Source organism: Halolamina rubra, assembly GCF_000739555.1.
Classification (GTDB): domain Archaea; phylum Halobacteriota; class Halobacteria; order Halobacteriales; family Haloferacaceae; genus Halolamina; species Halolamina rubra.
Window position 1 is genome coordinate 1 of sequence record NZ_BBJN01000018.1, and the last position, 57,671, is coordinate 57,671.

The window sequence follows — 57,671 nt, forward strand, 5'->3', positions numbered from 1 at the left end:
TCAATTTTCCAATTCTAAAGGCGATTTTGATGGTGTTAGAGATAAAGTGGGAAAAATATACTTATATTTTTGAACAGTTTTAGTCTTCGTAATGCAGATTTTATCATTACTAAGTCAGAGTACCAACAAAAGACATATTGAAAAAAATGTATAGTGTAAATTCAGAAATGGAATCTATACCAACAGGGGTAGACTATTCTAAATTCGATCCAAATATCGAAGATGATAAAGACGGCACTCTGAATGGCATTTTTCAAAATATACCTGAAGATAGGGTAGTTGTTCTTCAGCTTGGGCAAATTGTGTATCGCAAAGGATCAGACCTGTTTGCCGAACGAGCAACATCATACTCTGGGTACCCATGTAGCCATTTCTTACTAGTTGGGGAGTCGCAAACTGAGGAATTCAGTAAAAAAGTCAAAGAAATCTGCCAAAAATCTGGAGATAGAATAACAGTATATGATGGATGGGTTGATTTTGATAAAATTCCACAGCTCATATCATCGGTAGATATTGTGTGCTTATTATCGCGGCCTGGACATGAAGGCGTACCTAGGGTACTCCAAGAAGCATGTGCTATGGAGACGCCAATAATTGCATCTAATGTCGAGGGAATAACCAATATGTTTAATGAAAAGGAGGGGTGTTTTATTATCGATCCGTTCGATCAAGAATCCTTTGATAAAGCTGTTAAGAAATCACTTGAAGAAACCCCCGACAGAGAGAACTTCGCCAAGAGCATAGATATGTCGAAAAATTATGATCGTTACCGAGATATATATGATCAAATAAAATAGAAACATCTACGGTAATTGGGTCTCAATTCTCAAATTCAGGATGACCGTCCAAGAGGAACGGATAGTCATCGCCGAACACCTCTCGAACGATATTACTTCGGACTGATAGGTCGGGCTTCTCCAACGTCGATGTCCTCTATATCGAGCAACATAGCGACCATGAACTCAATGGCTGAGAAAGGGATCGACCCTGGTCCTCCTTCACCGGTCGGTCGTTCTCGACGGCGTACGTCACATTCGACGCCATCCACATCGCGTTGTAGATGAACGCCATGTTAGCCATAAACTCCCGCTTGCTCCACAGCTCGCAGACTTCGCCGTGAAGTCGTGGATTATCAGCCGATAGACGGTCTCTATCGTCCACCGCTGCCGGTACCGCCGCCAGATCTCTAGGCCGCCGAGCTCCTCAGGATCAAGGTTCGTGTAGTTCAGCTTTCAATTTCCCTTGTCCTGTATCCCCGTCTCAAACCGCTCGATCCGCTTCTTCGGCGGCACCGTGATCAGCCACGACTCTGCCTCGCTCTCAGGGACAACTTCACCGAGGCGGACGCCGTACCCTGCCACATTGTAGTCCAGGTTGTAGTGAATGGCGGACTCCTTCAGGTCGTCAATGATGGGCGGCCGAGCACGCAGTCGGCTGATGAACCTTAGGCCGTGCTCTTCGAGGCAGTCCTGCATCCCGCGGCCGTAAAACCAACCGTCCATACAGACGACGTCAGACTCAACGTAGTGCTTCGCCTACGTCAGCATCTCGTCGATCTGGTGCTCGATGCTCCCGCACCGCTGGATGCTCTTCGCCGCCAGCGTCAAGGGCATCACGGCGTTGGCTAGACTGATGCTTGCGATCTGGAACGTGAAGGAACTCCCGGCCCTCTGATTGACGCCTCTCCACGCAGATGGGCTGGTCCTCGTGAGAGATGTCGTTGCGGTCAAGTCGCTTCCCATCTTCGTCTTTCTCCGTCGAGTGGCGGCCACATCAGGTTGTCAGGTCCATGGCGAGGCCGTACCGGTCCGGGAGATAGACGTACTCGTCAAGCACCATGATAATCCGCTCCAGGGCGGCGAGGTAAATCTTTCGTAGTTCGAAGATGTCGTACTTGCGGAGCTGGTTCCAGATTGCTTTGAACCCGGGCGCGTCCCCGTGTAAGAAGTACGACAGAAACCGAAACGAGGCCTCGGCGTCGTTCGGGGGGATGTTGCAGAGTCGGGCGATCTCCATCAGCTTGAACAACTGCCACTTCGAGTACGTACCCAAGACTCGTCACGATCCAACTGGATGAACTATTAGGCGTGCTTCCGCATTTCCCGGGAGATGATCACCAGTTCGGGTTCACCGCGCCCGTCCGCGGTCGCGGCGGGGAGCGTCACGATTTCATCGTTGTCCTCCAGCTGCTCCACTATCTTCCGGAGGCGGTGGCTGACGTCCAGACCGATTTGTGTTTTGACCTCTTCGCTGATTCGCTCGATGGTGTTCTCGGTGATGACATCATTCAGGCCGAGCCGGTCGGCAGCTCCGTCCTTGAGTTCCTGTTCGATGGCGTAGTCCTTGGAGGAACTGAGCGACCGGTAAAGATCAACCGTGCGACATCCTCTTCGTCGAGCTTGGACCAGTTCTTTTCCAGGCTCCAGAAGGAAACGTTTCCGGTGTAGAGGTCGAGTTTTCCGACCGGCTCCTCCGGCCAGAGGCCTTGATCGAGGTAGCGGAGGGGTTGCGTCTCCAAGTCGGGATTGCCCTCAATCTGCGTGATAAGAGACGGTCCGGAACTGGATTCGGAGATGTCGAAGTCGTCGATAGAGAGGTCGTCAAGGTCGCGTCGGAGTCCTCGGGGGGCTCCAGAAAGCGGCCAGGTGTTCGCCCGTCAATGTCCGGTTCCCGCGACATGTTTCCCGGACGATGCATCAGTTTGGTACTTAAAACAGTCCATTAGTGAACCGAGTTCTACACCCATGCGGACTAATTCGATGTAGACTGCGGTAAGTGACAGCACACAATACTTTTTGATTTGTTACGTTGGGTATTGGGGTGGGTCGTACAGCGTCGTTGGTTCGGCGGTGTATTCAGCTTCAAGTCCGACACCGTTCGTGAGGTACCCCTTGTGGATCGAGGTTATTGAGCAATGTCTCGTATCCAGCGGCTGGTGTCGCCACTGCAACGTTGATGGAGAACGTTGTCTTTGCCACCCCACCTTTCCGATTCGTAACTGCTATCTTAGCAGATTGTGCTGGTATAGCTTGCTATACGCTCTAAGAGAATAGAAAATTCAGCCAGTCAAAGCCATAGACCTACGTTTGTCTTGGACCACAGAGAACAGACCAACAACCCGCTACCAAAGAGCGTTATAAATAATCAGCGTCGTGTGATAAATTATTTACCATCGTGTCGATGATGTACAAACGGAACGCAAGTCGGGAACATGACATCGTAGGCGCTGGTCGATTGATTGGAGTATTTGATTCGACACGTCGAATGATTGACTTCGGTAGTCGATTACCTACTTGACGCTTGATTGTATCGAGTGTCAACTTAGATGTTACTTTTTCATATGCGTTTTCGTTTTTCAGATCGCCAAGTACGTACTCAATGAGGTCTTCCCCAAGGACTTTGCGTGCGTGATCTGTGTCCAGTTCACTCTTCAGGAATGCTTGAGCCTCATCGCTCTTGAGGAACTGTTCTTCATTAGGGTTCGCCGATTCCGTCGCCACCGGTACATCTGGACTCCGCCCACGGACATACTCGGCATAAAGTTGCTTTTCGGTTCGCAGTTCGTCAGGTAATCTTCGTACAGTTTCGAGAATTCGTTGGGTGAGAAATGGATTAACAACCTCAATGTACGGCGTCTTGAGTGCCGTTAGAGCTCCCAGAATGACGGGAAGACGATAAGTGTGATACAGGCGATCACGCCAGGTGGCTAAAGACTCACCCGATGTGCGCTCCAGCCGCTTAGGAAATTCCTGTCGGCGTACTCCAGGGACGGACAATGAAGAGAATGCATCGTAGTCTTCAACCATCTGTGCGCCGGTCACCTGTCGAACCCCCATAGGCGACCCAACCGTTTTCCAGCCAAAGCCTTCGTCGCCACGGATGAGCCCGCCGATACCGCGGTTTGCGAGGTCTGCAAATACGCTGAACCCGTCCAAGTATCCAGAGATGTGGTCAATCCGGCCCTCGCCGGCAGTGACAAACCGTTCAAACACAGTTTCGACATCGTCAGACGTCTCCGGAATTGTGTAATATCGGTGATCAACGTCACACGCTGCCGCCAACTCCCGGGCTCGAACTGCGTCACTCTCAGGGTGATCAAGAGCGGCATCGGTGCCCCAGGTAATGGTGCGTAGCCCCTCATAATCACAAAGTCTGAATAGAATCTCGCGGCTGTCGAGGCCCCCCGATAGCGGGAGTTCCCAGTGTTCCGTATCAAGTTCGAGAGCTTCGAACGTGTCGTCAAGCGCGGTTACCAGTCGTTCGTGGTGGACCGACTTCGGCTCGTCGGTCGGTTCGAACGTCGCCGGTTGGGTCGCCTCCGTCAATTCCCATGTCGACCGATTGAGTCGGACGGATCCATGGGGTAGAACTTGTTCCACGCGTTCGTCCCAGGTTTGTTCCGGCCCGAGCCCCCCGGTGGAAATCATCCACGCGATGGCGACATCGTCAAGGACAACCTCATCGGCGAAGTGTTGGATTGCCCGTTGTGAAGTAGACGCAACGAAGAGATCGTCGAATAGTCGGTAGAAAAGCGTCCGCGATGCAGTTACGTCGGCGACCAATTCGACACTGTCAGTGTCGATTCGAGCGATTCCGTAGCTCCCGTCCGGGCGGGGTGACCCCGGTTCGTGCCAATCCTCACGGGGGGGAATCATCTGCCCCAAACAGACACTTGCTCCGTGGATGGGTAAGGAATCCGGCGCGTTGATCGTACAGCTGATGACGCCGTCGTCACGGATGATCTCAACATCGCGTGGTGCATTGCTCGGGAGGATTCGATCCGCGATAGTCTCTAAATCGTCCGTGGTATAACTGTCAGTCGTTCCGTTTCGTCCACAAATGACGAAGAATTCGGCCATAGAGAACAAGTGCCGTAGGAGATATAAATAAGTCAAACATCGGCACTGTCTAGTTCTCAACCACCTCAGCTAGCGTTCGTCCGCTGAGCGCTTGATTCGGTCGTTCATGGTTGTAGTGATGTCTGAACCGCCCTAGCCACCGCTCAGCGCTGGCCCGACTGCCCCGGCAAAACGAGTGAAAGCGGTCGATTCGCATGATGACAGTGTGAAACCAATTTTCGATGTGGTTTCGTTCTCAGTAGTCGAGCTGACCGCTCAATTCATGACGTGCGAGGGCAGTCAGATAACCCAAAGAATCGACGAGAAACCCTGTATCGACGACATCGTGTTTCTTGGTGAGGCGGTGCGGAACGCCGCCGCGGGGTCGGTCCCGCGATGGCTGAAGAAGTCGATTTCGAGCAGTAGCCGTGGTTCTGTGTCGATTGCAGCGTAGATCCACTTTTCTCGCCGTCAACTTCGATTTGGTTTCGTGGACCGCGACCGCAATGGCAACGCCGTCGGCGGGTCGCTCATTGCTTCTGACAGCGGAAGCACCCAATTCCAGACCACGCCGGGAGAATGGTCGACACCCCAGAGTTCTAAGACTGCGACCGTCTCCCTGATCGACAGCCCCGCCGTATGGAGACGCACCCTCAAACCGCCGGACGGGTGTCGGGGGTGTGCTCGTTCTCCCAAATGTCTTGGCTGTCCGTTTCCAACGTTTCGCTGAGCAGGCTGCGAGTGGCATGAGCACCTCTCGCTACGGCCTGCTGACTTCTCAATCCCACAACTAGACAGTGCGCAAACATAACACCCAACGACGAACTGATACATCAAAATCAGAAAATTCCTAGGATCGATCGCCACAAGCGGGCAGCATGAAGGAATCTCAAACGAGGTGAATCTCTGAACAACACGGCTTGGGACACCTATAAACAGCACTGAGAGAGGAATTAACTCATACGAACTTCGTTTATTCAATTCCTGGAGATTATCCCCAAATAAAGTTGGGTTCGGCAATTTAGTGCTTAAAGGATATGGCACACACGCACACACAAATCTCCGCTTTTGCATATAAATACGAATGTTTCACCGACAAAGAGGTACTTTTGATTGTAAATCTTTCTTATCCACGCCATACACGGCATTTAGGTGTATTCCTAACCCATCCTAGAGCAGCATCGCATCCTCAACAAACATCACAACACCCTCGGAGACGAACCATACGCCATCGTTTGTGACGATAGTCAGAATTCATACAAATCGACCTACACGGCGACTGAATTACTCGTTGAAAGCTACCAAAATGAAAGGCCGACTCACAAATCTGAATTTAAGATTTCGTGATTTATTTCAGAGGGCTGGAAATAAATTGTGTGATATCGAATAAATAATGGTATCTATGAGAATAGACAGCCAGATCACGGTTATTTAGATAGAGTTTATTACTTCACTCATACGCCGACCGATATTTTGCCACTTATGTTGGTTTTGGATATAATGAATACCATTCTGTCCTTTTAATTGTCTTTTCTGTTCTTGTTGAAGAATTTCTTGTAACTTTTTGGTAATCTCATCGGGATTGTTCTTTACAACGGAACCCGTATTATATTCCTTAGTTAAGCGCTGTATTTCAAAGGTACCACTAGCGATGTACGGTGTCCCTACAGCCATAGTCTCCAATAACTTCGTCGGGCAAGCATAGTCAAGTTCATGCTCTGTCTTTAGTGTAACGAGGCTCACGTTTGCCCCAGCAAGGAGTGAAGGGATCTCATCACGATCAACATACCCTACAAATGTCACTCGTTCCTCAATTCCAAGTTCAACGATCTTCTGCTCAAGTTCTATTCGACGTTCACCTCCACCGACCAACATTAATTCAGGATTACCATCAACTCCGGCGAATCCGCGGAGGAATGGAACAAACGCCTGACCAGTGCCCAAGTTCCCCGTATAGATGATATCGGCTGAGTCTGCAGGTTCCACGTCAGGAGAGAAAAGCTCCGTGTCGACACCGAAGGGGATGACATGGACATCGAACGAGAGTTCCGGATACTTATCCTCATAGTACTCGCCCATCGTATCAGTGATGACAGTCACAGCGTCTGCACGAGCGTATGAGATACGCTCAAGCCAACTCACGGCCCGATAGAGGATCGAACCCTCGTCGACGTAACCGAGATCTGCTGCGTTGTCTATCCATAGGTCGAAGATATCGATAATCCAATCGCGCCCCGTCAGCTTCCCGACGAGACCAGGTAAAAAAGTCGTATGAGGTGCGGACATCGTGACAATACAGTCGTATCGCCAAAATGTACAGAGCACGTAAAGGGTACTCAACATCGAAAATATTCCGTAATTGAGGATGCGTCCGACGGTGGTGTCCTCTACCGGTTGATACGTGAACAATCGGGTGGTAGGAACGCCGTCAACTGTTTTCCGTTTAATCGGTTGCCAGCACCGATCAAACTCTCCAAAGGGGAATGTCGGGAATGTAGTCAGAACCTGTGGTTCGATAGAATCGTCAAGATGCTGCGAGAGTTTCGCCCACCGATGGGCACCACCCATCGACTCCGGTGGGAAAAACTGCGTCACGACGAGAACGTCAGTCGTGTCCCCGTCAGACATCGCTTTTCGGACGAAGGGGGTTTTCATCGCCGGGACGAAGAATCAACACGTCGGTGTACTCTGGTTCGGCTGATAATGCAGTGAGTTCTTCAGCAGTCTCGCTGTGATTGACGAGCTGAACAAGCGCATCGGGTTCGACTTCTCTAAGGAGCGTTCGTAAATCGTTGTACGCCATCCCGTCGACGTATCGGTCCTTATGAGTGATGTCGTAACCATTAAGGCGTAATTCGTCAACAATGTCCATTGCTGGGCTCTCACGCGTGTCCTGCGTGTCAGGCTTATAGGCTGCACCGAGTGCCAGCACTTTCGGCGAATCTAGATCCGCCAATGCGTGGCGGATCCGTCGAGCCGTTGCTTCGGGCATCATATCGTTAATCCGCCGGGCAGTTGTGATGAGGTTAGTGTGTTCAGGATCAACTTCGTTTAGGAACCAGGGATCTACAGGGAGACAGTGACCACCGACTCCGATGCCAGGATTTAGAATGTCGACCCGGGGGTGCCGGTTCGCAACCTCGATTACCTCCGTCATGTCGACATCTAGTTCTCTGCCGATTAACGCAAACTCGTTCGCAAGTGCGATGTTCACGTCCCTGAACGTGTTTTCAATCAATTTGCAGAGTTCGGCCGAAATGAGATCGGTATAGAACACCTCGCCCTCAAGGAACGGGGTGTAAATCTCTGATGCCGCTCGCGAACCGTTACGTGTGTACCCGCCGATTACTCTATCGTTGTGAACGATCTCTTCAAACACATTACCTGGAAGAATACGTTCTGGGGAATGGGCGAGGTACACATCGTCGCCTGGTTCAAACCCAGCCTCCTGAAGCATTGGGACTATTACTTCATCAGAAGTTAGTGGAGGAATAGTCGACTCAATATTGATTACGTCGTCTTTCTCTAAATAGGGGATTATAGACTCTAATGCTGCTTTGACGAAGCTCAGATCAGGACTCTTCTGGGGCTCTGTTAATGGCGTCGGGACAGAAATGACGTATGCATCCCCGTTCTCCGGAGATGTTCTTGCTACCAGGTTCTCGTCTACCTCCTCGCTTTCGAGTAGCGTTTGTAGCTCCTCTTCGTCGAGGTTGAGTGTCTGATCGTTTATTGCTTGGACCAGATTTTCATCGATATCCACCCCGACGACCTTCTTTCCAGCTTTCGCCAATTGGAGGGCTAATGGAAGCCCAACAAACCCGGTCCCGATAACGACGATTTTGTCAATCGCCGGGCGACTCCTTCCCGTCGAATCTGTTTCCCTACGCATCGACGTCATAGTAATCTCTCATCCATTCGATTGTCTTCGGAATCCCCTCTTCAAGCGAGACACGTGCTTCGTGATCGAGGTCCTGTTTAGCTTTCTCGACACTCGCCCGCTTGTTCAACGTGTTGTGTTCCTCACGGCCTCTGTATTCGACCTTGTCGTCGTCCTTGTCCAAGTAATCCAAAATCAAATCGGAGAGTTCCTTAATGTCGTAGTACTCCTCGCCAGCAATGTTGTAGACCTCCCCAGGCTTGAACAAGTCGACGATGTTCGCGAGTGTTCGAACCGTATCGCCGATATAGGTAAATGACCGATGATGATTTTCGTAGACGTGATAGGGGTTGTCGTGGAGAGCGTGGTAACAGAACTTACACACGACACTCCGGTACTCACTGAATTTCTCACCAGGGCCATACGTGTTGAAAAACCGGACCCGAACAGTTTCGTTCCCATGGCGGTCAGCAGCATTGAGAATTTGCTGTTCGTTGACCCATTTTGAGATCGCGTAATCGTTGAGTTGGCGCGGATTCTCCTCAAGTGGCACAGATTCCTCCATCAAATCGTCATAATCTCCGTATACCTCACTCGACGAGGAGAAGATCATCCGGAATTCATGCTCTTTCTGGAGGCGGAGCATGTTCTTCGTCCCAATAGCGTTCGACTCCCACATCGTTTCGTAGAAGTCTTCACCGTTCTTACGCCCGAACTCTGCCGCAAGATGGTAGACGTACTCGAAGTCGTGTTCCTCAAAAATATTTGCCAGCTGCCGATACTGGCTTACGTCGCATTTAAAATACTTCTCTCGTTCACTCCATGGAAGATCCGCAACCCAGACATCATGTCCTCTAGACTCGAGTTCTTCTGTGAGAGGAGCTCCGACAGCTCCAAGTCCGCCAGTAACTAAGATTTTCGCCATAGGAATGCTGTGTAAGTTTGATTACTTATCCTTTGTTGTTCAGTGAAGCAATCGATCTCGGGCATATCTTGTCAAGAATCCTTTCTGAAGTGTTCCCGTCTCCAAACGGGTTTTCCCAGTTTCCTTCCTTGCTATACATTTTGTTCGCACCTCGTTTGATCGATTCAGATGCGATATCAGACAGAACGTTCCCTCCTACTTCAACAGTCTCAGGTCGCTCTGTCGAATCCCGAAGCGTCACACATGGAACGCCGAGAATGCATGCCTCTTCCTGAACCCCACCTGAGTCTGTGAAGATCAACTCAGTCCCCGACTGGAGTGTGAGGAAATCCAAGTAATCCTGTGGTTCGATTAGCCGAATGTTGTCAGGTGCATCAATCCCAGCTCCGTCCAATGTGTTTCGAGCTCGTGGATGAATCGGATATATCACTTCTCGTTCGAACGATTCAGCAGCCTCACTCACCCCAGAAAGTAGGCTACTAAATCGAGAAGGGTCATCGACATTGTTTGCACGGTGGGCAGTTAGAAGGAAATATTTCCCGCGTTCAACCCCAAGTTCCTCGAGTACATCGGACTTCTCCCTTGCCAAATCAGAGTTCTGCTGCACCGCATCGACGACAGTGTTACCAACTACATGGATTCTCTCTTCAGGGATTCCCTCACTGAGAAGGTGATCCGCCGATTGCTCAGTAGGGGCAAACAAGTAATCCCCAACGTGATCAGTCAGGACACGGTTAGTCTCTTCGGGCATTTCTCGGTCGAAACTCCGAAGACCGGCTTCAACATGTGCGAGCTCCGTATCCAATTTGGAGGCTGCGATCGCCCCCGCAAGTACAGAGTTTGTATCGCCCTGGACGACGAGTACATCAGACTCCTCCTCAAGGAGTTTCTCCTCAATACCCGACATCATCTCACCCGTCTGCTTACCTTGGGACTTCGAACCGACCTCCAAGTTGTAGTCTGGAACTGGCAACTCCAGTTGTTCGAAGAACACCGTGTCAAGACTGTCCGAATAATGCTGGCCCGTATGGAGAAGAGTGTAATCGACTTCGCGTCGCTCACACTCCCGAATAACGGGTGAGAGTTTGATGATCTCTGGACGAGTTCCAAGTACGATTGTTACGTCAGTCATTCGTGAAGTTGCCTGAGTGTATTCGAAATACGATTCAAAATGAGCCCAGAGAAGATCCCGAGGACTCCGATAATGGTCACGAATCCACTAACTAAGGCCTTCGCTGGGTAGAAATTCCCAGTAGCCCTGTAAATCAGGATTCCGTCGATTCCGTATAATGCACCAGCCAAGGTCAGAACCAACCCTGGAACTCCAAAGAACACTAACGGATGTCGGTCCCGAACCAACTCTAGCACAAATTTCACGACAGTCAACCCGTGACGAAGCGGGTGGTATGTCTGCCCGTCAATCCCGTCGTACCGGACATGGATCGGCACTTCCTCAATACCCAGCCCTTGCTGAGCGGCAGAGTCGATCATCTCGGTCTCCACCCCGATCCCGTCCGTTTTGAGCTCTAACTCCCTGACAGCTTGGGGTGAGAACGCCCGGAACCCGCTTTGGGTATCAGTCATGTCAGCCCCACTGGAACCGAGCGTCAACTTGTCCAACACCTGTTGACCGAAACGCCGGTACATCGGCGTCTCGTCATATTCCTCCTGGTCGAGATATCGACTACCGACCACCATATCCGCGTTGCCGTCGACAACCTGCTCAGCGACTTGAGGTATTTCCTGTGGAAGATGTTGTCCGTCGCCGTCGATCAACACCAAAGTCTTGAACGACTCCCTCTCGACGCGATCAAAGAGCGTCTGCACAGCCCCACCCTTACCACGGTTCGTCTCGTGTTCAATGACTTCGGCGCCAGCTGATTCAGCAATTGAAACCGTGGTGTCACTGCTGCCATCGTCGACGACGATCACTTTATCAGCATACTTTTTCGACGCGTGTACGACACTTCCGATTCCGATCTCCTCGTTGTACGCCGGGATACCGACGATGATACCGTACTCTTCGTCCTCGTGAGAGCGAATCGCATACTGATCAGACGATTCAAGTCGTTTCACGCTGGCTTCCAGATCAAGCGGTGACCCAGTATCGTGGAAAACAGCACCCGGGTACCCCTGATCACGTAGGTGCGGGATCAGCTCCTCGAACAGTTCACGCTCGGAGTCGCGATCAGGTAGTGTGGTGACAGACACGCCTAAGCGTGAAACAACATCGACGATCGGTGAGTCGTCTCCCTCAGTCTTCACCACGAGGACCGGGTAGCCAGCGTCCTGAGCATCGACGACCGTTTCGACGAGCGATTCAGTTTCGGTCTGTGTAGTAACACAGATGACTGGGCGGTCGGTTCGATCCCCATCAACGGCTCGGTGGTTGGTTTGGGCCACGTTACATCTCCTCCTTGGTTCCGATCCCGCTCCACACGGTACCGCAGTCGAAGTCTCCGGAAAGCAGAGCGGAGACGGGCCAATACATTAGCTGTATGAAAAACAATCTCCACGAATTAAAAAGGTACTGTTAGCTGAGTAGGGTGATCCTGAATCAAATAGTCTTCTCCTTATCACACCACGCCTGTACATGAACAAGCGAACCGATTCAAACCCTTCACTTGCTACAGTGGAGTGGCTATCAAACGTTGTTCACCGAGGCAAAATCCCGAATCATCCTCCGAATGACACTGCGAACAAGCAGGAGTATTGAGCGTAGCAGTCCACAGTTTCAACTAAATCAGTGACACGTTCGCTCAAGGTATCCATGTCAACCGTACCTGGGATCGGTTCGGGTCCGGTCCATCAGCTCCGGCGTTGTTTCGCTACCCTAGCCTCATGCTGTCTCGAAGCTTCATTTGGAACAGTAAAGTGTCTCTCCATTGGTTCAACTGAGACATCCACCACACGTCTTCGAGCAGTGGAGCCGGCAACGACATCATCACCGTCAACGACTAGTAGCTCCGCACTCCCGACAACTCGACGACGACGTTGAATACGTCAACAAATTCGTGGTGGACGAAGACTCTCCCCACCGACGTCGATGTCGTGTTCCACCTCGCAGCACTCTCGTCCTACCACTTGTTGCCAGTGCGATTTTCTTTATCAACGTGATTAATCACCTGCTACCCCACTCTGGATAACCTCTTAGACGTTCACCGAGTGATCTACCACCTCCTCAGCGGCTCCCTCGTCAGAGTTACCCTTAACTGGCTTCACACGAAGTTCCCCGAAGCCGTACTTCGAGTGGGAACCCAACCGCGTAATAGCGTTCTTCGCCGTCGCAACCGGGCGGTCGCCCGTGTAACCGACAACCTGACCATGATCAACAGTCTCACATCGGTACACGTCCTCCCCCTCGACGATCTTCTCCTCGCGATGGCGGAGTTGGGACTCCTCAGCAACACTCCACCACCACGGTACGTCCACATCGTTCGTCGAGGGGTACTCGGATCGCAGAACGTACGGCGTGACGACCTCAAGAATGTACGCCTCGCTATCCCGAAGCCGGGAGTAGTCAAGCGCCTCCAAGTCGACTACCTGCGTGTCCTTCAGCCGGGTCATCCCGTAACCGTAGTTCCGTTGACCGCCAAACTGTAGCCCGTCGAGTGTCGCCTCGTCAAGCGGCAGTACGTCCGGATCGTCGGGGTGCAGGTAGGCGTGAACGTACCAGTTCGTGGTCTGGGCGTCCTTTCGATGATCTTCCGGCCGCCCCATGATGGTCTCATGGGCCAGCCCTGGCTGGCGATGCTGCGTACGGATCGGGTGGACGTTCAGGGCGTCCCGCGGCCGGGAGTCAAGCAGCCACGAGTGCGATGGATCGCGGAACAGGAACAGGTCGTCATAGGCGTCGACGTCCGCCAGCGAGGACCCGAGGTACGGCATGATGCCGCTCTGCGAGTGTTCTGCAGGGAACGTCCCGAACTGGCCGGGAACGAACATACCGTGGCTCGCGTGGATGGCCTGCGCCGTCTCAGAAGCGAGTTGCTGGCCAACCGCGTGATAGATCGCGTTCCCCGTAACGTAGTACAGGTGACCAATATAGTCCATCTCCAGTTCCCACATCACCTGTTGAATTCGGGTCATGGCCGCCCACCCCAGGTACGAAAGTCCTCGATGTACTGGAGTGCCGTCGACCAGCTCCGGAACCGTCGCAGATTTGCATCGAGCGCTCGGTCCCACTCGTCGTCATCGACGTCGACAGGGGACGCCGTGAGACGCTGCCACGTCGACGCCCACGATCGCCACGGCCTGGAGCCCAGTCGAGCGAACGGCTGACCGTCGCGGTCGTCGGTTGGGGCGATGCGCAGGGCGAACTCGTCGTCCGCGTAGATCGTGCGATGGGGCACGATCGCCTCAGCGGGATCGACGACGAGCGCGAGGTCGGCGAACTCATGCCCGGCGCGGTAGTTGTCGAGCAACGCCGCGACGAGCAGCGTGTGGTACTTCAGCGACGTGTATGGGTAGTAGAAGCTCTCATTGAACGCCGAGGCCACCTCGGTGTCGAGCCACGCCCGATGGATATCCTGGGGGTCGTCCTCAGTCAGGAGTCGCCTCACAGCGGTCTCCACAGTTGATCGTGTGAACGCTTCAGGGTCGTATCGACTGTCCCCGGACAGCAGCGAGAGGCGATAGTGGTTACCGTGAGTAGTGACCGTCTGCTCGGGCTTACCGCTGGGGCGGCTCAGCGCCGATGCATCGCCGTCTGCGCCATACGGAACAGTCTGATTCACCTCGACGCCGGCGAACGTCTCCGGGGCGTACTTGTGCGGTTCCCCATTGAGCTTGTGGGCGTCATGCCGGTACGCGGCGACCATCTCCATCTCGACCTCGTTGTCAGTCGACGTGCTGTCAGCGTGTTTCGCGTTCTCGCTCATTCGTTCTCACCGTCGATGCGGGCTGCGAGCGCGTCCTCGATCTCGTGCCGGTGGTTCGACTCCCACTGCTCGTCCTTCTCGTCCATCTTCGAGGTTGAACGCTTCCCACGGTCGAAGATGCGCTTCAACTCGCACTCCTCATAGAGTGGGTTGATGAGGTCACAGTAGACGATGCCCGCACCGAAGTTCCGCGACCCACCGAGTTGGTGCATGAAGTCGGTGTTGTGAGCGTTGAGGTAGTCGATAGCCGTGGCCAACAGTCCGAGGAATTCGGGCTTCGGTTCACGGAACGAAAGGTGCCAGCAGCCCTCGAGGTTCGATACCGCGTCGACCGCAGTATTCCGGAGCGGTTCGCGGTTGTCCGCTTCGTTCCGAGAGACGACGTTTCGGTTGAGGCGGCGATAGTGTCCCTCGGCTTGCCCACGCCCGTACTTCACCGAAGAGCGGACCGGTGAGAACTTGATGGGGCGGCGCATCAGCTTGCCGGGCACACCGTTGAAGCCACCGAACAGGTCGAAGATCACGCACCCGTCATCTTCCTTCGGTTCGTCGGTGCACGCGCCTTTCTCGTGGTAGCCATCCTCGAGGTCGCGTTCGTACACGTCGGCTTTGCGAAAGTCAGCATTGGACTCCCCAGGGTGACAGGCTGTCGCGCCGTGTTGCTGAACGACAGACTCCATACCGTGGCGAAGCCACCCCGACAGTGGATAGGCGGGGATGATGCCACCAATCTGATTCTGCGGGTCGTCATCTTCGTAGTTGTCGCCCGCTGCGTGGTGGCGATCAGTCATGATCGAGTCACCGACGACAAGTAGATCGCACTCAATCCGGACGTACACGTCCGTGATGTCGTGGATCTCAGTCATGACGTGTTGACCCCCAAATTAGGGTAGTAAGCGTGTGGAACGGAACGCGATGAATGCGAACGATGCCTTCAACTTGGTTTGGAGTTGAGTTCTTCATGGGTTTCCTCGCTTGCAGCGTGTGGAACCCGGCCCGCGTGTCTCCAGCACGCGGGCGTTCCTTCAACTGTCACGCCCCGAAGAGCCGAGCTTCCACAAAACAGGTTACTGCCCACAGTCACTTATAGTTACTGTATATAGTAATCATGACTCCATACAGTCAGTAGTGACTGGACGTAGTAACAGGTACTATGGTACAAGCCAGTCAACAACCAAGCATGGTTGACGACCAGTACCGGGGGATTCTGACTGAGCGAGAGCGCGAAATCATCAGGGGTGAGGCGGAGGTTTCCGAGAACTACCGCTATCGAGTGGTGAGCCGAGTCCGCACGAAAATGGAAAACGTCGGCGAAGATGTGGAGATTCTTTCCGAGAACCGCGACGATCTACTCGAAGAACTCCGTGAGGTGGTTTGTGAGGATAGTGCGTGAAAAAAGACGGTAGGACTGACCCACCTTCTCGCTCATGAAGTGGCGTTCGTTGTTGAGTGATTAGTTTAGCTGTCAGGAGGAAACGAATGACCCTCGTTTCTCGGGGTAGTCCGACCACGTAGAACCCCGCGAAAGGCGCTCGCGTCAACGTCGAGGGGTTCGTCAACACGATCGAACAGGCCCGCAAGGACGGCTGCGACACCGTCGTCTACGCGACCACGTCCTCCATCTACGGCGACCGGACCGAACCCTCTCCCGAAAGCATGGACGTCGAAGCCCGAACCGGGTACGAAGCCTCGAAACTAGCCCGGGAGCGCTACGCCGAGTACTTCCACAACTTCCACGACATGTCCCTCGCCGGCCTGCGCTTCTTCTCGGTCTATCAGGGCTTCGCCGGCGCCGAGGAACACAAAGGCGAGTTCGCCAACACCGTCGCCCAGTTCACCGACAAGACCGCGAACGGCGAACGCCCGGAACTGTTCGGCGACGGCACGCAAACCCGCGACTTCACGCACGTCGACGACGTCGTCCGCGCCTGCGAGCTCGCCGCCGACCATGAACTCCAAGGCATCTACAACGTCGGCACTGAGGAGAGCTACACGTTCAACGAGATGGCCGCCATGATCAACGACGAACTGCGCACCGACGTCGACCCGACGTACATCGAGAACCCGCTGGAGGTGTACGTCCACGACACGATGGCCGACTACTCCAAACTGCACGAGGCGACGGGCTGGGAGCCGACGATCGACTTCGAGGAAGGCCTGAAGCGCGTCTGTGAACCGTACAAGGACTCGGCGGTCACGAAAAACTAAGCCACCACCATGAGCCGCTACCCCCGAACCGTCCGGTCCGCACGCGTGAAGTGCGTCGCCTGCAACGCCCCCGCAGCAGAAACCATCGACGGCGCGTACGTCTGTGTCGAGTGCGGTGACACCGTCGTCGGCGCCCGCGACTAACGCCCATCTCTCCACGACCGCCCCGTATCCCTCCCATCTCGACATGTACGAGTATCTCTTGAGCGCTCACAGGGGGCTGATGGGATGATTAACCAACAGATGTCACCGCCATGGCGCGATGTGTTGGTTAAGGCTGTGCACTCTCGGAGTCTCCACTCAGTGAACCAGTACTGGCTAGCGTGGCCGACACGAAACGCCCGGTCGACAAACTCTCAGCCAATAGTGAACCCGCCAAAACAGCCACCCAGGAGTCCTGACCCGTCACGAGTGCGTGGAGTTAACAAGCAGGAAACAAATTATCCACTCGTGCGCCTCCTCAAACGCCTCCGTAGCGTCGTCGACGACGAGCCCACAGCGATGTGGGAGTGTCGACACTGCGGGGAAACGCTCGCAGCCGACATGGAGGTATGCCCGAACTGTGGGGCCAGCGATATCGTCTGCTACCGATTTGGCTAGCACTGGCCCAAGGCGTTGCGGCATCGCCGCCGAGAGGGCGAGACGATCACAGTGCAGATTAAACCGAAAAGAGGCCCACTGGCTTCGATTTCGCGTCGTTTGTTCAAAGATGCGCCGATGAGGCGTCAGTTCGCCCGCATCCTGCCGTCCAAGCGAACCACGCACCAAAACCACCGAAAAGCTATTCCATACGTTACCACGAGACAGAGTGTGACTGGCTATCAACAGACACTGAAGCCGTTCCTCTGGCGGGCCGAAAACATCACCCCGGAACGCGAGATCGTCGCACGGACACACGAGGGAACGAAGCGGTACACCTACGCCGAGTACGGTGACCGCGTTCGGCAGTTGGCGAACGCCCTCGACGACGCCGGCGTCGAGACTGGCGACCGCGTGGGGACGGTGTGCTGGAACACCGACCGCCACTTCGAGACGTACTTCTCGGTCCCGAACACGGGGGCACAGCTCCACACGATCAACCCGCTGTTGCCCGACGGCCACATCCAGCACATCGTCGACGACGCCGAAGACAAGGTGATCTTCGTCGACCCGTCGCTGGCCGAGAAGCTGGCCACGGCGTACGACCCCGACGCCTTCGAGAGCGTCGAGCAGTTCGTCGTCATGGGCTCGGAGGTGCCCGACCTGCCGCTCGAGCCGCTCACCGACTACGAGTCGTTCATCGGCGACCAGTCGACGAGCTACGAGTTCCCGGAGTTCGACGACGAACAGCCCGCGGGGATGTGCTACACCTCGGGGACGACGGGGATGCCGAAGGGCGTTGAGTACACCCACAAGATGCTCCACGCCCACACGATGGCGACGATGGTCCCCCAGGCGCTGAACATCGACGACTCCGACGTGGTGATGCCGGTGGTGCCGATGTTCCACGTCAACGCGTGGGGGATGCCGTTCTCGGCCGCTGCTGCCGGGGCGAAGCAGGTGTTCCCGGGGCCGTCGCCGGAGCCGGCGGACATCGCCCGACTCATCGAGGAGGAGGGAGTGACGCTGACGGCGGGCGTGCCGACAGTGTGGCTGGGGCTCCTCGAGTACATGGAGGACAACGACGTCGACGTCTCCTCGCTCGACCGGATCGTCGTCGGCGGGGCGGCCGCCCCGCAGGCGCTCATCGAGCAGTTCGACGAACTCGGCGTGGAAGTGCTCCACGCGTGGGGGATGACCGAGATGTCGCCGATCGGGACGGTCGCGAACCTGAAACACGACCTCCTAGACGCCCCGAAGGACCAGCAGTTCAACGTGAAGTCGAAGCAGGGGCTGATCGTGCCCGGCCTCGAGTTCAAGGTGGTCGGCGACGACGGCGACGAGATCGAGTGGGACGGCGAGGACTTCGGCGAGTTGCTCGTCCGCGGGCCCTGGGTGACGATGGAGTACTTCAACAGTCCGGCGGCCAACGAGGAGGACTTCGAGGGGTCCTGGCTCCGGACCGGCGACATCGTCACCGTCGACACGGACGGCTACATCGAGATCGTCGACCGCGCCGACGACGTGATCAAGTCCGGCGGGGAGTGGATCTCCTCACAGGAACTGGAGAACGCGATCATGGCCCACGACAACGTGAGCGAGGCGGCGGTCATCGGCGTGCCACACGAGCGGTGGCAGGAACGGCCCGTGGCGATGGTCGTCGCGCCCGAGGGGACCGACCGCGATCGGTTGAGCGAGGAGCTCCGGGAGATGCTCCGCGAGGAGTACCCGAAGTGGTGGGTGCCGGACGGGTTTGAGTTCATCGACGAGATCCCGAAGACGGCGACGGGGAAGTTCTCGAAGAAGGATCTGCGAGAGCTGTACGAGGGCGAGGAGAGCGAGCTGCTCGAGGAGGAGGCGCCTGAAGAAGCGGCCCCGGAAGGCGAGGACTGACCAGCCTCGCCGATTTTCCGGTCCGGACCGTCGAGCGGGTCGAGGAGGATTTCTCAAACGCGATCGAGATGGGCGTGTCCGCATCACTCATCGGGAGTCCTGTCCGCATCACCGGTCCGCGCTGCAAGCAACTCCCGAATCGCGCGGGTTTCAACAGCCTCCCCTGCATCCCCAGCGCCCGGAAGCGATGACCGAGTTTCTGTCGTTGGGTCGAAATCGATCACTTGCTTCTCCTTCGGCATCGCCTCAACCGTAATCCCGCGCCACTCCCCATCGACGCCGACCAGCGCCTCCGCGAAGCCAGCATCCTCGTTCCCCGGCACGGCATCCTGCACGAACCGCATCTGGGCGTAGTTGAGCCCGAACTCCTGGGCCCACTCCTCGTCCATTCCGTCCAACCGATGGAACTGCTTGACCGCACACTGATCGAGGATCGCCTCACTCTCGGCGTGCTCGAAGAATTCGTCGACGGTCTGGGTCACCAGCCGAATCGACAGATCGTGATGGCGGTGATGTCGGAACACCGTCTCCAAGAAGGCGAGACTCGCGGCGTCCTGCATGATGTAACGGGCTTCGTCGATGTAGAACACCACCTCCTTCTCCGAGACCTTTGCCCGTTCGTACACGAGCGAAATGAGCAGCTGCATCGTCAGCGCCGTACTGCTGTCGACGCTGCCCTCCTGTTGCGCCAGATCCAGATAGATCACCTTCTCGTCCCGGATGTCGAACGCCGACTCAGTTCCGAGATTCGCATGCCGACCGCCCTCGTCGAACGGCCGTAACTGATCGAGCAGCCACGTGGCGTCCTCCTCGAGCTTCGTCGCCTCCTCGTCGGCCCGAACGACGAACGCCTCGGGGTCGTCGACCATGTCCTCGAACACGTCCAGCATGTCCCGGATCGTCGGGCTCGGGTTGTCGTGCGTCGAGATGTCGTCCGTAATCCCCTGGCGCTTGTACGCCCGCTTCAACCCGAGCTCGAGCGTCGTCCGGCGATCGCCTAACGAGATTCCCCGCAGTGCGAAAAAGTTGGTGAGGAAGCTCATCGCGTCGTCGAGCTTCTCGTTGAACGGGCTGGCGTCTTCCCCCATGGCCCGCTGCACGCGTTCAGGCGTTTCCCGGATCTCCAGCGGGTTGAGCCCGAGCGTCCCACCGACCGTGATCCGCTTCGCATCCAGCGCTTCTGCGACGCCGGCCCAGTTGTTCAGCGGTTCGAGGATGACGCCGATCCGGTCGCGCTCCTGCTCCATCGACCGGATGAAGTTCTGCTTGGAACTGAACGACTTCCCGGAGCCCGTATCGCCGACCGTGAACATGGCGTAGCCGTTCTCCCTGTTGAACGGGTCGATCACCACCGGGCTCCGCGTGTCTTTGTGCATCCCGAACTCGACGCCACCCTCCTCGAGAATCGTCGCGTTGTGCGGTGACGCCAGTAGCGCCCCGACAGCCCCACCAAGCGCGATCGACTCCCGCCCAAATTCATTCGCCCCGATGGGGGCCGCCGACTGCAGCGCCACGTCCTGCCGACAGATCGCCGTCTTCGGCGTCAGGTTTGCGGGCTCGTCCCGCAGCGTACTCTTGACCTGCTGCACGTCGTCCTGTAGCGTGTCTCGATCATCGGCGCGCACCGTGACGAATACGCCCTGGTCGAACACACGGGCGCCGTTCTCGACGGCCGTGTACGTCGCCGCCGCCTCGTCCGCTCGCTCCTGCAGGTACGTACTCCGCACACTCTGTTCGAGGTCGGCATCCACCTGCAGGTCGTCGGCGATCTCCTGCAGTTCGTTCCGGGCTCGTTCCTGGTTCTTGGGCGTGATGTGGGCTGTCAGGTCGAACTGCACGTCGGTCAGTTCGAACAAGTCGCTGAGGTAGCCGTCACTCGGGTAATCGGGGTAGTCGGCGATGTACAGCGTCGACGTCCACTGCTCGCCGACGCGGGCAGCGCGGGTCTCCCACTCGATGGCGTCCGGCGCCGTGACCGTCTTGTGGGACTCCGCAATCTCGTCGAGGAGCTGCCCCTCCGCCTGGCCATCAGCGAGCGTCGCCTCGTCGAGCACGTCCGCGAAGTCCACTGTCTCCTCCTCGTCCGCGGCGTACCTGTCCCAGAGGCGTTTCCCACCACCGACGACGCCGACGACGATCACCGCGTAGAGTGTTGCGCCCTCAGGAGTGGTCGGTGCACTGAGCCACTCCACGAGCTGCCGCCCGACCCCACCACCCAACTGGAGGAGTGCACTACGCATCCTGTCTCTCCTCCCGGCGCGAGTGGCCGACAACGGGCTGCTCGCGAACGACGGCCTCGGCGTCGCCGTACTCGTACTCCTGCCCGTTCCAGAACGCCATGTTCAGCACGAACAGTTCGACCGTACTCAGTCGGCGCGCGGACCACCCCGCAGCCTGCTGGATGAACCCCGCCCGTACGTCGGTCACCCGGCTATCCAGTTCTTCAAACATTCGGGCCCGCCGCTCCACCGCGGTGAAGTCCTCACGTCGCGTTACGAACGGCGTGAACAAGATGCCGACCACGGGCAGCTGCGTCAGCTTCTCCACGGGTGTGGCCTCCTGACGGTAGCGATCGTACACGTCCAGCGGCGACACCTCGACGCCGATGTAGTACTGCAGCTGCTGGATTCCCTGTTCACGCATCTCCGTGGGCCGCGTCTCGCGGTACTCCTCGAGCAGTTCCCGGAAGATCGGGTTCGACTCGACGTCCTCGTCGTCGAGCCGCTCCTCGATGGTCTCGGTCAGCTGTTCCACTGGAAACGACCGGGTTGTGGCGTGGAACGTTAGCTTCGCGTCCAACTCCTTGTTCGCGAACTCCGCGCCGGCCGCTTGCAGCTGGGCCCAGTCGTCCGCCATCGCGAAATCCATGTTGGCGGGCTCGACCTCGATGTACGCCTCCATCGTCCCGTCGGCGCGCTGGACGGCGCCGGCACCGGGCCACGCCCGCTCGATGTTGGTGAGGTCTTGCGTCCGTTCGTCCGGCGTGAACGGCGTGTAGTTCGCCAACCCACCCTCGTTTCTGGTGGAGTCGGCGTCGTCCGGCGCACTGAACGTGATCCCCGGCCGCTTGACGTACCGGAACACGTCGGTGGTCCACGTCCAGGCGTTCAGGTGCGCCGGCGTGACGTAGATCAGCGCCGCCCCGAACCCGGCCCCGCCGGCGATCAAGGGTAGGGCGAGTGACTCGACGCCGGTGAGACTGGCGAGGAACAGTCCCACGATCGGGAAGGCGAGCAGGACGCCGACGTCGCCTTCCTCGATGTTGAGGTAGGGGATACGGCTCTCCTCGCCGAACTGGTCCATGATGCGCCGTGACGCTGCGTCATTGTCTGAAGCCATGGATTAGTGGATCCCGCTGTCAAAGTCCATCCCGTAGTCGTTGGAGTCGGCACCGCCTGGCTCGTTCTCGGTTCGTCGGTAGGACGGCTCACCACCATCCTCATCGTCGTCTGCACCGCGAGCAGCCGCTTTCTGGGCGACGGCTTGCCCGGCAGCGGCTTTCGGCCCCCACCGTGCGGCGGTGGTGGCGACGCTGACGTTGCCGGCGTACGCGCCGGCGGCGACGCCGCCGACGATGGCGACCCCTTGGGTGGCACGACGCAGGGCCTTCGCCGTCAGCGGTGTTGCGTAGATGAACGTCTTCCAGGTCGCGTAGAGAGCGACGACGGGCAGGGAGACGGCGACGAGGTACTGCAAGAACGCCGTGTCGGGTGCGAGCCCGCCCGTCGTGTAGACGATGTCGTACCCCTTGAACACGACCGCCGCCGGGAGCGGGAGGACGGCAAGCGGCACGAACCGCTTCGCGAACCCGGTGGCGATCCGCGAGACGATCGGGACGTTGCCGTACGCCAGGGCGATGGCGATCGGCATCCCGTAGAGGTAGACGTAAAGCAGGATCTCGCGGATGTAGAGGAGCGCCTGCAGGGCCCACATGGATATGCCGCCAGCGAGGGCGAAGAGGAGCGAGAGGGCGGGGTTGGAGATGGAGGCCTCCAAAAACCTGGTCATAGCGCTCTTAATGGCTGTGAATTCAGGCAGAAGTGCGATTGTGAACCCATCGACGAGATAGAGCGCCAGGGTTCCGACCCAGTACCACACAATAACCAGGAACGCACCTGTCCAAGCGGCTTTCTTCGTCTTCTGTGCTTCGTATGTGCTCCCCATATCGAATATCCGGATTGCATGCCGCCCTTGGACGCTTATCACAAGAAGAAGTAGAGCGATGACTACTATCTCGCCACCAACTAGTGTGTCTTGTAGTTGCATCCACGGTTGATTCGTCGGATCCCCGAACACAAATGGGCCGTTCGTCTTTGGTGTCGGGGTCCCGAACATCGCCTCCGACAAGGTCCGGTATCCAGAACGGAGACCATCCATGAATAAGCCGACAAACCATTCGACAGTGTCCTTGACTCCCTCAAGGACAACATCGATCAGGTCAACCATCTCTATGCCTCCGAGATTATGATTTCGCAATCATCTATCTCCGTAGAACCGGAGTACCGAACGTTGTACGTCTGAGTGACGGAGGAAGATTTGACACCTGTATCAAGCGTTACTGTAAACTCACCACTGTTCCCTTCTAGTGAGCAACCCATCCCTTCTGAGGACACGGAGCCAAACGGGAACGATCCGCTAAACACATCAACTGTCTTTCCCGGGACGACAACGACTTGCTCTTTTTCGTGAATCCCGCTTCCACGTGGGTTTTCGAGTGGGTTTGGGACGTCTCCAGTGAAAGTTAATTCATGGATTGTTTCAGGGCCGGTTCCAGTATTCTCGACAGTTACGAATGCCTCGCCGTTAATCAGGAAGTTTGAGTCAGAGCTCGACTCCCCGTACACCTCCTCCCACGCCCTGTCCGGGTGGTTCCGATACAACCCGACCTCGCGAATCTCCAAGTTGGGCCGAATCGCGAGCGACTCCTCGACGACCGTCTCCTCCCCATTCAGCCCGAGCACGTCGTACTCCCCCGGCGTGTACGCGGCCCGGAACTCGAAGGACACCTGCTCGGCACCGGCTGCAACCCCACGCGTCCCCCAGAGCTCGCCGTTGGGCTGAATGAGGTTCACCTGGTCGATCTCTGTATCAGGGGCGAGCTCGACGACGAGGGTCGTCCCCTCGACGCCCACGTTCCTGAACGGCCCCTCACTCGTGCCAGTGCCGTCCGTCCCGGGATCCGGCCCGGGGAGTGGCCCGCCCTCGGTGGCGCAGCCGCTGACGCCGACGACGGCGCCGACGGCAAGCGTTCGGAGGGCTGTACGTCGATCAATGGGGACGTTGTCCGAAGTCATGGTTTGTCCGCGAACCTCCGTGTGGGACTGAGCAACAGCAAGACCCGACGCCCGGCGTAGAGTGCGACGACGAACGGGAGCAGCTGCCAGCCGACTTCGACGGCCAGCGCGACCCAGCCATCCAGCGTGGTGAGTGGGTGCCACCTCACCGTCGCCGTGTCGCCGACGTACGCCGAGGCCTGCGACACCCACGAGCCGGGGTGGTACCGGGCCGTGTAGATGCCGGGGCGGTCAAGCGTCACAACGGCGACGCCCGATGCGTTGGTCTCGACGCGCTGGTCGGCGATCGTGAGGTAGCCGTTCCGGTCCGGCCCGTCCGCAGGCACGTCGCGTGCGCTGTCGTTGAGGACGATCGGCTCACCCGAAGCAGCACTCCGCAGCGTCAGGCGAACGCGGGCTCCGGACTGGTTCTGTTCGATGACGACGGCCGTCAGGTTGCTCCTACTGAGCGGGCGCTCGAACCCGTTGTCCGGCTCGGTAATTGAGGCGTTCACGCCGCGGACGATGCCCGCAACCTGGATCGCGGCAGGCGCCACCCGATCTGCCCGCACGGCGACGCCGTGACTCGCCGTGTACGAGCGATTCACGACGTCGACGTGGATGTGCTTCCCGAGTGACGCCGCCGGTGACGATGCGTTCGTCCCCCAGGTCTCCAGGATGTCGGGGCCATCTCGAACTGGCTCCGCTCGCGGGCCGATCCGCGAGGGGTAGGCGTGGACGAACACGGGAATCGCGTCCGACTCGATCCGTTCACTGCCCGTCGCGTTGCTTCGAACGAGCGTGTCCCACCTCATGTCCCGAGCCGTGTAGAACCGCCAGACGCCACGAACTCGCGCAGAGCGGTTCGCGGTGAGGGTGTACCCCTGCCACGGCTGGGACTGGAAGACGGCGACGCCCGCGTCGCCGTTGGGGTAGTTGGCGTAGTAGACAGACGCCGAAAGGTCGTACACCTCGACGGCCAGCGAGTCGCGGACGGTAAGTGTCTCGGCCCGCGTCGTGGTGTTCAGCACCGGGCCGGAACTGTTCGCCCGGGTGGTGCCACGTAGTCGGACGTGGATCTCGGCTTCGAGCGTGAGCGTCACCTGGCCGTCATCGCCGAGCGCGTACGGCAGCGCCGGCGTGTGCGTTCCCTCGCGTTCGACGACCGGCTCGCCGTCGACGAGCAGGCGCACGGTCTCGATCTCGTGGGCGACGAGCGACCAGTCGGTCGTCCGGTTGCCGTTCGGACTCGTGTTCGGCACTCGAACCCGGTAGTCGACGAACCCGCGGAGCGTGCCGTTCGGCGCCACGTAGTGGACGGTCCGGTTCGGCCCCAGGTGGCCACGCGTCGACGGCTGGGCGGCGAAGATCGTCGCGTGGGCGTCGGCGATCAGCGTCCCATCCTTGAGCGTCGCGTTGCGGGGGGAGATCGAGGTGTTCGGCCCGCCGGCGTCGAGGTCGGCGAAATCGTTCCGCGTCCACGTCGCGGCGGTCGACGGCGGCCGAGTGAACGTGATGTCGGTCCCGTTGGCGAGCTGCGCCATTGCCGACCGGGTCTCGCCGTAGCGCTGGCGGTACTCGCGCTCGGCCATGTAGTCGTCGGCGTCGCGGGACCACAGCGTCGCGGACTCGTTCTCTGTGAGGCCGTTGTCCTCGCTGCTCGGCGCTGGTGGCGCGGTCCCGACAGCCGCCACTCCTGCCGCGAGACAGAGCACGGCCGTCAGCACGAGTGGGGCGCGGGACGCCATGGTGCTCGGAGCGGTGGCTCGATTACCAGGGGACAAGATTCACACACTGTGCCAGCGGGAGGCCCATCATCGACCCGGCGACGGTGTACAACGGCCCGAGGACGACGAGGATCACCGCGGACTTCATCGCCGATCGCTTGTGGCGTTTGAGCCCCTTCTTCCGCTCGTGATCGAGGGTGAACATCTCGAGGAGGGACTCCGCCTGCCAGACGACGACCAGCCCGACGATCCCCAGCGCCGTCGTGAGTTGGAAGAACCCCTCGATCATGCTGGGGAGGTTGTCCGCACTGCAGACCGCGTTCTGCTGGGCGGCGACGGGGTCGACGGCGACGAGGCACAGGATGATGACGGAGAGGACCGCCTGACGGGGGAGTCGGTGGATCGTCGATGGCTGGTGGGCGGGGCAGTGGCCTGCGTCAGCGGGGGTGGTGGACTGGGCCATCGAGGTCACTCCGTGGCACTGTCGGCAGTTGGTGGCTGGCGCTGCTCATCGGCGACGAGAGCCTCGAGATCGGCCAAACGGTTGGTTTCAGCCGCGATCTCGTCCAGCGTGTACCCCTGCTCTCGGGCGCGTTCAAGGAGGTCGCGGAGCTCATCACTGTCGACCCCGCGAACGGCCATCTCCTCCCGAATCGCGCGCCGATAGAGGGCTGAAGCGTTGATGTGGTTGTTCCACCGCAGGTACAGTTCGTCGATCGCCTCGACGGTGACCGATCTCGTAATCATACGTGTGGAGGGGGGTGTCTATTGGTTGGGTCTCGGTGCGCGGTAACAATATCCACAGTCGAGGACTTATTCCTTTCGTCGGGATCGAAAATCAACCAGAATCGAAGAATCGTTAAGAGATATGTCTCCGATCGACGGCGCTGTGCCGCGTTTCGGGCAGCCGTGTCGGATAGGGGGCGGGGGTGTCTTAACCAACATAGCCGGCCTTGCCGGACCTATTGTTGGTTAATAGTTCCCGCCGAATCAGGCTACTCTTGTGTGGGTTCCCGGACCAGACGATCTGTTCATCCGCATCAAGCGTTACCAGTCCACCCTACCTATCTCGATTATCGATGATTCAGATACGCATAGCACCCTCGGCAATTCAGAAATATAGGGGTGTTGCAAAGAACTATATTACTCTATCCCGTCCGTTTCTACATGGATAATCGGAATTCGCCAGAGGATTTTGCAGACGTCAACGAAGCGGTCGGAGAGGAATGGGTAGCTGAAACAACGCCGTACGAGCGTATTCGACACGTCATTGCGCATACGTACAGTCCTGTCTCAGCTGATGCGGTAGCTGATGATGCACGGACCGCTCCAAAGACCGCTCGAAAGCACTTGAACACACTTGCTGAGGAAGGATTCGTTGAGACGACTCCTGGCGAGCACGGCGGCACGCTCTATCACCGCTCGCCCGAATCGCTCGTCGTGGAACAGGCTGCCGACATCCTTGAGCACGTCTCGACCGACGAACTCGTCACGCGTATTCGGGAGATGCGTGAACAGCTCACCGAGTATCAGACCGAATTCGGTGTCGAGTCTCCAGAAGAGTTGGCGGTCAACCAGACGAATCAGGCTCTTGCCGAGTCCGGGCCTCCACAGGAAGAAATCGATCCAGAGACGATTCGTGAGTGGAAGACGCTCCGTCGGAACCTCGCGTTTGCGAACGCTGCTCTCTCGATTGGCAACGCCGAGCAGTTTGTCGATAGCGACCGTCGACCGACTGATGACAGCGTTCCCGCTTGATCAATGCAGGATTCTCCTAATCAAGCGGAAACCCATACTCTTCGTGGAGCAACGGATCGGCCGGCGCTACTGACGATTCGTGATGTCGTCGAGGAGATGGAACCGCTTGCGACAGCAGAACTTGATGATTACCTCCATCCATCCACCCTGGAAGTCAAACTTGACGACGGACTGTGTTCAGCTGAAGAAGCCCGGATTGACATCCAGTGGACGACACGAGATGATTACAAGTTCCACTACACGGACACAGAGGCGGTGAATTTCCGGTGGGGAAAGCATCCACATGCGGGTGATTATATCCATGTCTCCGAATTGGAGCACTACCATCCACCGCCCAATGCGAGTTCAGATCCAAACCAGGTCGAAGAGTCCTGTATCACACAATCCCCAGAAGAATTGGTTACTCGCGCCGTCCTCAAACTATGGCGGGTTGCCTATCATTTGGACTCCTATGAACCACTCAACGCCGGCCACAACCCACCGTGAACCGCCTCGGGGTCAAGCCTCGAGGCACTCGCCTTGTTTATCTGTAGAGGAAGAGGCCGGCCAAGATCGAATCTTCTGCGGCGGCGTCCCTCCCTACCGGTGCTTGAGATGATATACATGTGGTACCCGGACACCTGCTGATGCCTTTGGCGAATCCGACGTGGGTCAAACCCGTTCGAAAGGCCGTCTCCTGGTGGACGCGACAACGTACACCCACCACCGACCGTCGGTTTAGCCTGGCCCGGGGATCTCCAATACCGTCTGGTCGCAGTCCGAGCAGCCGGGCGTCGAGGAAGGCCAGCGCGTGGTGCTTCGGAACATGGCTAAGAACTGGTACGAGGGGCGCGTCTCCGTGGCCCAGACAGTGCAGCCGTCGGTCTCGTTCCCCGAGTGGGAGGCATCGTGGGCGGGTTAGGACCGTTGTGACTCTCTTTTGGAGTGACCAGCCACCTCCCCAGCCGTCGTCCTCGTAGGGCTCGGACGCCCCTCGCGGACGCTCGCGGCAGTCGCCGCGCCTCGCACGCGCCACCGTCACCGTGGATGGTCGGTATCAGCTATCGATTCAGTCTATCTGTCGAGCGAGCTGCGGATCGCTCGGATCTCCTCGCGAATCTCCTGCCACTGCGACAGATCACCGGGGATCGCGGATTGTCCCCAATCGCCCCCACTGATCCCATCATCGTTCGATGTCGCTCGATCGACGAGTGCCCGGATCGCCCGCGGATCTTCGATCGCTCGGAACGAGAGGTCGTCCCCACCAGCGAGTTCGAACGTGACTGTCCCGTACCCGAAGATCGATCCCGTGATGTCCTGCTCGAAGGCGCTGTTCTGTACGGTTTCGAGGTTTGCCTGCGTGACAGACCGCGTCAACACGCCGCGTTTCACGTACAGTGCTTCGTCCGTCACGACGTACTGCACGCCTTGTAGCGCGATATACTGCCACACCGGGATCGCCAGCGCAAATGGAACGACGGCGAGGAACAGCAGGGTTTCCCCAGAAACACTCACGGCAATCCCGAAGCCTGCGAGGAGAACCCCGGCCACGACTGCTGGGAGGATGGTCGTGATCCGTGGGCGGCCGGTCCACTCGACGGACTCAGTCGCGTCAAGCGGGATCGCCGAGTCGATTGCCTCCGTCATGCGTGGCTACCGTTCCTCACTCGACTCGTCGTCGACAGTCGCGTTCGAGGCGTGCTGATCGCTCCTGCCACCCACGTTCTGGGTCGTGTCGTCCTCACTAATCGAGGGTTCGTCCGTCCCACTGCCGGTGGTTGTCGTCGTCGCCGACGTGGTCCCCGTGGACTCCTGTTGTGCATCGAGCGTCGACCGAATTTCTCTGAGTTCGACGAGAATATCGTCGAGTACGTCGCCCTTCGTCTCACCCGACTCCGTCGTCCGGTCACCGCGGCTGGCCTTCACCCGCTTGTTGATGAGCTCCTGCACTTCGCGCGGATCGGGGACTGAGCGGAACTGCAGTTCGACACCGGACCCACCAGCCGTCGATACGTCGACGTTGCCGTACCCGAACTGAGAGCCGAAGAACCCCTGGCTGTACGACGTGTTCTGCACTTTCCCGAAATCGATGCGCTGTACGTCCCGCGACAGGACGCCCGTCTTCTTGTACAGTCCATCGGTCGTCACCACGTACTGTGTATTCTCCCGCTGGAGATACGCCCCAGCGATGATGAACAGGCCGACGAGGAGAAGCGAGAGCGGCACTCCGACGACGAGTGCCGGAATCAGACTACTCTCGTGTGGGTTCCCGGACCAGACGATCTCCTCGTCCGCATCAAGCGTCAACCAGTCCACCGTTCCTGCATCGATCGTCGACGATTCTGACATACGGGTACTTCACCAGAGAAGTGTATTAACTTCCCGACACAGACAGTTCACAACTAGTCCGAACACATGCTTGACCTCCTTCCGCACCTAAAGACGCGGGAATCCCACCACGGGATTTCGGGCCGGTCGAACCGCCCCTCTGGTTTCAAGACGCATTCGTTCCAAACGTCTCTTGTTGGGCAGCATCGGCTTGGCTGTCTTGTGGGGGGACACATCCGCCTGGTACTCGCCCATCCAGCAAGCGTCGTTCGGACACGTGAACGTCGCCTGTCGCGGCCGGTATCCTCTCTCTCCGCAGGCGTGATACTCCTGTCGGCCTTCCTACCACGTAGCACGTGTGTTCATGTGGGGCTGCGTAGGCTCCGTGCCGGTCGACCCCGTCTTTTCGGCCCCTCCGTCCGTATCGTCGATCCACACCCTGGCGGTCTCTTCCTTGCGGGCCAACAGTTGTCTGGACTCCGTTCGAGTGTGGCGATAGATTGCACAAACGAGTACATCAACCCGGAGGCGTTAGCTATCTTAGCCAAACAGGAGCGTGGAGCCTCACGTTCCAGTTCTCCGACCACCAAGTCACGGTCGGGCACAATTCACGGATTCTGGTCGATTGGGTTGCGTACTCCCCTGATATGTCGAACAGTTTTGACGCATGAGCTACTCGAGAAGCAGCAGACACATCGGCTGTATCGAACCCTGCTTCAGCCGCCGAACTCCCCCTCGAGGAGCACCCGAATGCGGCGCAGTTCGCTCAACTCTTCGCCGCCCAGCGTCGACGACCGATCGACCGCGGCCCGTTCGTCGTCGAGCGTTTCGTCGTCACCCTCGGTAGCAGCCGGGCGACGTCGTCGCACTTTCGTCAACACCTGATCTTTGATCTCTTCGTAGTCGCTGACACCGGTTATTGTCAGTTCGGCTCCCGTCTGCCCAGCGTAGCCTGCCGTGTGAATACCGACGGAGCCAGCGTCGACGAGTCGCTGAATCGGGCCCTGCGCAGCGTTGACGTTGGTGATTCGGTTGTACGGCACGGTCGTCTTCTGCTGGAAGAACACGCCGCGTCGGTACTCGATCTCGTCGTCAGTGAGTCGGTAGGCGGCCGTCCGGTAGAATGCCGGAATCCACCACGTCAGAAACACGAACACGGCCAGCGGAACGGCAATCACGAGCCCGGAGACCCAGAGGGGAGCGTCGGAAAACGCGCCGACCGACGCGAGGAACCCACCGACGGCGACGAGGATACCGACGCCGATGGCTTCGTACAGAAAGTAGTACACCCGCAGTTTCTCTGGCTTGAACCACTCGTTTTCTGGTCGCATACACGCCCGTACGCGTCGAGGGGTAGTAGATTCGTAAGGTCGTTCTCAGGTCGTGGAATAGCGATATCTGCCGCGGTGACTGTTCGCCCCCAAGTGTTATCGGACAATTGAACGAACATCAATACATGTCAGAACGAGTGCAACTACAACCCTCAATAGACCTTCGAATGGTCTCGGGATTTCTTCTCCTCACGTTCGCCATCTCTTGGGGTGGTCTTGCCGGGCTCGGCTTCGCCGATATCGATCTCGGCAGTAGTAGCGGGCAGGGCCTCGGCACAATCATCTTCATGGGCGGTCCGGCGATCGCGGCGATCACCCTCCTCCGGATCCGCCGATCGTCCATTCGGCAAGGAACTGGACTGTCCCGCGGGCGTCTCCGGTGGATTGTCCTCGCCTGGGTCGCCCCAGCTGGGCTAACCGCGGTGATGATTGGCGTCGGGGCCATGCTCCCGGAGACGGTAGTTACAGCCGACTATTCGGCGTTCTTACTCGAACTCGGGCTCTCAGAGGGGGAGGCCGCTGCCACGATCGCTGATTTGGAGGCGACTGGCGTGCCAGTGGCCGTTCTCCTGCTCGGGCTTGGGCTCGCCCTCGGGGGGACGCTGTTTGCGCTTGCTGCCTTCGGCGAAGAACTCGGCTGGCGGGGGCTGTTACTCACGGAGTTGGCCCCACTCGGCTTTTGGAAGCTATCGATATTGACGGGTTTGGTCTGGGGAATCTGGCACACTCCGCTCGTCCTTCTTGGGCTCCAGTTCCCCGGGGAGCCAGCAGCCGGAATCGTCTCTATGACCGCTGCAACGGTTGCGTGGTCGCCGATTTACACCTACCTGACCGTGCGGGCGCGGTCGGTACTCGCTGCGACGTTTTTCCACGGGTCGTTCATTCTGGGTGTCTTCACGTCGGTGTTCCTCGCCGACGGGAGCGAACTCGTGATATCTCCCTTCGGAATCGTTGGAATCGTGGCCGCGCTGGTCGGCATCACCGCGTGTGTGGCACACGACCGACTTCATGCTGCTGAGCAAATCACGACAGGCGACCCACTGAACCCTTGGTCCCGTAATGAGCTGTGAGGTGGCTGCGGCGACTATCTCCAGGAACCAATCCCCCCACAGCCGCGGGCGCAGCACACCTAGGGAAGAACTTGCTTACCCAACGATGGCCGAAACACGCGCATCTGTGCTGGGTGAGGGTATGTCGGTAGAACCGCCTACTTACTGATTCAGATTCTTGTGGAATATCCTGCCTTACCATCAACGGTGGCGTTTGGAGGAGTTGTCGGATTCACTCCTACCGTAAACGGCGGGATTCTCTCCTCGAAGAAAGATACGCGTCAGAACCGCCCAACTGGTCTCCTCCGTCAGAATGATTAAGCGGGTCACGACGCGTTCCCGTAGTAATGGCTCCCCGAATCGGCTCTCTTGCCCGAGAACTCTCACGCCCGTACTACGAGGATGCCTTCCCCGCACACGACATTTTCCACGCGAAACGAGTGCGTGATGTCTCGCTCCAGCTTGCAGACCAGCATCCCGACACTGTCGACCGAGAAGTTTTGGCTGCGGCTGCGTGGTTTCACGACATCGGCCGACCCCTCGAACGGGTCGGGGAGATCGATGACCACGACGAATGGGCGGCCAACGAAGTTACGACGCTCCTCGAGAGTGAAGAGTTCTCGACGACCCGAATCACCGCCATCGAGCACTGCCTCCGAGCACACAGTATCCGGGCAAGCTCGCCAGAGCCGGAGACACTCGAGGCAAAGCTACTCTTCGACGCCGACAAGCTCGATGCGACTGGCGCTGTCGGACTCGTTCGACTCGCCTGTATCGTCGGTGAGCGTTCCGGACGGACGGGCGAGCAGTACGCGATCATCGACGACGCATCCACACTCGATGTCGACCACGCAGAACTGCCGGACATCGACGTCGTGCGCGAGTGGGCGCGAACACGTCTCGATGCGTTACACACTGACCCGGGCCGACGCCTCGGGGAGTCCCGCTGGGAGTTCATGGAGGAGTTCCTCACGCAGTTCGCTCTCGAGACGAACTGGACCCAAGAAACCGGCTGAACTGGATGGTCTAACTCCCGTGGCCTGAGTGATTGAGACGGTTTGTGACGGACGCGGAGTACGGTGGCTGAGGCGTCGTGTGAAACCGATACGTGTGGCGAGTCACCAGTACGCAAGCCTTTATGTGAATGACCACGCCTTCTCTCGGCTATGGACGCACGGATTCCTGGCTTCTACAAACTGAGCGTTGCCGAACGACGCGAGGCGGTCGCCGACCACTGCGACCTCAGCGAGGAGGCGGTCTCGGCGATCAGTGGCGGCCTCGACGACACGCGGGCGGACGCGATCAGCGAGAACGTCATCGGCACTATCGAGTACCCGCTCGGGATCGCGACGAACTTCCAGATCGACGGCGACGACCGCCTGATTCCGATGGCTGTCGAGGAGACGAGCGTCGTCGCAGCGGCCTCCTACGGGGCGCGGATGGCTCGGCCAACGGGTGGGTTCACCACCAACGTGAGCGGCCCGGTGATGATCGCGCAGATCCAGGCCGTCGACGTCGACGACCCACACGCCGCGAAAGTCCGGATTCTCGAGCACGCCGACGAACTCATCGAGGCCGCGAACGCGGAGGACCCGACGCTCGTCGAACACGGCGGCGGCTGTCGGAACGTCGAAGTCCGGGTCGTCGACACGGCACGCGGCGCGATGGTCGTCACCCACCTGATCGTCGACGTCAGGGACGCGATGGGGGGGAACGCGGTCAACTCGATGGCGGAAGCACTGGCCCCCCGCATCGAGGACCTGACCGGCGGCGATGTGCTTCTGCGGATTCTCTCGAACCTAGCCGACCGACGATTGGCCCGGGCGACGGCGACGATCGAACCGGAATCCCTCACCGACGACGACAGCGAGCTTTCCGGCGAAGAAGTCCGAGACCGTATCGTCGACGCCTGGGCGTTCGCCGCAGCCGATCCGTACCGCGCCGCGACGCACAACAAGGGGATCATGAACGGGATCGACGCCGTCGCCACCGCGACGTTCAACGACTGGCGGGCGATCGAGGCGGGCGCCCACGCCTACGCCTCGATGGGTGGCTACGGCCCGCTCACGAGCTACGAGGTCGACGCCGACGGGAACCTGGCGTGCAGTATCGAGGTCCCGATCCAGGTCGGCACCGTCGGCGGCGCGACCCAACTCCAACCCACGGCGCAGGCTGCGATGGAGATCCTCGACGTCGAGTCGGCTGACGAACTCGCGGGCGTGTTCGCGGCGGTCGGCCTCGCGCAGAACTACGCTGGCCTCCGCGCGCTGGTCAGCGAGGGCATCCAGACCGGTCACATGAACCTTCACGCGAAGAACATCGCCATCCAGGCGGGCGCTTCGGGCGATCTCGTCGACGAGGTCGCCGAGCGCATGGTCGCAGAGGACGCGATCCGGCAGGACCGGGCGGAGGAGCTCATCGACGAACTCTCATGACCGTGCGCATCGCTTCCGGGGCAGGGTTCTGGGGAGATTATCCCGATGCGACAGGCCGCCTGTTGGACCACGGCGAGTTTGACTACCTGCAGCTCGAATACCTCGCGGAGGTGACGATGGGGATCCTCGCGCGACTGCAGGAGTCCGGCCGCCCGGGGTACGCGACGGATTTCGTCGACATCGTCGTCGAGGAGTACGTCGACGCCCTCCTCGACCGAGAGATCACCGTCGTGACGAACGCGGGCGGCGTCGCGCCGACGGCCTGTGCCGACCGCGTCCAGGAACTGGCAGCCGAGCGAGGGCACGACCCGACCATCGCGACCGTCACCGGTGAGGAAGTCACGGCGCAACTCGACGAACTCAGGGCGGATCCAGGCCTGCCCAACATCGAGACGGGAGCGGCCTTCCCCGAGAACGTCGAGCCGCAAGTCGCCGTTGCGTACGCCGGCGCGTTCCCCATCGCCGAGGCGTTGGACCGCGGCGCCGACATCGTCATTACGGGCCGCGTGGCGGACCCGGCACTGACGCTCGGGCCACTCCTCCACGAGTTCGAGTGGGAGGCGGACGATTACGACCGACTGGCGGCGGGCACTGTCGCAGGCCACCTCATCGAGTGCGGGACGCAGGTGACGGGCGGGAACTTCCTCGGTGACTGGCGAGAGCTCTCGTTTGGGAACCTCGGCTATCCGATCGCGGAAGTCGAGCCTCCGGGACGTTCACCGTGACGAAACCGCCGGATACCGGGGGCGCGGTAACAACCGAAACGGTCAGCGAACAGCTCGTCTACGAGATCGGCGACCCGTCGGCGTACCTGACGCCGGACGTCACGGCCGATTTTACCTCCGTGCGACTCGAGGATCTCGGCGACGACGCCGTCCGCGTCCACGGTGTCACGGGAACCGCGCCGCCGGAAGACTACAAAGCGACGGTGCACTACCCGAACGGCTTCAAGCTCGCCGGAGAGCTGCTGTACTCGCGACCGGACGCCCTCGAGAAGGCCCGCCGAGCGGCGTCGATCCTCGAAGACCGGATCGAGACGCTCGGCCTCGACGTCGAGGAGACGCACGCGGACTACATCGGCCACGACGGCGCACACGGGCCAGCGGCACCGGACCGCGAACCGTACAACGAGATCATGCTACGGTTCGCGGCCCGTGGCCCCTCGCGGGACGACCTGCGGCGGCTCGGCATGGAGTTCGCCCCGCTCTCGATGGCCGGCCCGCCGTCGGTTACTGGGCTGACTGACGGGGGGCGGCCGTCGCCGACGCCGATCATCGACACGTGGCCGACACTCGTCTCGCGGGACGCGATCCAGCCCGAGGTGACGGTTCATGAGTGACGACACGGACGACGAGGGAGTGCTGCTCGCCGACATCGCACACGGCCGCTCCGGCGACAAGGGGAACCGGCTGAACATCGGCGTCGTCGCCGACGATCCGGACGCCTACGAGCGGCTCCGCGAGCAACTGACCGCGGCGTTCGTCGCCGAGCAGTTCGACGGCCTCGTCAACGGGTCGGTCACGCGCTACGAACTGCCGAACATCAACGCGCTGAACTTCCTCTGTGAGGACGCGCTCGACGGCGGCGGGCAGCACAGCCTTCGGTACGACACGCAGGGGAAGACGTACGCCGCAGCGCTACTCGAATGCCGACTCCCCCCGCGAGAGGTCGCATGACTGACGCCGATAACGAACCCGAGCCGGCAGCCGACGTGGACCCGGACGAGGACGTGGCCAGGCGGACTGTCGTGGTCACCGATCGAAACGGACAGCAGCGAATCTGGGCGACGGGCTGGTACCGTGTCCGACCCGAGACATTCGTCCACCACGAGCTGTTCTTCGATCCCGACCAGATCAACTGCACGTACGCCGAGCAGTCGTTCAAGTCCTTTCTGCTGCGCCGCGACGGGCGTAACCGGGAGGCTGCTCGCATCGGGCGTGCGCTTCTCGACGAGCCGACCGACGAACTACTCGCTCACGAGCGAAGCTTCGCGATCTCGATCGAAGACGTCGAGGAGATCCGGCTCCGGGCCGGCTCGCTCCTGTTCAAGCCGAAACTCGTCATCGCCACTGCCGACCGCGACGTCGAGTTCTACCACAAGGACCGCTCACAGGATATGGGCTCGCTCGCGGACGCACTCCGGACGCAGTACGACGTCGACGTCGTCGAGTCGTCGCCGTCCATTCTCCCCTGACGAGCGCCCGAGCTGGTGTCGAACCCGCTTTCGACGGTCGAAAAAGATCGACTGCGACCTGAGGTCGCGGAGTCGAGCGTGCCTAGACGGACACCACCTTGCGGATGTCCTCAGTGATCGCGTCGCGCGCGTGTGAGTCAGTTACGAAGCTCACCGCGATGAGGGTGATGCTCGCCAGCACGAGCGTGAACGCGCCGATGACGATGCTGTTGGGCAGCGAGAAGCCGTAGAACTCGCCGGCGATAGCGAGCCCCAGGTTGGAGCCGAGCGCCACCACGGCGGAGGCGATGGCGCCCTCGCGGGACGCACCGTCCCAGTTCAGGCCGATGCCCAGCAGCGGGACGAGCGCGCTCGCGAACAGCGCCCAGCCGACGACGCCGAGCAGGCCGACGAGGATCTCCGCGTAGTACGCGAGTCCGAGCGATCCGACGATGATGACGGCGCTCCCGATGCGGTGGGCCCACAGCTCCTGGCTGTCCGAGGTGTACTCGATGCCGAGGCCGACCGGGATGTCACGCGCGAGGTTCGCCGCACCGATGTTGATGAACGCGTCGCTGGTGCTCATGATGGCGCCGAGCGCCGCGGCGAACACGATCCCTGCCAGCAGCGGTGAGACGAACTCGGTCAGGAAGAACGGCGCCGCGTTGTCGGGGTTTGACAGCGCGTCCAGCGCGCCCGTCTCGACGCTGGCGCGGACGCCGATGCCGATACCGAGCATCATCAGCGACGCCGCGAAGTACGACAGCGCCGCGATGGGCGCGCCCCACTTGAGGAGTTTCACGTCACGCACCATGTACAGCTTGTGCGCCATGTGAGGCTGGCCGGAGTTGCCGATCGTGAACAGGAAGTACCAGCACAGCGCCAGCATCACGGGGAAACTCCCGAACGCCCCCGCGAACGTCGGGTCGTTGACGGCGATGTCACGGCTCATCTGGCCGAGGCCGCCACCCCAGTCGAGGGCGATGAAGAACACGAGGATGCTCCCGGCGACCATCACGCCGCCCTGGATGAGGTCAGTCATCACGCCGGCGATCATCCCGCCACCGACGGTGTAGATCGCGATGATCGCGGTCGCGATGAGCACCGCCGTGAGCTGGGTCGTCCCGAGAATTTCGCCAAGCACGAACCCCATCGCCTTCAGCTGGACGGCGAGATACGAGATGACGCCCAGTAGCACCGAGACTGCGGTGAGGACGCGCACCGTATCGCTGTTGTAGCGGGCGTAGACGGCGTCGGGAATCGTGAGGATGTCACGCACTTCGGCCAACAGCCGCATCTTCTTCCCGAGCACGAACCACGAGATCGGGAACGCGAGCGGGGCGACGATCGCGATCCAGAGGAAGGCGTACCCCCCTGAGTAGAACAGCCCCGGGCCGCCGATGAACCCGAACCCGCTCATGATCGACGCGAACGCCGAGAACGCGACCGCCCACGTGCCGAACCGCTTGCCGCTGATGAGGAAGTCCGAGGTGCTCTTCGTCTCCGCCGTCCCCCAGACGCCGATAGCGAGGACGGCCAAGAGATACAGGACGGTGATGCCGACGATGAGTGGGTCAAGCGCCATCAGTCGTCACCTCCAGTTGCCCCGGGGGCTTCCCGTCGTTCCATTTCGCGGAACTCGGCAGCCTCGTTCGAGTCCCAGATGTACTCTTCGAACAGGTACGGGTACGCGAACATCATGTACAGCGCTGGCGGCATCCAGAGGCCGTACACGAGCACCGCCGTCGCACGGGGCAGGCCGAGCCAGTACACCGGGTCCGTGTACGTCGGGTTCTGGAAGTGGAAGTACCAGAGTGCGGCGAACAGGACGCCGAGAAGAGCGACGAGCCCGCCTGTCAACTTCAGGAACGGCTGCGCGTCGACGTCGCTAGCCTGGCCGCGTGTCCCGATCAGAACGTACAGGCCGAAGAAGGCGATAATCGTGTAGGAGAACAGGATCTGCCCGATCTGCCCTCCTGTGAGCATCGCCCCCAACATCACGATCAATACCCCGAGCGCGAGCGCAATCAACCGATCTTTCGTGTTGGTGATTGCCATGATACGAGCTAGCAACATTATCAGAGGTACATAAATATAACCATAATACAAGAGGGATTCCGTCATAGAAGGTTCAAAGGCTATACGCCGCGGTTTCAGCTGGCTACAATCAGGAAACCAAATAAGTAGTAACCCGTCTCTCGTCGAACGCCACGACGAACATTTCGTCGACAATACCCCCAACGACTTCGATCGGCACCTCAAAACGCCCGAGGGGCGAGCGGTCTCGCCATGGTCGGACACACAGCTCAGGTTGCTCCAACCGGTCTACGACGCCCAGCAACTGCGGGATGACCCGCTGGGGTGCTGACGCTGTCGATGGCACCGCTTCTGTTACCCTATCCGCCGTCTGATTCACGGTGCCTCCGTCGACGTGGCTAGCTCCCGGACGGGTCAGTCTGCAGATTCGGCCGTCGTCGATAATGCGGTTCCCGACATCTCGAGGATTGACAGATCGACGCGCCGAAGCAGTTGCGCATTGATCGCCACGATCACCGTACTCAGCGACATCAGCAGCGCACCAACAGCGGGCGAGAGCAGGATTCCGATCGGCGCCAACACACCGGCTGCGAGCGGGAGCGCGAACACGTTGTAGCCGGCCGCCCAGACGATGTTCTCCTGCATCTTCCGGTAGCTGGCCTTGCTCAGCTTCACCAGCCGAACCACGTCCAATGGGTTGTTCTGAACGAGGATCACGTCGGCCGACTGGACGGCCACGTCGGTCCCACTCCCGATGGCGATACCCACGTCGGCCCGCGTCAGCGCCGGCGCGTCGTTGACGCCGTCGCCGACCATCCCCACGAGCTTCCCCTGGTCCTGGAGCTCCTGCACTTTCTTGTCCTTGTCCTCGGGGAGGACCTCCGCGAACACCGTGTCGATGCCCAGTTCGTCGGCGACGGCGTCGGCGACGTCCCGTGAGTCGCCGGTCAGCATCGCCACCTCGATACCCAGATCGTGCAGGGCGTCGACGACGCGGAAACTCTCCTCGCGGATCACGTCGGCCATCGCGAACGCGGCAACGAGTTCTCCCTCTTGGCTCGCGGCTTCGCCGCTCGTACTGTTCGAGGCCCCGTTTCGCTCGCCCTCGCGAACCAGATACACGACCGTCTGGGCGTTCTCGCCGGCGTCGTCGGCGAATCGCTGGAGGTGATCGGGAACCGCGCTATCGAGTTGGGTCAACAGGTTCGGCCCGCCGACGTACACCTCGTCCCCCTCGACGGTCGCTCGGACGCCCCGCCCCTTGATCGCCTCGAACCCGGACGCCTCAGGCGGGGTGAGCCCCCGCTCGTCGGCGGCTTCGCGGATCGCTCGCGCGATCATGTGTTCGGAGTCGCTCTCGACGGCCGCTGCGAGCGCGAGTGCCTCGTCGGCGTCGACGCCGTCGACGGTCGCCATGTCGACGATGCCGTGCTCGCCCTCCGTGAGCGTCCCCGTCTTGTCGAAGATGATCGCGTCGAGGTTCCGGGCCTCCTCCATCGCGATCCGGTCGCGGACGAGCATCCCGTTCTGCGCGGCGAGTGACGTGTTGATCGCGACGACCAGCGGGATAGCGAGGCCGAGCGCGTGCGGGCAGGCGATGACGAGCACGGTGACGACGCGCTCGATCACCGTCGCGTTGAACGAGACGGCGATCGTCCACGCGATGGCTGTCACGACGGCCGCCCCGACGGCGACGTAGAACAGCCAGCCGGCCGCCCGGTCGGCCAGCACCTGCGTCTTCGACTTGCTCTGCTGGGCTTCCTCGACCAGCCGCATGATGCCCGCGAGCGTCGTCTCCTCGCCTGTCGCCCCGACGCGGACACGGAGGCTCCCGTCACCGTTGATCGTGCCGCCGATGACGTCGTCGCCGGGCTCTTTCGAGACGGGTTTCGACTCGCCAGTGATCATCGACTCCTCGACGGCCGAATCCCCCTCTTCGACGGTCCCGTCGGCGGGGACACTCGCGCCCGGTCGCACGAGCACGAGATCCCCCTCGGCGAGGTCACTGACCGGGACTTCCTCCGTCTCGCCGTCGTCCCGAATACGCTCGGCGGTGTCGGGCATCAGCTTCGCCAACTCGTCAACGGCGCTGGAGGCACGGCGCACCGACCGCATCTCGATCCAGTGGCCGAGCAGCATGATGTCGATCAGCGTGACGAGCTCCCAGAAGAACGCCGACTGCTCGGGGAAGACGACGGTGGCGAGGCTGTAGACGAACGCGACGGTGATCGCCATCGAGATGAGCGTCATCATCCCCGGTGACCGGTCTTTCAACTCCGGAACGGCCATCTGGAGGAACGGCACCCCACCGTAGGCGAAGACGACGACGGCGAACACGGGGTTGATCCACTCACTCCCCGGGAACATGGGGACGGAGAAGCCGAACCAGTCCTGCAGCGCTTCGCTGTAGAGGAGGACGGGGATCGAGAGGACTGTCGAGACGAAGAATCGCCGACGGAACATCTGCTCGTGGCCTTCGTGCATGTTGCCGTTGTCCTCGTGGCCGTCGTGGCTGCCGTGTCCCTCGTGTTCTCCGTGGCCACTATCCGCAGCCTCATCGTGATCCGTATGGTCAGCCCCGTTGGCCTGCCTGTCCGACTCGTCATCCATTAGCAAGCAATTGACACCGGGAGCGCTTCAAGATGGAGGCAACTGCGGTTCGGGACTTGGCCGTGAGTAGTTCGTCATCACCGTCGAACTCGAACCCTGTTCGGTCTATCAACCGAACTCCCCACCGGCCACAATCTTGATACTGGTTCGCCGAAAAAACCGAACTCAACCCCAGTTCGGCACCGGGGGCGAACACATGACCGAGAACCCCGACGACACCGAGTACGTGGCCGTCATCGGCGACATCCGCGGCTCTCGGGAGTTGACCGACCGGAGCGAGGCACAGCAGGAGTTCAAACAGGTCGTGAACTCCCTCAACGACGACCTCCCGGAGGAGGCCATCGCCTCACAGTTCACCGTCACGACGGGCGACGAGTTCCAGGTCCTCCTGACCGACGCGGCCGTCGCCGTCGACGCCGTGGTCTCGGTCAGCGACCGGTTCCACCCGGCCAAGCTCCGGTTCGGGATCGGGCTGGGCGAACTGGACACGGAGCTCAACCCGGAGCAGGCGATCGGGATGGACGGCCCGTGCTTCCACAGAGCCCGCGCGGCGATCAACGACGCCGAGTCCGAGGAGGCGTGGGTCCGCGTCGGCGGCTGGTCGGGCGCCCGCGATAGCCACGTCAACGCGATGTTCGACGTGGTCCAGTGCCTCCGTGAGGACTGGACGGATCGACAGGCCCAGTTCGCTCGGGCCCTCGCGGAGGAGGGAACCCAGAAGGGCGTCGCCGAGCGGTACGACGTCGCGAAGTCGACCGTCAGCGAGTCTCTCAGCGCCGGGCACGTCCACGAGGTCCGCACCGCCGAGGCATCGCTGGGCGAGCTGTTACAGACAACCCGGTCCGGAGGTGAGTCAGCATGAGCGGGTGGTTGACCGGGCTCGGCCCCGCGGGAACCGCCCTCGCGCTACTCCTTCTGGGGCACGTCCTCGGCGACTTCGCCTTCCAGACGGACGAACTCGCGGCGGCCAAGCACCGAGTCCGGCCGCTGCTCACCCACGTCGGCATCGTCTTCGTCGTCCACGTGGTCGCCTTCCTCCCCCTCTTGACGACTCGCTCGGCGCTCACCGTCGTCGCGATCGGCGTCCTGCACCTCCCCATCGACGCCGTCTCGGCACGGCTCCGACAGCAAACGGGGAGTTCGGCGCGGCTGTTCCTCGCCGACCAGGTGGCCCACCTGCTCGTCATCCTCGGTGCGTGGACCTTGGTCGATCCCGGGGCGTGGACGCTCACGCCGGTGCTGGCTGGCGTCGGTGGGCTGGCCACACTCCCCTGGGCGCAGGTGACCACCGGGGCGGTGTACCTCGCGGCGTTCGTGTTCGCCCACGACGGCGGGAACGCCATCGTCCGGGGCGTGCTCCCGGATCCGGACCCGGCGCCCAACTCGGAGGACGAACTGGAGGCGGGGTCGCTCATCGGGAGCCTCGAGCGGTGGGTCATCCTCTTCCTCGGCGTGGCTGGCCTCTGGGGGTCGGTCGGACTCGTCGTGGCGGCGAAGTCGATCGCGCGGTTCGAGGAACTCAAGCAGCAGGCGTTCGCGGAGTACTTCCTCGTCGGCACGCTCTCGAGCGTGCTCGTGGCCATCGCGTTGGCCGGCGCCGTGTCGGTGCTGGTCTGAGGCGGCAGCCTGCGCCGCCTCCCACCCAGTGAGACCCCGGGGCCGGTTTTAAGCGCCGACGGTGCGACGCTATCGACGTGAACGAGGAGGCAGACACAGGTGGCCTGTTCGCGCCCGAGCGCGTCGCCGTGATCGGGGCGACGGAGCGCGAGGGCTCGATCGGCGCCGCCATCATCCAGAACCTCGGCGACTTCACGGGCGACGTGGTCCCGGTGAACCCGAGTCGCGACAGCGTGTTCGGGCGGGAGTGCTACCCGGACGTGGCCTCGGTCCCGGACCCCGTCGATCTCGCGGTGGTCGTCGTGCCGCCGCCGATCGCCGTCGACGCCGTCCGGGAGGCCGGCGAGGCGGGCGTCCGGAACGTCGTCGTGATCACGGCCGGGTTCAGCGAGACCGGCTCGGAGGGCGCACAGCGCGAACAGGAGCTCCGGGCGGTCGCCGCGGAGTACGACCTCAACCTGGTCGGCCCGAACTCGCTGGGGGTGCTCTCGACGCCGGCGGGGCTCAACGCCACGTTCGGCCCGTCGAACGCGCTCCCGGGGTCGCTGTCGTTCATGAGTCAGTCCGGCGCGTTCATCACGGCCGTGCTGGACTGGGCGAACGACCAGGGGATCGGCTTCAAAGACGTCGTCTCGCTCGGCAACAAGGCCGTCCTCGACGAGTCGGACTTCCTCACCCACTGGCGGGACGACCCCGAGACGAACGTGATCCTCGGCTACCTCGAGGGCGTCGCCGACGGCCGGACGTTCATCGACACGGCGCGGGAAGTCACGCAGGACACGCCGGTCGTCGTCGTCAAGTCCGGGCGGACCGAGGCCGGCGCCGACGCCGCCTCCTCGCACACTGGCACCATCGCCGGCAGCGAGGAGGCCTACGAGGCGGCGTTCGAGCAGGCGGGCGTCGTCCGCGCGGAGAACGTCCAGGAGCTGTTCGACTACGCCCGCTCGCTCGACGGGCTCCCGATGCCCGACAGCGACGAGGTGGGGATCGTAACCAACGCGGGCGGCCCGGGCGTGATGGCGACCGACGCCGTCGGCGACTCCGGGCTCTCGATGGCGTCGTTCACCGACGAGACGCTGTCGACGCTCGAGGCGTCGATGCCCGAGGAGGCGAACATCTACAACCCGGTCGACGTGATCGGCGACGCCGACATCGAGCGCTTCGAGACGGCGCTCGACGCCGTGCTCGCCGACGACGAGGTCGGCTGCGCGATCGTCATCTCGGCGCCCACGGCGATCGTCGACTACGAGGAGCTCGCCGCCGTCATCGCCGAGCGGCGAATCGAACACGACAAGCCCGTCGTCGCGTGCCTGATGGGCGGCGAGCGGGCCGAACCCGCGGCCGACGTGCTCGGCGAGGCGGGTATCCCCAACTACTTCGACCCGGCCCGCGCGGTGAGCAGCCTCGACGCGCTGTCGGTCCAGCGTGACGTGGAGGCCCGGAGCTACGAGGAACCCACCTCGTTCGACGTGGACCGGGAGCGCGCCCACGAGATCCTCACTGACGCCGCCGACCGCGGCGCGAGACGGCTCGGCGTCGAGGCGATGGGGCTGCTGGACGCCTACGGCCTGCCGACCCCCGACTCAGAACTCGTGGACGACCCGTCGGAGGCCGTCTGGGCCGCCTCCAACATCGAGGGCGACGTGGTGATGAAGATCGTCAGCCCGGACATCCTCCACAAGTCCGACATCGGCGGCGTCGCCGTCGGCGTCGCCCAGGACGACGTGGCCGAGACTTACGAGACGCTGATGACGCGCGCCCGGAACTACCAGCCGGACGCGAGCATCCTCGGCGTCCAGGTGCAGGAGATGGTCGACGTCGACGCCGGCACGGAGACCATCCTCGGGATGAACCGCGACCCGCAGTTCGGCCCCCTGCTGTTGTTCGGCCTCGGCGGCATCTTCGTCGAGGTGCTCGAGGACACGAGTGTCCGCATCGCCCCGGTCTCCGGGCGCGAGGCGGGCGAGATGGTGGACGAACTCGACTCGGCGCCGCTGCTCCGCGGCGCCCGCGGCCGGCCCTCGGCGGACGAGGCGGCCGTCGAGGAGGCCATCCAGCGGCTGAGCCAACTCGTGACAGACTTCGACGCCATCCTCGAACTCGACGTGAACCCGCTGCTCGCCACCGAAGACGGCGTGCAGGCGCTCGACGTACGACTGACCATCGACCCAGACCAGCTATGAACTCGCTACTCGTAACCTCGACAGACGAAGGCACCGGCAAGACCGCCGTCACGCTCGCGCTCGCGCGCCTCGCCGCGGACCGCGGCGCGACGGTCGGCTACATGAAACCCAAGGGCACCCGCCTGCAGAGCAACGTCGGCAAGACGCTCGACGCCGACCCGATGCTCGCGCGGGAGCTGCTCGGCCTCGACGCCGAGATGCACGAGATGGAGCCCGTCGTCTACTCGCCGACGTTCATCTCGGGCGCCATCCGCGGCGAGGAGGACACCACGGCGCTCCGTGAGCGCGTTCGCGACGCGTACGACGGCCTCGCCGAGGGGAAGGAGACGATGATCCTCGAGGGCGCCGGCGACCCCGCGACCGGCGCCGTCGTCGACCTCACGGACGGCGACATCGCCGACCTGCTGGAGACCGACGCGGTGCTCGTCGCCCGCTACCAGGAGCCCGGCGACGTGGACGGCATCCTCGCGGCCGCCGAAGCGCTGGGCGACCGCTGTCGCGGCGTCGTGTTCAACGCCGTCACCAGCGCCGCCTACGACGAGGTCGAGACCGAGGTGGTCCCGTTCCTCGAGTCCCGCGACGTGCCCGTGCTGGGCGTCCTCCCCTGGGAGCGCTCGATGGCCGGCGTCACGGTCGCGGACCTGACGAAGGAGCTCGGCGCGCAGTCGCACACTGGTGCGCCGACGGACGCCCTGATCGAGCGGGTGCTCGTCGGCGCGATGACTGGCGAGAGCGCGCTGAGCCACTTCCGCCGGACGAAGGACGCCGCGGTCATCACGGGCGGCGACCGCGCGGACGTGCAGGCGGCGGCGCTCGACGCGCCGGGGGTCAACTGTCTCGTGCTCACGGGCGGGCACCGACCGTCCGGGGCGATCCTCGGCGAGGCCGAGGAGCAGGGGATGCCCGTGGTGACGGTCCAGACGGACACGATCACGACGATCGAGCGCATCGAGTCGCTGATCCACGGCGGCCGCGTGCGCGACGAGGCGACCGTCGAGACGATGCAGGAGCTGCTCCACCAGCACGCCGACGTGGACGCGCTGCTGGACTGAGGCGTCGGGTTTTCTCCGTTCGAGGACTGGGTCGGGAACTCACCCCCGGAGCGCACTGCCGACACGCTCGACGACCGCGGGCGCGGCGGTCGCAAAGCGGTTCGCCACGGCATACTGCGCGTAGAGGTCGCGCCCGTCAGCGGCAATCCCGCCCTCCGTGGCCGACCGGTCGGCGTTCCGAATCGGGTAGTACGCGTACTGCGCGAGACGGCGGGCGAGCAACGCGGGATCGGTGTCGACCAGCGAACGGAGCTCCTTGACGGCGGCCGCACGTTCGGCCTCGATCGGATCGACCGACTCGGGCACGCTGTACGCGCCGTCCGAGACGGCCTCCCGGGCGTCGGCGAACGCGCTATCGGCCGCGAGGGCACGCATCGCTGGGAGTATGGCGCCGACGTCGTGCCCGTCCTCATGGTGTTCGACGGCGCCCTGGGCGCCGATCCACCGGCTGCGGGCGAGCTCCTCGAGCAGTCGCTCGGCGGGGGTGTCGGACACGTTACGCTCGAAATCGCTGGTCAACTCCTCCCAGTCGGGCGGAGATGCGTGTGCTTCGACATCGTCGACGAGCGTCGCTGCGACGCTGGCGAACCGCTCCTCGTAGTCCCGTCGGTCGTCCAGCGTCGACACGTAGTGATCGTGCAGATGCCGGGCGTCGGCGGCGTACGCGCGCCCCCACTCGAGGCGCTGGGCGAGTTCGGCGACGTGCAGGACGGTGTTCTCGTACTCGTGATGCGACGCCGGTTCGGTGAGTCGGGCGCCGGCCCGGGCCCAGTCGGTGATCCGGGCGTGTTCGGCGAACGCGGCCACGGGATCGCCAGCGGGACCGACGTGTGAGTAGTCGTCGAGGAACGACGCGGCGTCGCGGTGGTGGCGCTCGCGGCGCGACTCGACCGCAGCTTCCGTGAGTTCGTCGTCGAACGCGGCGAGGCCGGCGTCGACGAACATCGCCTCTCCGCGCGGGTGGGTGAGGCTCGGGAGTACGCGGATCGGAGGCTCGCCGTCGTCATCCGCCGAAAGGGCGCCCCGGGCGGCCTCGCGCTCCCGAGCAAGCACGTCGCGGACGACGGCGTTCGGGATCCGGGAGAGGTCCGTGCCGTCGAGCAGCGTCTGGATCCGCTCACGAGCCGTCTCGACGTGTTCGTCGGTCGGCTGGACCGGGACCGGGGGCGGGATCTCGGGGATGTCGCCGGCGAGGGCGGCGATGGCGTCGTCGTCGTACTCGACGGGCGTCTCCTCCGAGAACGGATCGAGGTCGCCACAGCCCGCGAGCGCGCCGGTGAGCGCGGTGCCGACGGCGGCGAGCAGCGAGCGGCGGGTCTGCCGACTCATGCGGACTCACTCCCGTTGCGGGACTCCTCGGGGATCGGGTCACAACTCCCACCGCTGCCGATACTGAACCCGCTGTACTCGTCGGCGGGGAACGGGAGCCGCACGGCGACGGCGACGTGATCCCGAGCGTTGCGCTCGCAGTCGACCTCGGCGTCACGGATCACCCGACATAGCTGGACGCTCGGATCGCCGTCGGCGTCTCTGGTGACGTAGTTCACCTCCAGTTCGTAACACTCGCCGATCGGTCGCTGGTAGACGAACACGGATTCGCTGTCGTACGCCGTCTCCGCGACGAGTCGCCGAGCGGCGTCGACGTTCGTCGCGTGCTCGGCGAACACGAGTTCCGACGCGTCGTCCTCGCTCTCGAGGACGCTGTTGGAAACCGGGTTTGGCGTCGATGAGGCGTCGTCGTTGTCGCCGTCCCCATCGGCTTCGGTCGGCCTGTGCGTGATCGGCGGCCGGTCGGTGCTCGACCGCGCGATCGCGGCGGTGTAGTCGGTGACGAGCGAGTCCTCGTCGGGCGGGTACTCGCTGGTACTAGTCTCGCTGCCGCTACAGCCGGCGAGTCCGGTCGCGATTCCGGCGCCGACGCCGGCCAGCAGCGCTCGGCGGGAGGGGGTGGAGGGCGGGGCCATCGTGACTCAGCAATCTCCGCAGACGAACAAGAAACCGGTGGTCGGTTGAGCAGGTCTCGGTGCCACGACCTTACTGACGAACGTCGATACTCCCCTCGAAGTGGCCGGCCACGACACGGCAACCGACGACGCCACCCCCACGAGTTGCCAGGTGGGGAACCGGCTATCGACTCCAAAAAAGGGGAATTCCGTGTTTTTCAGGCCAGATGGGCGACTGCCTCGGGCTCGTCGACGTCGTCGAACGCACCACGTTCGACTGGTTCCCACGCCTCCCCCGGTTCGGGGCTCCACCAGTCGACGGTGTAGGCGCCGGGGGCGCCGAGGATCTTCACTCGCGCCGATCCGTCAGGCAGGTCACGACGCAGTTTCTCGTCGACGTGAAGGTTCCACGTCGTCTGCGTGTCGAAGCAGGCCAGGACAGCATCCTCGTAGCCCCGGTCCTCCCGCGACGCTTTGAGTTCGACCTGTGTGTTGCAGTTCCGGCAGAACACCCCTTCGAAGGGGATGTGGCTGAACACCTCGTGTCCACAGACGGGACACCAGAGGAACTCGAACAGTGCCTCACTGTGTCGGTCGATGACTTCCAGGCTCATCGGTAAATCAGCCCGTTTCGAGCCGGGCCACCCACTCAGGCCGGTGAGAAACACTCATGACGCTGAACCTGGCTCGGGAAATCGAAGGGAAAAGCTCCCGAGGCACTGAAGCAGTTAACCAACAATCGAGGGTGAAACCGCACTAGTGTTGGTTAATTGTCGGCTGGTTGGTCCGCCAACGCGTCGATGAGCTCCTGTGCCGTCCGGCTGATTCGCCCCAACCGATCACGCACCACCTCGGGATCGTCCGACTCCCAGGCGGCCAGGTAGAACGCCGAGCCACTGGTGTCGAGCCCGCAGTACCGCCCGACGACGTACGCGACGGCCTCTGCTTCGACCTCGCGCTTCGACCGTTCGGTGTCGTCGTCGACGTCGAAGTGGAGCAGGGCGTGTGCGTACTCATGGATGAGCGTCCGGGCGAGATCGGCGTCGTTCGCCCGATCACGCACTTCGACGAGCGGCTGGCACTCGAACAGACTCAACCGTTCACAGACTCCCTTCGCCTCGCCGTGCTGCCACTCCGCTTCGGAAACCACCGTCGCCGTGACGCCGATGGCGTCCGCGATCGCCAGGAGCCGCGGGACGAGCTCCTCGGCATCGCCAGTCGCCGCCCGATCCAGCTCTGGGAGCGGCTCCCCCTCCGTCTTGGAGACGTCGAACACCGGCGCGGGCCTGAACCCGACCAGCCCCTCGGACCACTCCTCGGGCGGCGTCTCGTCGTACGTACAGTCGCTGTCGTCGTGGTAGCTCGGCGAGTTCTCACACTCGGGACACTGGCTGGTGATGATCGGCGCCCAGATCCAGATGGCCGACTCGCCCTCCATGACGTGGCGGTCGAACTCCTCCTGCCACGTCCGGTAGCCCGCCACCTTCGTCGCCTCGGGACACTGGCGCTTGATGAGGAGCGTGTTCCGGTAGGAGTAGTCGTGGAACCGGCTCTGGACGTCGAGCCACTCCTGAAACTCGTCGCTCGCCTGCGCGTCGTCGACGTCGAGGACGAGATCGTCAACCCACTGTTCGATCGTCCTGTGCATCTCGTCAGATCGTGTGTCGGTCTCGTCGAAGGAGACCGACGTGTCGCTGGGTGTCGCCATCGGAATCACCGAATCAAGTTTGCGGCGGCTCTGTCCGTCTAGAACGCGCCGCACCCCTCTGGGGCGTTCAAAAAACCAGCTCTGTCGGTAAGCGGAGCTCGTGGCGTTCGTCCGCGAAGCCGACCGAGACGAGGTACTCGAGGGAATCCGAGGGGTGGGCAGCACGGATGCTCCGGTCATCACCAGAGGCCACTGAACCAACAAATCGTCGTACTCGGGGGTGCTCTCGGTAGATGGTCGTCACTCAGGATGAATATCGAGAGCACCCGGAGAAAAAATCTGGAGGCTGGAAGGGACGACGGCGCCGATTTAGTCGCCCGTGAGCGGGTCGTTGCTGCGGCGTTCCTCAGCGTCCTCCTCAAGCCAGTGGCAGGCGACCGTATGCTCGGCCTTGGAAGTGTCCCCGGTCACGTCGATGGGGGTTCCATCGGGCGGCCCAATCTCACCGGGTGCATCGACGACCGACTTGAGGGTCGGTGTCTCGGCCTCGCACTCTTCACCCATGTACTCTGGGCAGCGGGTATGGAATGGACAGCCTGACGGCGGGTTCAGAGGACTTGGCGGGTTCCCCTCCAGTAGCACTTCACGCTTACCCTTCGTCCCCTCAACGCTGGGAATCGAACGGAGTAGCGCCCGGGTGTAAGGGTGCTGCGGATTCTTGAAGATAGCCGATGTCGGTCCCTTCTCGACGATGTGACCGAGGTACATCACGGCCACGCGGTCGGCGATATGTTTCACGACGGAGAGATCGTGGGCGATGAATAGGTACGAGAGGCCGTACTCGTCCTGAAGCCGTTTCATGAGGTTGATGATCTGGGCTTGAACGCTCACGTCCAGCGCACTAACTGGCTCGTCGGCGATAATGAGCTCTGGCTCGACCGCCAGCGCGCGGGCAATGCCGATGCGCTGGCGTTGGCCCCCAGAGAACTCGTGGGGGTAGCGGTCGGCGTGGGAAGCCCGCAGCCCGACCTCTTCCAGCAGCTCCTCGACGCGCTCGCGCTTCTCCTGCCCGCTTGCCAGATCGTGTACCTCTAACGGTTTGCCGATTATTTCGCGGGTCGTCTTCCGTGGGTTCAGCGAGGAGAGCGGGTCTTGGAAGATGACCTGGACCTCCTTGCGAAGCGAGCGGAGTTCGCTCCCGGAGATGTCGGTTACGTCCTTGTCACCGAAGTTGATCGTCCCGCCGGTGGGCTCGTAGAGTCGTGAGAGTGTGCGACCGAGCGTTGACTTCCCACAGCCGGACTCGCCGACGAGGCCGACTGTCTCTTCCTGTCCGATGGCGATATCTACCCCATCGACTGCCTTGACGTACTCCTCATTGCCGAACACCGAATCGATCAAGCCCGTGTTCGACTCGAAGTACTTTTCAACTCCCTCTGCACGGAGTAGTGGATCGTCCGGGATACGTCCCGGTTCTTCGACCTCCTCGGAGACCGTCATAGATCGTCACCCCCATTCCCGTCAGCAATGATGCCGCTGTCTCCGCTCGTGATGGAACGGTCTCCAGTTGCTTCGGTGTCGAAGTCGTGTGCCGCCGTGTCGACCTCTGGGCTGTGGAGATGACAGCGAGCAATATGGTCGTCTGATACCCTATGTCGTTCGAGGGGTTTGTCGCACATGTCGAATGAGTAGTTGCAGCGTTGCTGGAACGGACAGCCCTCCGGTTTGTTGATGAGATCCGGGACGTTGCCCTCGATAACATCGAGCCACTCGCGGTCATCTGTGATGCGTGGGATGGACTGCAACAGCCCCCTTGTGTAAGGATGCTGTGGGTTGTTGAACAGTTCCTGGACATTGGATGTCTCCATTAGTTCACCCGCGTACATGACGGCGACGCGGTCACATGTTTCGCGGATAACCGCCAGGTCGTGGGTGATGAGCAGTACGGAAACGTCGAATTCGTCGGCGAGTTCGAGGAGTTCGTTGAGGATCTGTGCCTCGACGCTCACGTCGAGCGCAGTGGTCGGTTCATCGGCGATGATGAGATCCGGATCGCCAGCCAGGGCCTGCGCTATGACGACGCGCTGGCGCATCCCGCCGGAGAGTTGGTGGGGGTACTCGGTGGCGCGCTCCTTTGGATCGGGAATCCCGACGGTATCAAGCAGTTCCACTGCTCGCTGCCAGGAATCGCTTTCCTTGTCGGTACCGGTGACGTACTTTCGGGAAAGTTCTCGCCAGAACCCCGCAGACTCACCGACAGGTGTGTGATGGCGCACAACCTCGGCGATCTGTTCGCCGACGGTCATCACCGGGTTGAGGCTGTTCATCGGATCCTGGAACACCATCGAGATGTTTCCGCCACGGATATCCCGCATCTCAGCGTCGGAATAGCCCGAGATATCCTCGCCCCGGAACTCGATGGCGTCTGCCTCTACGACTCCCGGGCTGTCGATCAGCCCCATGATCGAGAGGGCAGTGACCGACTTGCCGGAGCCGGATTCGCCGACCACTCCGTATACCTCTCCCGGCTTGATGTCGAAGGAGATACCGTCGACCGCCGAGACGACGCCGCGGTCCGTGTCGAACGACGTCCTGAGGTTCCGTACGCGCAGCAGCGGATCAGTCGATTCGATCACGCTTCATCACCTTCCTTGACGTCGAACGCGTCTCGAAGCGCGTCCCCGAACAGGTTGATCCCTAGCACCGTGATCATGATCAGTATGCCTGGGATGATGGATATCCAGGGAGCTTGTGTGAGGAACGTGCGGCCCTGGCCGAGCATCGCCCCCCAGGTCGGCGTCGTCGGCTTGACCCCCAGTCCGAGGAACGAGAGCGTCGATTCAGCGAGCATCGCCCGCGCGACGAGGACGGTGAACTGGACGATGATAGGCGCTACAGTGTTGGGGAACGTCTCCTCGAAGATGATCTCGAAGTCCGACAGCCCGACGTTCTCCGCCGCGAGGATATACTCCTCCTCTCGGACTGAGAGTACTTCTCCGCGGGTGATGCGGGCGAAGTCGTCGATGTAGGCGAACCCCACCGCGAAGATGACGTTCCAGAACCCCTGGCCGAAGATGGCCACCAGCATAATGGCGATCAGCAGCCACGGGAACGCCCACATCACGTCGACGGCCCGCATTAGCACGTCATCGATCCACCCGCCGTAGTATCCCGAGAGCAATCCGATGAGGACGCCGAAAAAGCCGCCAAACAGGACCGCCCCTAGTCCGACGGCCAGACTGATGCGGGCGCCATACATCACACGTGAGAGGATATCACGGCCGTACGAGTCGGTCCCGAGCGGGTGCGCTCCCGACAGCGTTGGTGGCTGAAACACGCCGTACTCCTGTGCCATTGGGTCATAGGGAGTCAGCTCCGGGGCGAAGATAGCCGCAAGGATGAACACCGAGACGATCACCAGTCCGACCTTGGCTTTAAGATCTTGTTGGAGCGTGTCAACGAACTGTTCGATCAGGTCCGTCCGGATCCCGAAAATACGGGCCCGATCGGTCTTGACAATATCACTGAGGGAAGTCGACACAGTTACTCACCCCCTCCGTACTTGATTTTCGGATTGATCATGGTGTAGACGAGGTCAACGAGAAGGTTCATGAACACGAACACGATGGAAATGAGGATTACACCACCCTGTATGACCGGAAAGTCCCGGCGATTGATCGAGTTGATGAGGAGCCGCCCCATCCCCCGGATACCGAAAACGATCTCAACGGAAACAACTCCGCCGAGCAACACCGCGAACAGGATGCCCGAGACCGTCACGACAGGGATTAGGGCGTTCTGTAGCCCGTGCTTGTAAAGCACTAATCGGGGGCTCAGTCCTTTCGAACGGGCAGTACGCATGTAATCCTCGTTCAACACTTCCAGCATTGAAGAACGAGTCATCCTCATGATAATTCCGCCGTATGGTACACCAACAGCCAGCGCTGGCAAGATGACGTGGCTGAACCACGTGACCAATCCTTCCTGTGGTTTGACATAACCGAACGCTGGAAGGAACTCAAATCGGTTGGCGAACACCAGTATCAGGAGAATCCCAATGAAAAAACCCGGGACGCTGATACCGATAAAGGAAAACAGCGTCGCAAGGTAATCCTCAACCTGATAGCGTCTGGTAGCGCTGACAATGCCGGCAGGGATTGCGATGAGGAACGCTATCGCCATGCCGACGAGGCCAATACTCAGCGTTGGACCTGCGACCCCAATGAGCAGATCCAGTACCGGTTGGTTGTTGAAAATGGACTCCCCTAAATCACCGAAGAGAATGTCCCGCATCCAGTAGAAGTACTGGATGTACACCGGTTCGTCTAGGCGGAGTTCTTGCCGCAACGCCTCGATTGCTTCCGGTGGTGCATCGCCCCCGAGCATTAACCGGGCGGGGTCGCCCGGGATGGACCGGACCGCGATGAACACGACGGTTGCAACAAAGTAGATGACGAGGGCGGCGTGCCCGACACGTTTTGCAATATATCTACGCATTCCCATTGTGGAGGGTCTCAGTCCTCAACGTAGGCGCGGTGGAAGTTACTCATCCCGACCTGGATACCGACGTTCTTGAGTCCACCACCCTGTGGTTTCCCTACCTGTGGGAACACCGTCATCGCATAGGGGGCGTCCTCGACGAATATCTCCATTCCTTCCTTTATCAACTCTTCACGTTTGTCCCGATCAGCAGTCCTGAAGTCCTCCTCCATGATTTCGTCGAATTCTTCGTTGCTGTAGAGGCCTTTCTGCCAAGTGCCGCCGACACCCTCCTCCGGTGGTACCGGCGTGTGGAGCTGTTTGTACCAGTCGGCGTATGGGTCAACTGCTGTCGCCCCACCGTACATGGAGGCCATGTGGTCGTACTCGTAGATAGTGGTCCAGTATGAGGAGGACTGCTGAATGTCGAGTTCCGCCTCGATGCCGACCTCACTAAGCTGTGACTGGATCACTGTCAGGCCCCGCTCGTCGTCGGGTGTGCCCAGGATGCGCATCTCGAAACGTGGATCGCCCGTGTAGCCCGCCTCGTCGAGGAGTTCCTTCGCACCCTCGGGGTCGTAATACTGCCCCGGTTCAGGGTTCTCTTCGTAGACGAACATCAGGGGGTTGAACAGCCAATGCGCCGGAACACCCAGCCCGAAGTATGCCTTTTCGATCAGTGCTTCCCGATCAATGGCTTTTGCGATGGCCCGTCTGACCTTTGGATTTTCTGTCGGGATCTCCTTCCCTCCCCACGTGTCAGCACCGGCGAATTCTTCCTCTCCGCTTACCCACTCGGCCCATTTGTTGTATGGGTCCTCAGCCGGATTGTTCGCAAGGAGTGAGAGCCCCTTCCAGTTTCCGGGGGATGTTTGTCGGAGCTGGATGTTCGAAGCGGATCGAGCCTGGTCGGCGAACTGCCCCGGGATTTTACTAGCGAACTGGGCGGACCCCGTCTTGACTGCAGTCCACAGTGTCGACGGCTCCGGGATGAGTTCGATCGTAACCTGATCGAGGTAGGGAAGCTGGTTGCCCTCCTCATCCGTCTCCCAGTAGTCGTCGAACTTCTCCAGTGTCAGCGAGGTCCCCGTGTCACGTTCGGTGAGCTCGAACGGACCGCTTCCAACCGGCATCCGGGTGTACTCGTCGTCTCCCATCTCCTCGACGGCGTCCACGTTGACGATGGCTCCAGCACGACCGGGGACCACCGTCATGAAGGACAGGAACGGCGCTGTCGCCCGTTCGAGGGTGATGACCAGTGTTGTTGAATCGGGTGCCTCGACAGACTCGACCATCGCTACCTTTCCGCCGTGGGGGGATTCCTCCATCTCACGGACGCGATCGATGGAGGCCTTGCACATCTCCGCGTCCAGTGTGTCGCCGTTGTGGAACGTGATCCCTTCGCGGATGGTGAACTCGTAGGTCGTCCCGTCGTCCGAGATGGTCCAATCACTCGCCGCGTCGCCGACGATTTCTCTGTTTGTGTTTATCTTGAGGAGTCCGTTGAACAGGTTCGACATAATCTGCATCTGGACACCCTTGTTCACCATGTGCGGATCCAATCGGGGGATCTGGTTCACAAGCCACGCTGCCGTAATTTCCCCCCCACCGCTCTCGGGTGGTGTCGGCGAATCGGTCGAACCTTGAGACGGTGAATCCCCCTCCGTTTCGTCCGGTTCGCTTTCACCTGTGCACCCGGCCAGCCCCGCACTCACGCCGCTGAATCCCGCCGCACTCAGCAGTTTGAGAGATGTGCGACGATCGATTTTCGGCCCTTCGAGATCGTTATTGTCTAACATACGGTCTGATGAAATGCGAGGGTGTAACACACAAGTACTTGTGGCCAAATATATTGGATACCCCCACAAGGCCATGCGTGAAATCGAAATCGGTATTCGACACAATGGCTGTCCAGTTACCGAGACTAGCAGTCAGTATCCTGAAGTAGAGCTGCGTAACGTTTCAAAATCACAGATAGGCGAAAAAGTCAATAAGCGACTCCTCGGTCTTAGCGGACCGATGGAAGCCGTTCAAGCGTTCGCTGAGACGTTTCGTGATCATGAGAAAGTGAGGGCCTTCAACCGGGTCTCGAATCTTGAAACTAACCCAGTGTTCTACTCTGCGACCATCCGGTACCACAACGGACCGAGTATTGCGGAACTGGTGATGGAACACGGGTGTTACCAGAACAGTACCGTCGTCGTGAAACATGGTGTCGAACACTGGATCGTCTACACCGACGACGAATCGGAAGTAAATGGCCTCACCAATGATATCGAGTCCCACGGCAACGATATCGTCAACTACCGAAGCGTCGATATCGGCACCATCAGCAGCAATAAACTCCACGGTTACGAGACATTGTTCGCACAGCTCACCGACAGCCAGAAGCAGGCGTTCGAGACCGCACTCAAATGTGGCTTCTACGAACACGAGAGCGAGGTAACCGTCGAGGATGTCGCGGACCAACTCAATCGCCATCATACGACCGTCTGGGAACATTTGGACAAGGCTGAGGAAGTCATTCTCCATGAGGTCGGTCAGCGGATATTCGGGGGGTCGGAGGATCTGCATAACGTTCACGAGTTGGAGTCGCAGTCCCAGTCGTAGTCGCTATCTGTCTCCCAAATGGTGGCCGCATACCAGGAGCGTACCTGCCAGGTCCCCCTCTATTCCTTCGATCAACCGTCCAGTTGGTTGAATCCGTATGGAATTTGTCACAAACACCACATCGGGCTGTTAGCCGAGCGCCCACGCGTAGGTAGTAGATGATATAGTTCCGGCCTAAGAAAGTCTGCTCGAATTTCGGACCGTCGACTGCACACAATTTATTGAAGTAAGTCCGT

At 60.6% G+C, this 57,671-nt stretch carries 52 protein-coding genes and 4 pseudogenes; 20 read left to right on the top strand and 36 right to left on the bottom strand.

Translation table 11 applies throughout. From position 1 onward, the window contains the following. Nucleotides 1-167 precede the first annotated feature (167 nt). Entirely contained in the window at nt 168-797 is a 630-nt protein-coding gene (locus tag ACP95_RS15200) for a glycosyltransferase family 4 protein (RefSeq protein ID WP_161782052.1), read from the top strand. Nucleotides 798-1,232: 435 nt separating this feature from the next. Here ACP95_RS15200 and ACP95_RS05005 read toward each other — a convergent pair whose 3' ends face one another. From ACP95_RS05005 to ACP95_RS05015, 3 genes are read right to left on the bottom strand one after another with little or no spacing between them, the layout of a single operon-like run. Continuing rightward, nucleotides 1,233-1,475, bottom strand: coding sequence for a hypothetical protein (locus ACP95_RS05005; RefSeq protein ID WP_049980154.1), 243 nt, complete (start codon nt 1,473-1,475; stop codon nt 1,233-1,235). 60 nt (nt 1,476-1,535) lie between these two features. Next, nucleotides 1,536-1,742: a hypothetical protein gene (locus tag ACP95_RS05010; RefSeq protein WP_049980155.1), complete on the bottom strand. Its 207-nt coding sequence runs from the start codon at nt 1,740-1,742 to the stop codon at nt 1,536-1,538. A gap of 31 nt (nt 1,743-1,773) precedes the next feature. Then, nucleotides 1,774-2,016 (bottom strand): hypothetical protein, encoded by a 243-nt coding sequence (locus ACP95_RS05015; protein WP_154018446.1) that lies wholly within the window; start codon nt 2,014-2,016, stop codon nt 1,774-1,776. A gap of 71 nt (nt 2,017-2,087) precedes the next feature. On the opposite strand from ACP95_RS05015, the gene ACP95_RS05020 reads away from it, so the two are divergent. Further along, nucleotides 2,088-2,447 (top strand): hypothetical protein, encoded by a 360-nt coding sequence (locus ACP95_RS05020; RefSeq protein ID WP_049980157.1) that lies wholly within the window; start codon nt 2,088-2,090, stop codon nt 2,445-2,447. A gap of 414 nt (nt 2,448-2,861) precedes the next feature. Here the strand turns inward: ACP95_RS05020 and ACP95_RS16600 are convergent, their stop codons facing one another. From ACP95_RS16600 to ACP95_RS05050, 8 genes and pseudogenes are all read right to left on the bottom strand, one after another. Beyond that, entirely contained in the window at nt 2,862-3,026 is a 165-nt protein-coding gene (locus tag ACP95_RS16600) for an AAA family ATPase (RefSeq protein ID WP_082224574.1), read from the bottom strand. 108 nt (nt 3,027-3,134) lie between these two features. Then, complete coding sequence (locus ACP95_RS15580; RefSeq protein WP_154018447.1) at nt 3,135-4,859, bottom strand: hypothetical protein; 1,725 nt, start codon at nt 4,857-4,859, stop codon at nt 3,135-3,137. A gap of 49 nt (nt 4,860-4,908) precedes the next feature. Next, a pseudogene (locus ACP95_RS15210) lies at nt 4,909-5,572 on the bottom strand (IS6 family transposase). 697 nt (nt 5,573-6,269) lie between these two features. Next, nucleotides 6,270-7,466, bottom strand: a complete 1,197-nt coding sequence (locus ACP95_RS15215; RefSeq protein ID WP_161782053.1) for a glycosyltransferase family 4 protein — start codon at nt 7,464-7,466, stop codon at nt 6,270-6,272. Next, nucleotides 7,459-8,730 (bottom strand): nucleotide sugar dehydrogenase, encoded by a 1,272-nt coding sequence (locus tag ACP95_RS05035; RefSeq protein ID WP_202593780.1) that lies wholly within the window; start codon nt 8,728-8,730, stop codon nt 7,459-7,461. Before ACP95_RS05035 ends, ACP95_RS15215 begins: the two co-directional genes overlap by 8 nt. Further along, nucleotides 8,723-9,643 carry an NAD-dependent epimerase/dehydratase family protein gene (locus ACP95_RS05040; RefSeq protein WP_049980160.1) on the bottom strand — a complete coding sequence of 307 codons (921 nt, stop codon included), beginning with the start codon at nt 9,641-9,643 and terminating at the stop codon, nt 8,723-8,725. Before ACP95_RS05040 ends, ACP95_RS05035 begins: the two co-directional genes overlap by 8 nt. 25 nt (nt 9,644-9,668) lie before the next feature. Further along, nucleotides 9,669-10,775 (bottom strand): non-hydrolyzing UDP-N-acetylglucosamine 2-epimerase, encoded by a 1,107-nt coding sequence (gene wecB, locus ACP95_RS15220; protein WP_082224576.1) that lies wholly within the window; start codon nt 10,773-10,775, stop codon nt 9,669-9,671. Continuing rightward, on the bottom strand, nt 10,772-12,046 hold the full coding sequence (locus ACP95_RS05050) for a glycosyltransferase family 2 protein (RefSeq protein ID WP_237560402.1): 1,275 nt from the start codon (nt 12,044-12,046) through the stop codon (nt 10,772-10,774). The genes wecB and ACP95_RS05050 overlap by 4 nt, the downstream gene beginning before the upstream one ends. A gap of 578 nt (nt 12,047-12,624) precedes the next feature. On the opposite strand from ACP95_RS05050, the pseudogene ACP95_RS16605 reads away from it, so the two are divergent. Beyond that, nucleotides 12,625-12,724, top strand: a pseudogene (locus ACP95_RS16605) (NAD-dependent epimerase/dehydratase family protein); the annotation flags it as partial. Nucleotides 12,725-12,793: 69 nt separating this feature from the next. Here the strand turns inward: ACP95_RS16605 and ACP95_RS05055 are convergent. From ACP95_RS05055 to ACP95_RS05065, 3 genes are read right to left on the bottom strand one after another with little or no spacing between them, the layout of a single operon-like run. Next, nucleotides 12,794-13,732, bottom strand: coding sequence for a hypothetical protein (locus tag ACP95_RS05055; protein ID WP_049980162.1), 939 nt, complete (start codon nt 13,730-13,732; stop codon nt 12,794-12,796). Further along, nucleotides 13,729-14,523, bottom strand: coding sequence for a hypothetical protein (locus ACP95_RS05060; RefSeq protein ID WP_049980163.1), 795 nt, complete (start codon nt 14,521-14,523; stop codon nt 13,729-13,731). Before ACP95_RS05060 ends, ACP95_RS05055 begins: the two co-directional genes overlap by 4 nt. After that, nucleotides 14,520-15,389, bottom strand: a complete 870-nt coding sequence (locus ACP95_RS05065) for a hypothetical protein (protein WP_049980164.1) — start codon at nt 15,387-15,389, stop codon at nt 14,520-14,522. The genes ACP95_RS05060 and ACP95_RS05065 overlap by 4 nt, the downstream gene beginning before the upstream one ends. Nucleotides 15,390-15,703: 314 nt before the next feature. Here ACP95_RS05065 and ACP95_RS05070 point away from each other — a divergent pair, with 314 nt between their 5' ends. The 4 genes and pseudogenes from ACP95_RS05070 to ACP95_RS05080 all read left to right on the top strand — a co-directional run bounded on the left by ACP95_RS05070 (nt 15,704) and on the right by ACP95_RS05080 (nt 19,203). Beyond that, the gene (locus ACP95_RS05070; RefSeq protein ID WP_049980165.1) at nt 15,704-15,916 is read left to right on the top strand and encodes a hypothetical protein; all 213 of its coding nucleotides are present in this window, start codon (nt 15,704-15,706) and stop codon (nt 15,914-15,916) included. 122 nt (nt 15,917-16,038) lie between these two features. Beyond that, nucleotides 16,039-16,731, top strand: a pseudogene (locus tag ACP95_RS05075) (NAD-dependent epimerase/dehydratase family protein); the annotation flags it as partial. Nucleotides 16,732-16,740: 9 nt separating this feature from the next. Then, nucleotides 16,741-16,875 (top strand): hypothetical protein, encoded by a 135-nt coding sequence (locus tag ACP95_RS16435; protein WP_272913164.1) that lies wholly within the window; start codon nt 16,741-16,743, stop codon nt 16,873-16,875. Nucleotides 16,876-17,541: 666 nt separating this feature from the next. Continuing rightward, complete coding sequence (locus ACP95_RS05080; RefSeq protein WP_049980166.1) at nt 17,542-19,203, top strand: long-chain fatty acid--CoA ligase; 1,662 nt, start codon at nt 17,542-17,544, stop codon at nt 19,201-19,203. A gap of 83 nt (nt 19,204-19,286) precedes the next feature. Here the strand turns inward: ACP95_RS05080 and ACP95_RS05085 are convergent, their stop codons facing one another. The 7 genes from ACP95_RS05085 to ACP95_RS05115 are packed head-to-tail and all read right to left on the bottom strand — an operon-like array spanning nt 19,287 to nt 26,950. After that, a complete protein-coding gene (locus ACP95_RS05085; protein WP_049980167.1) occupies nt 19,287-21,443 on the bottom strand; it encodes a VirB4 family type IV secretion system protein in 2,157 nt (718 codons plus the stop codon). Beyond that, nucleotides 21,436-22,542, bottom strand: a complete 1,107-nt coding sequence (locus ACP95_RS05090) for a hypothetical protein (RefSeq protein WP_049980168.1) — start codon at nt 22,540-22,542, stop codon at nt 21,436-21,438. Before ACP95_RS05090 ends, ACP95_RS05085 begins: the two co-directional genes overlap by 8 nt. Before the next feature lie 3 nt (nt 22,543-22,545). Next, on the bottom strand, nt 22,546-23,649 hold the full coding sequence (locus ACP95_RS05095; protein ID WP_049980169.1) for a hypothetical protein: 1,104 nt from the start codon (nt 23,647-23,649) through the stop codon (nt 22,546-22,548). Between the two features lie 2 nt (nt 23,650-23,651). Next, nucleotides 23,652-24,497 carry a hypothetical protein gene (locus ACP95_RS05100; RefSeq protein WP_049980170.1) on the bottom strand — a complete coding sequence of 282 codons (846 nt, stop codon included), beginning with the start codon at nt 24,495-24,497 and terminating at the stop codon, nt 23,652-23,654. Next, nucleotides 24,494-26,224, bottom strand: a complete 1,731-nt coding sequence (locus tag ACP95_RS05105) for a hypothetical protein (RefSeq protein WP_049980171.1) — start codon at nt 26,222-26,224, stop codon at nt 24,494-24,496. Before ACP95_RS05105 ends, ACP95_RS05100 begins: the two co-directional genes overlap by 4 nt. A 22-nt stretch (nt 26,225-26,246) precedes the next feature. Then, nucleotides 26,247-26,666, bottom strand: coding sequence for a hypothetical protein (locus ACP95_RS05110; protein WP_049980203.1), 420 nt, complete (start codon nt 26,664-26,666; stop codon nt 26,247-26,249). Between the two features lie 5 nt (nt 26,667-26,671). Beyond that, the gene (locus ACP95_RS05115; protein ID WP_049980172.1) at nt 26,672-26,950 is read right to left on the bottom strand and encodes a hypothetical protein; all 279 of its coding nucleotides are present in this window, start codon (nt 26,948-26,950) and stop codon (nt 26,672-26,674) included. A 420-nt stretch (nt 26,951-27,370) separates the two neighbouring features. On the opposite strand from ACP95_RS05115, the gene ACP95_RS05120 reads away from it, so the two are divergent. Together ACP95_RS05120 and ACP95_RS15225 are read left to right on the top strand one after the other, a co-directional pair. Beyond that, nucleotides 27,371-27,961, top strand: coding sequence for a DUF7342 family protein (locus ACP95_RS05120; RefSeq protein WP_049980173.1), 591 nt, complete (start codon nt 27,371-27,373; stop codon nt 27,959-27,961). Nucleotides 27,962-27,964: 3 nt separating this feature from the next. Beyond that, entirely contained in the window at nt 27,965-28,447 is a 483-nt protein-coding gene (locus ACP95_RS15225) for a hypothetical protein (RefSeq protein WP_082224578.1), read from the top strand. A gap of 567 nt (nt 28,448-29,014) precedes the next feature. Here ACP95_RS15225 and ACP95_RS05125 read toward each other — a convergent pair. The 3 genes from ACP95_RS05125 to ACP95_RS05135 all read right to left on the bottom strand — a co-directional run bounded on the left by ACP95_RS05125 (nt 29,015) and on the right by ACP95_RS05135 (nt 31,599). Continuing rightward, on the bottom strand, nt 29,015-29,587 hold the full coding sequence (locus tag ACP95_RS05125; protein ID WP_049980174.1) for a PH domain-containing protein: 573 nt from the start codon (nt 29,585-29,587) through the stop codon (nt 29,015-29,017). Nucleotides 29,588-29,593: 6 nt separating this feature from the next. Next, nucleotides 29,594-30,289: a PH domain-containing protein gene (locus ACP95_RS05130; protein ID WP_049980175.1), complete on the bottom strand. Its 696-nt coding sequence runs from the start codon at nt 30,287-30,289 to the stop codon at nt 29,594-29,596. A gap of 695 nt (nt 30,290-30,984) precedes the next feature. Next, on the bottom strand, nt 30,985-31,599 hold the full coding sequence (locus tag ACP95_RS05135; RefSeq protein WP_049980176.1) for a PH domain-containing protein: 615 nt from the start codon (nt 31,597-31,599) through the stop codon (nt 30,985-30,987). A gap of 125 nt (nt 31,600-31,724) precedes the next feature. Between ACP95_RS05135 and ACP95_RS05140 the strand changes: the two genes are divergently transcribed. From ACP95_RS05140 to ACP95_RS05170, 6 genes and pseudogenes are all read left to right on the top strand, one after another. Next, nucleotides 31,725-32,669, top strand: a complete 945-nt coding sequence (locus ACP95_RS05140) for a CPBP family intramembrane glutamic endopeptidase (RefSeq protein WP_082224579.1) — start codon at nt 31,725-31,727, stop codon at nt 32,667-32,669. A gap of 326 nt (nt 32,670-32,995) precedes the next feature. Further along, entirely contained in the window at nt 32,996-33,664 is a 669-nt protein-coding gene (locus tag ACP95_RS05145) for an HD domain-containing protein (protein WP_049980178.1), read from the top strand. Nucleotides 33,665-33,814: 150 nt separating this feature from the next. Further along, nucleotides 33,815-35,083 (top strand): hydroxymethylglutaryl-CoA reductase, degradative, encoded by a 1,269-nt coding sequence (locus tag ACP95_RS05150; protein ID WP_049980179.1) that lies wholly within the window; start codon nt 33,815-33,817, stop codon nt 35,081-35,083. Beyond that, nucleotides 35,080-36,422 (top strand): annotated as a pseudogene (locus tag ACP95_RS16300) (acyclic terpene utilization AtuA family protein). The gene ACP95_RS05150 and the pseudogene ACP95_RS16300 overlap by 4 nt, the downstream one beginning before the upstream one ends. Further along, a complete protein-coding gene (locus tag ACP95_RS05165; RefSeq protein ID WP_049980182.1) occupies nt 36,415-36,759 on the top strand; it encodes an AtuA-related protein in 345 nt (114 codons plus the stop codon). Before ACP95_RS16300 ends, ACP95_RS05165 begins: the two are co-directional and overlap by 8 nt. Continuing rightward, on the top strand, nt 36,756-37,277 hold the full coding sequence (locus ACP95_RS05170) for a hypothetical protein (RefSeq protein ID WP_049980183.1): 522 nt from the start codon (nt 36,756-36,758) through the stop codon (nt 37,275-37,277). The genes ACP95_RS05165 and ACP95_RS05170 overlap by 4 nt, the downstream gene beginning before the upstream one ends. Nucleotides 37,278-37,359: 82 nt before the next feature. Here the strand turns inward: ACP95_RS05170 and ACP95_RS05175 are convergent, their stop codons facing one another. The 3 genes from ACP95_RS05175 to ACP95_RS05185 form a co-directional block, all read right to left on the bottom strand. Further along, complete coding sequence (locus ACP95_RS05175) at nt 37,360-38,841, bottom strand: sodium:solute symporter family transporter (RefSeq protein ID WP_049980184.1); 1,482 nt, start codon at nt 38,839-38,841, stop codon at nt 37,360-37,362. Further along, complete coding sequence (locus ACP95_RS05180; protein ID WP_154018448.1) at nt 38,841-39,314, bottom strand: hypothetical protein; 474 nt, start codon at nt 39,312-39,314, stop codon at nt 38,841-38,843. The genes ACP95_RS05175 and ACP95_RS05180 overlap by 1 nt, the downstream gene beginning before the upstream one ends. Nucleotides 39,315-39,707: 393 nt before the next feature. Next, nucleotides 39,708-41,777, bottom strand: coding sequence for a heavy metal translocating P-type ATPase (locus ACP95_RS05185; RefSeq protein WP_049980186.1), 2,070 nt, complete (start codon nt 41,775-41,777; stop codon nt 39,708-39,710). Between the two features lie 322 nt (nt 41,778-42,099). On the opposite strand from ACP95_RS05185, the gene ACP95_RS05190 reads away from it, so the two are divergent. The 4 genes from ACP95_RS05190 (at nt 42,100) to ACP95_RS05205 (ending at nt 46,755) form a co-directional block, all read left to right on the top strand. After that, nucleotides 42,100-42,765: a SatD family protein gene (locus ACP95_RS05190; RefSeq protein WP_049980187.1), complete on the top strand. Its 666-nt coding sequence runs from the start codon at nt 42,100-42,102 to the stop codon at nt 42,763-42,765. Continuing rightward, a complete protein-coding gene (locus ACP95_RS05195; RefSeq protein WP_049980188.1) occupies nt 42,762-43,520 on the top strand; it encodes a DUF3307 domain-containing protein in 759 nt (252 codons plus the stop codon). Before ACP95_RS05190 ends, ACP95_RS05195 begins: the two co-directional genes overlap by 4 nt. A 77-nt stretch (nt 43,521-43,597) precedes the next feature. Continuing rightward, nucleotides 43,598-45,703, top strand: a complete 2,106-nt coding sequence (gene acs, locus ACP95_RS05200) for an acetate--CoA ligase alpha subunit (RefSeq protein ID WP_049980189.1) — start codon at nt 43,598-43,600, stop codon at nt 45,701-45,703. Beyond that, the gene (locus ACP95_RS05205) at nt 45,700-46,755 is read left to right on the top strand and encodes a phosphotransacetylase family protein (RefSeq protein ID WP_049980190.1); all 1,056 of its coding nucleotides are present in this window, start codon (nt 45,700-45,702) and stop codon (nt 46,753-46,755) included. The genes acs and ACP95_RS05205 overlap by 4 nt, the downstream gene beginning before the upstream one ends. Before the next feature lie 39 nt (nt 46,756-46,794). On the opposite strand, the gene ACP95_RS05210 is transcribed toward ACP95_RS05205, so the two are convergent. The 9 genes from ACP95_RS05210 to ACP95_RS05250 form a co-directional block, all read right to left on the bottom strand. Beyond that, nucleotides 46,795-48,084 (bottom strand): hypothetical protein, encoded by a 1,290-nt coding sequence (locus ACP95_RS05210; protein WP_049980191.1) that lies wholly within the window; start codon nt 48,082-48,084, stop codon nt 46,795-46,797. Further along, nucleotides 48,081-48,719: a hypothetical protein gene (locus ACP95_RS05215; RefSeq protein ID WP_049980192.1), complete on the bottom strand. Its 639-nt coding sequence runs from the start codon at nt 48,717-48,719 to the stop codon at nt 48,081-48,083. Before ACP95_RS05215 ends, ACP95_RS05210 begins: the two co-directional genes overlap by 4 nt. A gap of 197 nt (nt 48,720-48,916) precedes the next feature. Next, entirely contained in the window at nt 48,917-49,312 is a 396-nt protein-coding gene (locus tag ACP95_RS05220) for a DUF7567 family protein (protein ID WP_049980193.1), read from the bottom strand. A 152-nt stretch (nt 49,313-49,464) separates the two neighbouring features. After that, on the bottom strand, nt 49,465-50,406 hold the full coding sequence (locus tag ACP95_RS05225; protein WP_049980194.1) for an ImmA/IrrE family metallo-endopeptidase: 942 nt from the start codon (nt 50,404-50,406) through the stop codon (nt 49,465-49,467). A gap of 309 nt (nt 50,407-50,715) precedes the next feature. Further along, nucleotides 50,716-51,846 carry an ABC transporter ATP-binding protein gene (locus ACP95_RS05230; RefSeq protein ID WP_049980195.1) on the bottom strand — a complete coding sequence of 377 codons (1,131 nt, stop codon included), beginning with the start codon at nt 51,844-51,846 and terminating at the stop codon, nt 50,716-50,718. Beyond that, the gene (locus ACP95_RS05235) at nt 51,843-52,979 is read right to left on the bottom strand and encodes an ABC transporter ATP-binding protein (RefSeq protein WP_082224587.1); all 1,137 of its coding nucleotides are present in this window, start codon (nt 52,977-52,979) and stop codon (nt 51,843-51,845) included. The genes ACP95_RS05230 and ACP95_RS05235 overlap by 4 nt, the downstream gene beginning before the upstream one ends. Continuing rightward, entirely contained in the window at nt 52,979-53,887 is a 909-nt protein-coding gene (locus ACP95_RS05240) for an ABC transporter permease (RefSeq protein WP_082224582.1), read from the bottom strand. The genes ACP95_RS05235 and ACP95_RS05240 overlap by 1 nt, the downstream gene beginning before the upstream one ends. A gap of 2 nt (nt 53,888-53,889) precedes the next feature. After that, nucleotides 53,890-54,849 (bottom strand): ABC transporter permease, encoded by a 960-nt coding sequence (locus tag ACP95_RS05245; RefSeq protein ID WP_202593781.1) that lies wholly within the window; start codon nt 54,847-54,849, stop codon nt 53,890-53,892. 11 nt (nt 54,850-54,860) lie between these two features. Further along, the gene (locus ACP95_RS05250; RefSeq protein WP_161782054.1) at nt 54,861-56,624 is read right to left on the bottom strand and encodes an ABC transporter substrate-binding protein; all 1,764 of its coding nucleotides are present in this window, start codon (nt 56,622-56,624) and stop codon (nt 54,861-54,863) included. A 220-nt stretch (nt 56,625-56,844) separates the two neighbouring features. Here ACP95_RS05250 and ACP95_RS15235 point away from each other — a divergent pair, with 220 nt between their 5' ends. Then, a complete protein-coding gene (locus ACP95_RS15235; protein ID WP_161782055.1) occupies nt 56,845-57,435 on the top strand; it encodes a helix-turn-helix domain-containing protein in 591 nt (196 codons plus the stop codon). Nucleotides 57,436-57,671 lie beyond the last annotated feature (236 nt).

Coding starts and splice junctions, on each gene's coding strand:
- ACP95_RS15200 (WP_161782052.1), top strand. CDS start 168: ATGGAATCTATACCAACAGGGGTAGACTATTCTAAATTCGATCCAAAT.
- ACP95_RS05005 (WP_049980154.1), bottom strand. CDS start 1,475: ATGCAGGACTGCCTCGAAGAGCACGGCCTAAGGTTCATCAGCCGACTG.
- ACP95_RS05010 (WP_049980155.1), bottom strand. CDS start 1,742: ATGGGAAGCGACTTGACCGCAACGACATCTCTCACGAGGACCAGCCCA.
- ACP95_RS05015 (WP_154018446.1), bottom strand. CDS start 2,016: ATGGAGATCGCCCGACTCTGCAACATCCCCCCGAACGACGCCGAGGCC.
- ACP95_RS15580 (WP_154018447.1), bottom strand. CDS start 4,859: ATGGCCGAATTCTTCGTCATTTGTGGACGAAACGGAACGACTGACAGT.
- ACP95_RS15215 (WP_161782053.1), bottom strand. CDS start 7,466: ATGTCTGACGGGGACACGACTGACGTTCTCGTCGTGACGCAGTTTTTC.
- ACP95_RS05035 (WP_202593780.1), bottom strand. CDS start 8,730: ATGCGTAGGGAAACAGATTCGACGGGAAGGAGTCGCCCGGCGATTGAC.
- ACP95_RS05040 (WP_049980160.1), bottom strand. CDS start 9,643: ATGGCGAAAATCTTAGTTACTGGCGGACTTGGAGCTGTCGGAGCTCCT.
- wecB (WP_082224576.1), bottom strand. CDS start 10,775: ATGACTGACGTAACAATCGTACTTGGAACTCGTCCAGAGATCATCAAA.
- ACP95_RS05055 (WP_049980162.1), bottom strand. CDS start 13,732: ATGACCCGAATTCAACAGGTGATGTGGGAACTGGAGATGGACTATATT.
- ACP95_RS05060 (WP_049980163.1), bottom strand. CDS start 14,523: ATGAGCGAGAACGCGAAACACGCTGACAGCACGTCGACTGACAACGAG.
- ACP95_RS05065 (WP_049980164.1), bottom strand. CDS start 15,389: ATGACTGAGATCCACGACATCACGGACGTGTACGTCCGGATTGAGTGC.
- ACP95_RS05070 (WP_049980165.1), top strand. CDS start 15,704: ATGGTTGACGACCAGTACCGGGGGATTCTGACTGAGCGAGAGCGCGAA.
- ACP95_RS16435 (WP_272913164.1), top strand. CDS start 16,741: ATGAGCCGCTACCCCCGAACCGTCCGGTCCGCACGCGTGAAGTGCGTC.
- ACP95_RS05085 (WP_049980167.1), bottom strand. CDS start 21,443: ATGCGTAGTGCACTCCTCCAGTTGGGTGGTGGGGTCGGGCGGCAGCTC.
- ACP95_RS05090 (WP_049980168.1), bottom strand. CDS start 22,542: ATGGCTTCAGACAATGACGCAGCGTCACGGCGCATCATGGACCAGTTC.
- ACP95_RS05095 (WP_049980169.1), bottom strand. CDS start 23,649: ATGGTTGACCTGATCGATGTTGTCCTTGAGGGAGTCAAGGACACTGTC.
- ACP95_RS05100 (WP_049980170.1), bottom strand. CDS start 24,497: ATGACTTCGGACAACGTCCCCATTGATCGACGTACAGCCCTCCGAACG.
- ACP95_RS05105 (WP_049980171.1), bottom strand. CDS start 26,224: ATGGCGTCCCGCGCCCCACTCGTGCTGACGGCCGTGCTCTGTCTCGCG.
- ACP95_RS05110 (WP_049980203.1), bottom strand. CDS start 26,666: ATGGCCCAGTCCACCACCCCCGCTGACGCAGGCCACTGCCCCGCCCAC.
- ACP95_RS05115 (WP_049980172.1), bottom strand. CDS start 26,950: ATGATTACGAGATCGGTCACCGTCGAGGCGATCGACGAACTGTACCTG.
- ACP95_RS05120 (WP_049980173.1), top strand. CDS start 27,371: ATGGATAATCGGAATTCGCCAGAGGATTTTGCAGACGTCAACGAAGCG.
- ACP95_RS15225 (WP_082224578.1), top strand. CDS start 27,965: ATGCAGGATTCTCCTAATCAAGCGGAAACCCATACTCTTCGTGGAGCA.
- ACP95_RS05125 (WP_049980174.1), bottom strand. CDS start 29,587: ATGACGGAGGCAATCGACTCGGCGATCCCGCTTGACGCGACTGAGTCC.
- ACP95_RS05130 (WP_049980175.1), bottom strand. CDS start 30,289: ATGTCAGAATCGTCGACGATCGATGCAGGAACGGTGGACTGGTTGACG.
- ACP95_RS05135 (WP_049980176.1), bottom strand. CDS start 31,599: ATGCGACCAGAAAACGAGTGGTTCAAGCCAGAGAAACTGCGGGTGTAC.
- ACP95_RS05140 (WP_082224579.1), top strand. CDS start 31,725: ATGTCAGAACGAGTGCAACTACAACCCTCAATAGACCTTCGAATGGTC.
- ACP95_RS05145 (WP_049980178.1), top strand. CDS start 32,996: ATGGCTCCCCGAATCGGCTCTCTTGCCCGAGAACTCTCACGCCCGTAC.
- ACP95_RS05150 (WP_049980179.1), top strand. CDS start 33,815: ATGGACGCACGGATTCCTGGCTTCTACAAACTGAGCGTTGCCGAACGA.
- ACP95_RS05165 (WP_049980182.1), top strand. CDS start 36,415: ATGAGTGACGACACGGACGACGAGGGAGTGCTGCTCGCCGACATCGCA.
- ACP95_RS05170 (WP_049980183.1), top strand. CDS start 36,756: ATGACTGACGCCGATAACGAACCCGAGCCGGCAGCCGACGTGGACCCG.
- ACP95_RS05175 (WP_049980184.1), bottom strand. CDS start 38,841: ATGGCGCTTGACCCACTCATCGTCGGCATCACCGTCCTGTATCTCTTG.
- ACP95_RS05180 (WP_154018448.1), bottom strand. CDS start 39,314: ATGGCAATCACCAACACGAAAGATCGGTTGATTGCGCTCGCGCTCGGG.
- ACP95_RS05185 (WP_049980186.1), bottom strand. CDS start 41,777: ATGCACGAAGGCCACGAGCAGATGTTCCGTCGGCGATTCTTCGTCTCG.
- ACP95_RS05190 (WP_049980187.1), top strand. CDS start 42,100: ATGACCGAGAACCCCGACGACACCGAGTACGTGGCCGTCATCGGCGAC.
- ACP95_RS05195 (WP_049980188.1), top strand. CDS start 42,762: ATGAGCGGGTGGTTGACCGGGCTCGGCCCCGCGGGAACCGCCCTCGCG.
- ACP95_RS05205 (WP_049980190.1), top strand. CDS start 45,700: ATGAACTCGCTACTCGTAACCTCGACAGACGAAGGCACCGGCAAGACC.
- ACP95_RS05210 (WP_049980191.1), bottom strand. CDS start 48,084: ATGAGTCGGCAGACCCGCCGCTCGCTGCTCGCCGCCGTCGGCACCGCG.
- ACP95_RS05215 (WP_049980192.1), bottom strand. CDS start 48,719: ATGGCCCCGCCCTCCACCCCCTCCCGCCGAGCGCTGCTGGCCGGCGTC.
- ACP95_RS05220 (WP_049980193.1), bottom strand. CDS start 49,312: ATGAGCCTGGAAGTCATCGACCGACACAGTGAGGCACTGTTCGAGTTC.
- ACP95_RS05225 (WP_049980194.1), bottom strand. CDS start 50,406: ATGGCGACACCCAGCGACACGTCGGTCTCCTTCGACGAGACCGACACA.
- ACP95_RS05230 (WP_049980195.1), bottom strand. CDS start 51,846: ATGACGGTCTCCGAGGAGGTCGAAGAACCGGGACGTATCCCGGACGAT.
- ACP95_RS05245 (WP_202593781.1), bottom strand. CDS start 54,849: ATGGGAATGCGTAGATATATTGCAAAACGTGTCGGGCACGCCGCCCTC.
- ACP95_RS05250 (WP_161782054.1), bottom strand. CDS start 56,624: ATGTTAGACAATAACGATCTCGAAGGGCCGAAAATCGATCGTCGCACA.
- ACP95_RS15235 (WP_161782055.1), top strand. CDS start 56,845: ATGGAAGCCGTTCAAGCGTTCGCTGAGACGTTTCGTGATCATGAGAAA.